Consider the following 46,294-nt stretch of genomic DNA (forward strand, 5'->3'; position numbering starts at 1 on the left):
CGCGACGACGAGCCACACCGCGTTCACCGTCTCGCCCCGGGCGAACGCGATGATCGCCCAGGCGACGGCGCCGAGCACCGCAACGATCGCGAACACGATCTTGTGCCGCGCGGTGATGGGGGAGCGGTCGACAACCGCGACGGGTGGCAGGTCATCGTCGGTGTGGATGTAGCTGACGTCTGCGCCGTGCTCGGTGACTGCCACGGCGGAAACCCTACGCGCGCTGAATCAATAACGCCTGTTCAGCGGAGCGGGCAATGCCATGGCCATTACGAGACCAGGGCATTACCGTGATTTGGTGCCGTTATGGCGAGTGCGTGACTACGACGACGACGACCTGGACCAGGCGATTCAGATCTGGGACCAAAGCCGCAATCCGGGTTCGGCGGAGCCAGTCTTCGCTGTCGCCGAAGTCATGGCCGCCGCCCGGTCTGGTCAACCGGCGGTGGTCGCCGAGGTGGGCGACGAAGTGGTCGGGATGGCCGTCGCGCGGACGGACGGCGAACGGGCGTGGGTGCTTCTGGTGGCGCTGGCGTCACGGTGGCGTCATCGCGGTATCGGCAGCGCGCTACTGGCCGATCTCGAACGACGACTGCGCTCGGTCGGGGTGCGCAAGATTTGCGCAATCGTTGCGGACGGCGCGACCGGCTCAGCGGCGCTGGAGAATTCCGGCTACGCCCGCCGCGACGGGCTGGTGTACTACGAGATGGTCGAGCACCTGCGGCCCGATCAGGCCAACATGCTCGCACAGCTGGGCGGGCGGATGCTGCCGCCGGGGTTGTGGCAGGAACTGGCCGGGATGGAGCAGGAAAAGCTCATTATCGAGCAGCGCATCATCGCTCCGCTGGCTCACCCCGACATCGCCGACCGCTATGGAGTACGTCCTCCCAAGGCCGTGATCTTGTTCGGCCCGCCGGGGACTGGCAAAACGAGCTTCGTCAAAGGCATTTCGTCGCGGCTGGGTTGGCCCTTCGTGGAGCTTTTTCCGTCCCGGCTGGCCGCGGCGACGGAGGGTGGCCTGGCGGCTTCGCTCCGGGAAGTCTTCGGAGAACTGGCCGAACTGGATGAGTTGGTGCTGTTCATCGACGAAGTCGAGGAGATCGCGGCCGCTCGCGGCGGCGCCAGCACCACAGAAACCGGCGTCACCAATGAGTTGCTGAAACTCATTCCGACGTTTCGTGAGCACGACAGGCGCCTGCTGGTGTGCGCCACCAACTCGGTTCACGCTCTCGACTCGGCGTTTCTGCGGCCCGGCCGCTTCGACTATGTCATTCCGATCGGACCACCGGACCAGCCGGCTCGCATGTCCGTATGGAAACGCTATCTGGGAAAAGGTGATTCGGGCATCGACGTTGAACAGCTGGTCGCTGCGACCGAACTGTTCACCCCCGCTGACATCGAGTTCGCGGCCCGCAAGGGTGCGCAGGTGGCGTTTGACCGTGAGATGGAGCATGGGCGAGGAGAGCCCGCGACGACCGGAGATTATCTGATGGCCGTCGACGATGTCCGGCCGACGTTGACTGGCGCGATCCTGGCCGAATTCACCGACGACAAAGCGCGATTCGCGAGGTTATAGTTCCGCGTGCGGGTTCAGTACAGTGCGCGCACGTCGCCGATGGTGTCGGCCTCGGCGGGGCCCTTGTCGTCGCGATAGCGCACCACGCGGGCGAACCGCAGCGCCAGCCCGCCGGGGTAGCGCGACGATTTCTGCACGCCGTCCAGCGCGATTTCGACCACCTGTTCGGGCCGCACGTAAACGACGTAACCGTCCGTCCCGCCGACCGCGAGTTCGCTGAACCGGGCGGTCTGCCACTCCAGCATGGCGTCGGTCATGCCCTTGAAAGTCTTTCCCACCATGATGAATTCGCCGCTGGCCGGATCACGCGCGCCCAGGTGGATGTTGGAGAGTTTGCCGCGGCGCCGCCCCGATCCCCACTCCACCGCGAGCACCACCAGATCCAGCGTGTGCACCGGCTTGACCTTCAGCCAGCCGGCTCCGCGGCGCCCCGCCGCATACGGCGCCTCGGGCGCCTTGGCCATCACGCCCTCGTGGCCGGCGGCCAGCGTCGCGTCCAGGAAGGCGCCGGCCTCCGCGGGGTCGGCGGTGAGCAGCCGGTCGACTCGCTGCGCCGGCGGCACCAACGCATCCAGGGCGGCCAGCCTCTCGGTGGTCGGGGCGTCGATCAGGTCGACGCCGTCGCGATGCAGGATGTCGAAGAAGAACACCGAAAGCCGCTGCGCGGCAACGGCTGCGGCGATGTCGACGGAGCGGCCGAACCGTGATGCGGTGACCTGGAACCGGTGGGGACGGTTGTCGGGCCGCAGCGCGATGGCCTCGCCGTCGGCGATCAGGTTGTCGACCGGCAGCGCCAGCGTCGCCTCCACTACCTCGGGCAGCCGGGCGGTGACATCGTCGAGGCTTCGGGTGTAGACCGTGACCTCGTCACCGGCGCGGTGAATCTGCACCCGCGCGCCGTCCAGCTTGGCTTCGAAAATCGTTGAGCCGCCGTGGCGTTTGATCCCATCGGCCACGCCCGTCGCGGTCTGCGCCAGCATCGGGCCGACCGGCCGGCCGACCCGTAGGGTGAACGCGTCCAGCGCCGACGCCGCACCGGACAGGGCCGCCGCGGCCACCGCCGGCAGGTCCCCGCCCAGCATGGCGGCGCGCTGCACCGCGGCGACCGGGATGCCGGCGGCCTTGGCCACGGCGTCGGCCATGATCCCGGCCAGCGCGCCCTGGCGCAGTTCGCCGCCGAGGAGTCGCAGCAGAAAGGTCTGCTCGGCATCGGTGGCGGCGGCGAACAGGGCGTCCAGCAGCGCGGCGCGGCGCGCCTGCGCACCCTTACCCGACACGGCGCCGATCTCGGAGAAGGTGGCGTCGACGCCGGCGACGGTGAGCCCCGGCTCGCTTGCCGCCGGTGGGCGCGTGCGCAACGATGCCCAGCCGACTCCGATCTGGCGTTGTCGCAATTCACCCGAGAGCCACGACACGATGGTCGCGACCGATTCCGGGTCGGGGGCGGCGCGGCCGAGCAGGTCGGCGATGTGGGCGACCTTGGTCAATCGCGATGAAGTGCCGCCGACGTCAATAGACGTGGCCGCCACGTCGAGGAGGAGCACGGTTTTGAGCTTGGCATGGCTCGGTGACAAGCCGCCGGGGCCGACACGCTAGCGTGCCTACGTAACGTTACAGATTGCAAGGGATCTGACAACCCGAAAAGGAGAGGTCCGGATGGAGATCAACGGGAAGAAGGTCGTCGTCATCGGCGGCGCTTCGGGGATGGGTCGTGCCAGCGCCGAGCTGCTGCACGCCCGTGGCGCGGACGTCGCGATTCTCGACCGCGAGGGTTCCGACGGCAAGACCGTTGCCGAGGCCGTCGGCGGCACGTTCTACCCGGTTGACGTCACCGACTTCGCCGGCACCGAGGAAACCCTGCAGACCGCGGTCGACAAGCTGGGTGGCCTGCACGTGGTGATCACCACCGCCGGTGGTGGCATCGCCAAGCGGACGCTGACCAAGTCCGGCCCGCACGACCTCGAGTCCTTTCAATCCGTCATCGACCTGAACCTGATCGCGACCTTCAACATCAGCCGGCTGGCCGCCGCGCACATGGCCAAGAACGAGCCAGAAGACGACGAGCGCGGCGTCATCATCAACACCGCTTCGATCGCTGCCTTCGAGGGGCAGATCGGGCAGGTCGCCTACACCGCCGCCAAGGCGGCGATCGCCGGCATGTGCCTGACCATGGCGCGCGACCTCGGCTCGGTGGGCATACGGGTCCTGGCAATCGCCCCGAGCCTGTTCGCCACGGGGCTGACCCAGGGCATTCCCGACGAGTTCGCGACGCAGCTGACGAAGGACGCGGCGTTCCCCAAACGCCTCGGCCGTCCGGAGGAATACGCCAAGCTGGCCGCGGCCATCGTGGACAACCCGATGCTCAACGGCCAGTGCCTGCGACTGGACGCAGGGCAGCGGTTCGCGCCCAAGTAGACGCCCCCCGTTGGGGCCCTCCCCGCATTAAGTACACTCTTTAGGCAGCCGCCCCGCTTCCCCTCGAAGCGGGGCAGGCCACCCAGCTTCAGCTCCGACGATGCGGACCGCGCGGCGGTCCGAGCGGGAGCGGGACGATCACACCCGGCTGGCATGCGGCGCGAGGAGGGCCCTCATGGGTATCGCAATAACCGACGACCATCGTGAACTCGCCGAGGTAGCTCGCGGGTTCTTGACCTCGCAGAAGGCGCGGTGGGCGGCGCGCTCGCTGCTCGACGCCACCGACGAGCCGCGCCCCGGGTTCTGGCAGAACCTGGTCGAGCTCGGCTGGCTCGGCCTGCACGTCGACGAGGAGTACGGCGGCTCCGGTTTCGGGCTGCCCGAACTCGTCGTGGTGATCGAAGAACTCGGTCGGGCGGTGGCGCCGGGACCCTTCGTGCCCACCGTCATCGCCTCTGCGGTGATCGCCAAAGACGGTAGCGCCGAACAGAAGTCGCGGCTGCTGCCCGGCCTGATCGATGGGACCGTCACCGCGGGCATCGGGCTGGACAGCCAGGTGCGGGTCAACGACGGCGTGGCCGAGGGTGAGGCCGGGATCGTTTTGGGCGCCGGGCTGGCCGAGCTGCTGCTGATCGCCGCGGGCGACGACGTGCTGGTGCTCGAGCGCGATCGCGACGGCGTCTCGGTTGAGGTGCCGGGGAATTTCGATCCGACGCGGCGGTCCGGACGCGTCCGCCTGCAGAACGTGCGCCTCTCCGACGACGACGTTTTGACGGAGGCGAGGCTATCGGCGCTGGCCCGCGCACGCACCCTGCTGGCCGCCGAGGCCGTGGGCGGGGCGTCGGACTGCGTCGACACCGCCGTGGACTACGCCAAGGTGCGCCAGCAATTCGGGCGCACCATCGCCACTTTCCAGGCGGTCAAGCATCACTGCGCGAACATGCTGGTGGGCGCGGAGTCCGGGATCGCCGCCGTCTGGGACGCCGCCCGCGCGTCGTCCGAGGACGAGGAGCAATTCCGGTTGATCGCCGCGGTGGCCGCGGCGCTGGCCTTCCCGGCCTACGTCCGCAACGCCGAACTCAACATCCAGGTGCACGGCGGTATCGGCTTCACCTGGGAGCACGACGCGCACCTGCACCTGCGCCGGGCGGTGGTGAGCGCGGCGCTGTTCGGCGGTGACGCGCCGGCCGCCGACGTCTTCGAGCGCACCGCCGCGGGCGCCGTCCGCGAGAACAGCCTGGACCTGCCGCCGGAAGCCGAGGAACTGCGGACCAGCATCCGCGCCGACGCCACCGAGATCGCCGCCCTGGGCAAAGAGGCCCAGCGCGACAAGCTGATCGAGACCGGCTACGTGATGCCGCACTGGCCCAAGCCATGGGGACGCGCGGCCGACGCCGTCGAGCAGTTGGTGATCGAGGAGGAGTTCCGCACGGCCGGCATCAAACGGCCGGACTACGGCATCACCGGCTGGGTGATCTTGACCCTGATCCAGCACGGAACACCTTGGCAGATCGAACGATTCGTGGAGAAGGCGCTACGTAAGGACGAGATCTGGTGCCAGCTGTTCTCCGAGCCCGACGCCGGCTCGGACGCCGCGTCCATCAAGACGCGCGCCACCCGGGTGGACGGCGGCTGGAAGATCAACGGCCAGAAGGTGTGGACCAGCGGGGCGCACTACTGCGCGCGCGGGCTGGCCACCGTGCGCACCGACCCCGACGTCCCGAAACACGCCGGCATCACCACGGTGATCGTCGACATGAAGGCACCCGAGGTCGAGGTGCGTCCCCTGCGGCAGATCACCGGCGGCTCGGACTTCAACGAGGTCTTCTTCAACGACCTGTTCGTGCCCGACGAGGACGTCGTCGGCACGCCCAACTCCGGGTGGACCGTCGCGCGCGCGACGCTGGGCAACGAACGCGTCAGCATCGGCGGCAGCGGATCGTTCTACGAAGGACTGGCCGACCAACTGGTGCAGCTCACCGAGCAACGCCCGGATCGGTTGGCGGGCGGGCGAATTCGAGTCGGGTCGTACCTCGCCGAGGAGACCGCGCTGCGACTGCTGAACCTGCGGCGCGCGGCGCGCAGCGTCGAAGGCGCGGGACCCGGCCCGGAGGGCAACGTCACCAAGCTCAAGCTGGCCGAGCACATGGTGGAGGGCGCCGCGATCATGGCGGCGCTGCTGGGCCCCGAGGTCGCGCTGACCGACGGTGCCGGCGCCCTGGCCGGCCGGCTGATGATGGGGGCCCGCGGGATGGCGATCGCCGGCGGCACGTCGGAAGTGACGCGCAATCAGATCGCCGAGCGGATCCTCGGCATGCCGCGTGACCCGCTGATCAACTAGTCCGGGGGCGGTCAGGCCGGCGCGAATTGCGCCGCGCCGCCGCTGCCACGTTCCGGCCGCAGGGCGACGGGCATGCCGCAGCTCACCGAATCCGGCTCGCAGTCAACGATATTGGCGGCGACCCGCAGGCCGCTCTGTTCGGCGAGCTCGACGATCGCGATGACGTACGGGGTGGGGATCTCCGGGTTGTACGGGTGATGGTTGACCGTGTAGGTGAACACGGTGCCCCGCCCGGAAACTTCTCGCGCCTCCAGCGTGCCCCCGCACTCGCGGCATTCGCCGCTGGCCGGGTGCACCCAGCGCGCGCAGTCGTCGCAGTATTCGATGAGCAGCGGCCCGTTCGACACGACGAATACAGTACACTCAATTGATTCGAAGCGGCGGCGGGTGTGGTTCTGACGGGCGGTGTACATGACGCATTTCGAAAAAGACGCGATCTTGTCCGGCACCGGGATCTCACGAATCGGCCGCCGCACCGGCATCCCGGGCCTCGAGCTGACCATGGAGGCGGTGCGCACCGCCATCGAGGACGCCGGGCTGGCCGCCGGCGACATCGACGGCATCGCGACGCTGGGTGACACACCCGCGGCGGACGTCAACGCCCAGCTGGGCATCGAGGCCGCGGACTGCGGATCGGGCTTCGGCACCGGCGGCCTGCTTTCGCCGGTGATGTCGGCCTGCCGCGCGGTCGCCGAACGCCGCGCCCGCCACGTGGTGGTCTACCGGACGATCCAGATGCTCGGCGGCACGGTCCCGGTCAAGCAGGAAGAGAACGCACCGGCCCCACCGCTGGCGCGGATGTTCGAGACGCCCGAAGGCGAGCCGAAGCCCGCCGTCGGCGCGATGGACGACGTCAACGATCTGGTTGCGGCGCACGCCTATTCCGCCGCCAACTGGCTGGCGCTCAACTGCCGCCGCCACATGGACCTGTACGGGACCACCAAAGAACAGCTGGGCTGGATAGCGCTCAACGGCAGGCGCAATGCCGCGTTGAATCCCCGTGCGGTCTACCGGGATCCGATGACGATGGCCGACTATCTGGGCGCTCGGCTGGTGTCCACCCCACTGGGGCTGCTGGACTGCGACGTCCCGATCGACGGCTCGATCGCGGTGGTGGTCTCGCATGCGGAGTACGCCGCCGACTGTCCCCACCGCGCGGTGAAGGTGGAGGCGATCGGCGGGTCCGACGGCGCCGGCGGCTGGTTTCACCGCGCGGACTACCCGAAGATGGCGATGTCGGACGCGACGGCGCAGATGTGGTCGCGCACCACGTTGAAGCCCGCCGACCTCCAGGTCGCCCAGCTCTACGACGGATTCACCTATCTCTCCCTGGCGTGGCTGGAAGCGCTGGGGGTGTGCGGAGACGGCGAGGGTGGCCCGTTCGTCGAGGGCGGGGAACGGATCGCCCGCGACGGGCACCTGCCGCTGAACACCTACGGCGGCCAACTCTCGGCGGGGCGCATGCACGGCTACTGGGCGCTGCACGAAGGGTGCCTGCAGCTGCGCGGCGACGCGGGGGAGCGGCAGGTATCGCGTCGCCCCGAGGTGGGCGTCGTCTCCGTCGGCGGCGGGCCCGTCGCGGGGTGCATGCTGCTGACCTGTTGAGCGACAAGGCGATCGAGCCCCGATGACTGAGGAGCCAAAGACCGGCCAGACCGACAAACTCGCTTCGATCCTCGCCCGCGACATCGAAGCCGATATCGTCCGCCGTGGCTGGGCGGTGGGCGAGTCGCTGGGCTCCGAACAGGCTCTGCAGCAGCGCTTCGGGGTGAGCCGGTCGGTGCTGCGGGAGGCGGTTCGCCTGGTCGAACACCATCAGGTCGCGCGGATGCGCCGCGGGCCCAACGGCGGGTTGTACATCTGCGAACCCGATGCGGGGCCCGCCACCCGCGCGGTCGTCATCTATCTCGAATACCTGGGCACCACGCTGGGCGACCTGCTCAACGCCCGTCTGGTGCTCGAGCCGCTGGCGGCCTCGCTCGCCGCCGAGCGCATCGACGAGGCCGGCATCGCGCGGCTGCGGGCGGTCCTGCAGGCCGAGCAGCAGTGGAAGCCCGGTTTACCGGCGCCGCGCGACGAGTTCCACATGGCGCTGGCCGAGCAATCCAAAAACCCGGTGCTGCAACTGTTTATCAATGTCCTGATGCGGCTCACCACCCGCTACGCGTTGGCGTCGCGAACGGATTCGGCGACCGAGGCGATCGAGGCGGTCGACCATCTGCACGCGCACCACTCCGCGATCGTCGCAGCCGTCACCGCCGGTGATCCGGCGCGCGCCAAGACGCTGTCCGAGCGACACGTCGAGGCCGTTACGGGCTGGCTGGAGCAGCATCACGCGGGCGGCGGGAGCCGGGGTCGCAAGAGGCGCCGGCGGCTCGATTCCGAGGCCGCCAGGGGCAAACTGGCCGAGATGCTGGCCGTCACCATCGGTGACGACATCGCCGCGAGCGGCTGGCGCGTGGGTTCGGTGTTCGGCACCGAGGCGGACCTCTTGGAGCGCTACCGGGTGAGCCGCGCGGTGCTCCGCGAGGCGGTGCGATTGCTCGAATACCACTCGATAGCCCACATGCGCCGCGGCCCGGGCGGTGGGCTCGTCATCGCCCAACCCGCGGCGCAGGCCAGTATCGACACGATCGCGCTGTACCTGCAGTACCGCGATCCCAGCCGCGAAGACCTGCGATGCGTCCGCGACGCCATCGAGATCGACAACGTCGCCAAGGTGGTCAAGCGGCTGGGCGAACCCGAAGTGGCGGCGTTCCTGGCCGGCCATCGGTCCGGGCTGCCGGAAAACTCGCGCCAGACGGCCGACGACGTGCGGCAGGCGATCGCGGAGGAGTTCAACTTCCACGTCGGCCTGGCGCAGCTAGCCGGAAATGCGCTGCTGGACCTGTTCCTTCGGATCATCGTCGAGCTGTTCCGCCGGCACTGGTCGAGCACCGGGCAGGCGCTGCCGACCTGGTCGGACGTGCTGGCCGTGCACCATGCGCACCTGCGAATCGTCGAGGCGGTCGAGGCGGCAGACGAGAGCGTCGCCGCTTATCGCCTCCGCCGGCATCTCGATGCGGCCGCCTCGTGGTGGCTGTAGAAAACGCGATCGCCGGCCGTCGTGGTGGCCTCTGCAATGAGGCAACCTAAATGTGATCTGTTGCGCGGTATAGCGAAGGCCCGTCTGGGGTACTGGAAGGGAGGGAAGGCGTAAGCCTACCCAGCAGGGGGTTGGCGTACGTGATCGAAAGCGAGAGCGCTGAAGTGACGGCGGGTAACGAAACCAGACAATACGGTTTCGTCCACTCAGCATCGATTTATCACTCTCAGCAGGAGTTTTTGGATTTGGTGGGGCGCTTCGTCGGCGACGGCGTGGCGCTGGACGAGGCGGTGCTGGTTGCCGCGCCTCCCGAGACACTGGCGCTGCTGCACGACGTGTTGTACGCCGGCGGCGACTTGCCCGCCGACGTGCGCATGGTCGACATCACCGAAGTGGCCCGCAATCCGAGCCGGTTCATGGCGATGGAGGGTGCGTTCATCGACGAGCACCCGGACCAACGAGTCCGGATCGTCAGCCAGCTCGCGTGGCCCGGCCGCACCGACGAGGAATTCGTCTCCTGCATCGAGCACGAAGCGCTGGTCAATGAAGCGATGGACGGCTACCCGGCCACCAGTCTGTGCCTGTACGACGCGAGCCGGCTCGGCGATGCTGTCCTGGCCGACGCCCGCGCCACACATCCGCTGCTGTGGGAACGCGGTGTGCTGCAGCGCAATCCGAATTTCGCCCCCAGGGACGTCCTGGAACGCTGCAATCAACCCCTGGCCGCCGGTCCCGGGGCGGTCACCTACATGGTCCGCAAGTCGGCTGACCTCCGGCCGGCCCGGTCCTTTGCCGTGGACTACGCGGGCTGGATGGGGCTGTCGCAGGAGAGCATCGAGGATTTACAGCTGGTCGCAACCGAGTTGGCCACCAACAGCCTGATGTACACCGGGGGCGCGTGCCGGTTGGCGTTCTGGAAGGACGACGGGCACCTGGTCTGCGAGGCACGCGACACCGGGCGATTCGACGACCCGATGGTGGGGCGCCTGGACCCGGGCCCCTGTGGTCCCGCGAGTCGCGGCCTGTATCTGGTCAACGCCATCTCGGACCTGGTACGAACTCACACCACAAGGACCGGTACGACGATTCAGGCGTATCTGCGGTTCGAGCCGGCTGTCGGCCCGGCCGGATAAGACGTAGCGGTCCAAGAAAATAGCGACCCGCCGAGACCACAGGTCCCCGCGGGTCGCTTGTCTTTTTTGCTCAGAGGCCGAGGCTCCCGGTGATGCCACCGACGATGCCACCGACCGTGCCGCCGACGGTGCCACCCACTGTGCCGCCGGTGGTGCCGCCCAGCGTGCCCCCGGTGGTGGTCCCGGCGGTGGTGCCACTTACCAGGCATCCGGTCGGCGCGAACAACACCACGACGAATCCCGCGGCGGCCGCGGTGGCTTTAAGGACTTTCTTTGTCCTCGTTGAATTCATAATCACATCCTTTCATCTGGAGGCATAAGCCCCGCATGTAAACCGCCCTATTTAACGGATGTTACAACGGCTATTGCACACACGTAAAGACCTGATTTGTATTTGTTCTCGTGTGCGCAGAGGGCGTATGCTGCACGTCAATAAGCCACTACAGCAGCATCATTCGGCGAGGGAAGCGCGCGAATGTGATATCGCGCTTGCGCCGGGGGATAAACAAGATATTGCTCGGGCACGACGGTGTCGATAACGGGCAATTGGCAGCGCGATAGCGCCATTGTTGCAGCGCTATTGCGCGCTTAATCCCGGCCGAAGTCGGGTGTGGAATTCTCCGTCATCCGGGACCGCCGGATAGACGGAGCGAGTGAGGAAATAGGGTCCCGCCGAGATCAAAATCCCGGCGGGGCGCTTGTTCGATCGGATTAAAGGCCGATGCTGCCCAGGATCCCACCAATGCCGCCGACGCCGGAGCCGCCGGCACCGCCGATGAGGCCCGAGCCGCCGGCGCCGCCGGTGACCGTCGTCGCACAGCCCGGTACTGCTAACACCGCGGCAACCCCGACGGCCGCTGCGGCAGCTTTGAGGGTTTTCTTGGCGCTCTTCGGCTTCATGATCGTGCCTTCCAGGTGAGGGGTAGTTGAACAGCCGTCTAATTGACCGTTCCTCGCCGACATACCCCCTGTTAAACACGCGTAAACCAAACTTTTAGGATTATTTTCTGTATTTTTTTGTACGGTCCGTTTGTCCGGCTCAATGGCGTTTTGCGCCCGCCGAGGGAAGTTGCAGAAACCGTGGTCGGGCGTCTAACGTCAACGCTCGTGCGTCTTTTCGAGCGAGTCGTAGTAGCTAGCACCCGCAGCGGGGTCTGATCCTGACCGACCCCCCGCTGTGGGTCGGAAGCTACTGCCGTCGGTCGCTCCTGCAGACCAGAGAAGACCGGCACCATGACTTTCCCCGAGTGCGATCAGCACCAGAATTTCGAATCCGCCCGTGTGTGGTTTGGCGAACGCTTCGGCGTCGCGTTGCCCCTCGGTCTGCGCGAGCGGGCCGATTCCATGTCCTGGGCAAGCTTCGTCGCGACCTATGGGCGCAACGCGGGCCCGCTGCGGCTGGGTGACTGGCAGTGCGCCGACGGCGGTCGCGCCGCGGCCCGACCGGGTCCGCAGCCCCGCGACTACCGGGCCGTGATAGCCGTGGGCGACCGCATCAGCACCGTCACCGCCGCCGCGTCAGGACCGATCGCGGCCCTGACCGCGATGCTGCATCAGCGCGGGATCACGGTCGAGGTCGTGAACTTCCATCAGATGCGATCGGCAACTGGCAGCGCTACTTTCATCCGCGGCAGCGACGGCGTCCGCACGGAGTGGGCGATGGGCTGGGCGGATGATCCGACGCAGTCGGCGCTGCGCGCCGTGATCGCCTGCGCCAACCGGCTATTCGCCGGCCAGTAAGAGATCAATAGGTGAGTTTCATGTGCGCTAGCGCCAGTGATAGCGCACATGAAACTCGGCCCCAACCGCGGCGGCGGCGACTGACGCTGCCGTCGCGGACGTTCTACAGCGGGCGCAGCACGATCGGCATGCCGTCCATCGGAATCGGCATGCCGCCGTAGTCCCAGTGCGGCTGGTAGCCCGGCCGGGCCAGCTCGACGCGGTAGCGGCGCAGCAGCCGGTGCACCACGGTCTTGACCTCCAGCTGGCCGAACACCATCCCGATGCACTTGTGCGCGCCACCGCCGAACGGCGCGAACGCGTAGCGGTGCTTCTTGTGCTCCGAGCGCGGCTCGGCGAACCGCTCCGGGTCGAATTTGTCTGGCTCCGTCCACAATTCGGACAGCCGGTGATTCATGCCGGGCCAGATGGTGATGTTGGTTCCGGCCGGGATGTAGTGGCCCAGCAGCTCGGTGTCGCGCACCGCCATCCGCATGTTGAACGGTAGCGGCGTCACCATGCGCAGCGACTCGTTCATGATGAGTTCGAGTGTTTCCAGCTTCTCCAGCGACTCGATGTCCAGCGGTCCGTCGCCCAGGCGGGCCGACTCCTCGCGCGCCCGCTCCTGCCACTCCGGGTTGGCGGCCATGTTGTAGACCATCGTGGTGGTCGTCGAGGTGGATGTGTCGTGCGCGGCCATCATCAGGAAGATCATGTGGTTGACGATGTCTTCGTCGGTGAAGCTGTTGCCGTCGTCGTCCTCGGTGTGGCACAGCACGGTCAGCATGTCGTTTCCGGTGGCGTTGCGGCGGTCCTTGACCCGCTCGATGAAGTAGTCCTCGAGCAACTTGCGGGCCTTCAGGCCGCGCCACCACTTGAACGGCGGAATCGGCTGCCGGATGATCGCGCCGCCGGCGCGCGTCGTCGTGGTGAACGCCTGGTTGACCTTGGTGACCAGGTCATGGTCGGACCCCGGCTCGTGTCCCATGAACACCAGCGAGGCGATGTCGAGCGTGAGTTCCTTCATCGCCGGGTGGAACAGGAACCGCGCGTCGTTGGTCGGCCAATTGGCGACGATGTCGGTGGCGACCCGGTCGATGTGCTCGACGTAGCCGGTCAGCCGGCTGCGGGTGAAGGCCTCCTGCATGATCCGGCGGTGGTACATGTGCTCATCGAAGTCGAGCATCATCAGCCCGCGGTTGAAGAACGGCCCGATCACCGGGTGCCAGCCCTTCTGCGAGAAGTCCTTGTTCCGGTTGGAGAACACGGCCTGGGTGGCGTCGGGTCCCAGCGCGGTGACCGCCGGCATGATCGGCGAGTCCAGGTAGATCAGCGGGCCGTGGTTTCGATAGAGGTGCAACGCGTAGTCCGGGCCGCCGCGGAACAGCTCGATGATGTGGCCGAGGATCGGGAGCCCGGCGTCGCCCAGCACGGGCTTCAGGTCGCTGTCGGCCGGCGGGTCCGCGAGTACTTTGGTCTCCCACTCGTGGGCGAGCAGGCGCTTCTCGATCGCACCCATCCCCGGGATGGTCTGCAGCGTCGGGGTGAACCGGCGCCGCGCCTGATCCAGCAGGTATTGCGGGGTGCTGATGGTGGCGGTCATAAACGCTCCTTTGCGTGCCCTCCGGGTGACGGCCGTCACTGATTCATAACCTTCGCTGAAAAACTTGACGGCTGTCAAGTTTGCTTTTTGCGAGGCGTGGTGCAAGGTCAGGGAGTGACCAGCCACCCCGCCCCTCCAGAGCCGGGCGCACGACGGCGAGGCGACAAGCAACGCCAGGCGATCGTGCAGGCGGTGCGCGAACTCCTGCAGGAGAAGCCGTTTGCCGAGTTGTCGGTGAGCACCATCAGCCTGCGGGCCGGAGTGGCGCGATCCGGCTTCTACTTCTACTTCGACTCCAAATACGCGGTGCTGGCACAACTCATGGCCGAGGCCACCGAGGAGCTCGAGGAACTCACCGAGTACTTCGCGCCCCGGCAGGCCGGCGAGTCACCCGAAGAGTTCGCCAAGCGAATGGTCGGCAGCGCCGCGGCCGTCTATGCGCACAACGACCCCGTCGTTACCGCGTGCAACGAGGCCCGCAATACCGACGTCGAGATTCGCGATCTGCTGGACCAGCAGTTCGAGGTGGTGCTCGGCCAGATCGTCGGGATCGTCGAGGCCGAGATGAAGGCCGGGACCGCCAGGCCGATCAGTGACGACCTGCCGACGCTGATCCGCACCCTGGCCGGCACCACCGCGCTGGTGCTGACCGGCGACCCGATCCTGACCGGGCGCGACAGCGACCGTGACCGACGGGTGCGCGTCCTCGAGGAGCTGTGGTTGCACGCGCTGTGGGCGGGCCGTCCCTAGCGCGGTGGTACCGCCGGTATCGTCACGGCCATGGCGCAGAGGGGATCCGGGCGGTCTTTCGCGGGAAAGCGGTGCCTTGTCACCGGTGCGGCGAGCGGCATCGGCCGCGCCACGGCGTTGCGGCTCGCCGCGCACGGCGCCGAGCTCTACCTGACCGACCGCGACCGCGACGGTCTCGAACAGACCGTGGCCGACGCGCGGTCGCTGGGCGCGCAGGTCCCCGAGCATCGCGCGCTGGACATCGCCGACTACGACCAGGTGGCCGCCTTCGCCGCCGACGTTCATGCCGCACATCCGAGCATGGACCTCGTCCTCAACATCGCGGGCGTATCGGCGTGGGGCACCGTCGACCGGCTGACCCATGAGCAGTGGAGCAAGATGATCGCCATCAACCTGATGGGCCCGATCCACGTCATCGAGACCTTCGTCCCGCCGATGGTGGCGGCCAAGCGCGGCGGACATCTGGTCAACGTGTCCTCGGCGGCCGGGCTGGTGGCCCTGCCGTGGCACGCCGCCTACAGCGCCAGCAAGTACGGACTGCGCGGCCTGTCGGAGGTGCTGCGCTTCGACCTGGCCCGGCACCGCATCGGGGTGTCGGTGGTGGTGCCGGGCGCGGTGAACACCCCGCTCGTCGGCACCGTCGAGATCGCCGGCGTGGACCGGGAAGACCCCAGCGTCGCGCGATGGATCAGGCGGTTCGCCGGCCATGCCGTGTCGCCGGAAAAGGCTGCCGACAAGATCCTGGCCGGGGTGGCCAAGAACCGGTACCTGATCTATACGTCGGTCGACATCCGGGCGCTGTACGCCTTCAAAAGGCTTGCGTGGTGGCCCTATAGCGTGGCCATGCGCCAGGTGAACGTCATCTTCACCCGCGCGCTGCGACCCAGCCCGGCGCCGCTAGTCCGGCATGACCAACTCAAGGCGCACGCCGAGCAAGCGGACCGGCCTGTCGAGCTCGAATAGGTCGAGAACGCGAAGGGCCGCGGCCACGATGACGTCGCGATCGGTGCTCGGCGCATCGAGCTTGCGAATCTTGGTGCGCGTGTAGAACGTCGCGGTTCGCACGGTGACCGCCACCCGGGTCACCACTCGGTCCTCCGCCAGCACATCCGTTAGCGCCCGCTCAGCCAAATCCGTTACGGCCGCGTCCATTTCGGATCGATCGGTGAGATCGCGTGGAAAGGTGACCATGTGGCTGCGCGAGCGTGGCACCCAGGGTTCCGCGCTGACCCGGCTGTCGCCGCCGCCCTTGGCCAACAGCAGCAGCCACAGCCCGGTGCGCGGGCCGAACGTGGCAGTCAGCAGTTCCGCGTCGCAGTGGGCCAGCTGCCATACCGTCGTAATCTCAAGATCGGCAAGCTTTTTCGCGGTCTTGGGGCCCACGCTCCAGAGGGCGTCGACCGGACGGTCGGCCATCAGCGGCATCCAGTTCGCGTCGGTGAGCATGAAAATGCCGCCCGGTTTGGCGAAGCCGGTGGCGACCTTGGCGCGCTGCTTGTTGTCGCTGATGCCGACCGAGCAGGACAGCCCGGTTTCCGAGGAGATGACGCTGCGGATCTGCTGCGCGACCTCGCCCGGATCCTGCGCCGCCACCGCCACATAGGCCTCGTCCCAGCCCCAGACTTCGACCGGATGCCCCAGGTCGCGCAGCACCCCCATCACCTGATCGGACGCCTCGTCGTAGGCGGCGGGGTCCGAGGGAAGGAAGGTCGCGTCGGGGCAGCGGCGGGCGGCGGCCCGCAGCGGCATGCCCGCATGTACGCCGAACTCGCGGGCCTCGTAGGAGGCGCAGGTGACGACCTTGCGCGGTTCGTTCGGATCGCCGCTGCCGCCGACGATCACCGGCAGCCCGGCCAATTCGGGGTGCCTGCGCAACTCGACCGACGCCAGGAACTGGTCGAGGTCCACGTGCAGGACCCAATCCGGTGCCGCCGCGGGCACGGCGTTCATCGCCCGCAGAGCTTGCGCGCCAGGCTTTCCCACGCGTCGCCCAGCGTCGCCGGCGTGTGACCGCCCTCGGCCAGTTGGTGCTCGATGTAGTCCACGTCCAACAGCGCGAGCAACGCGTCGGTCTGGGCGTCGAGGTCGCCGGTGGAGTCGGCGGCCTTGAGCAGCACCCGCACGTGCGTACGCAGCACCATGGCCGGTGCGTTGTGCCGGTTCTGCGGGTCGCGGTTGGCCGCGGACAGCAGTTCGCAATGGTCGTGAGCGAAACGGATCCGCTCGCGCCCGAACGCGACCAGCCGGTCGGCCGGCGGCGCGCCGGGACCCAGGGGTGGCGGACCGAACAGGAACGCCTGCTGAACGGCTTGTTCGTCCTCGTCCAGCAGCACCATCATCAGCCCGGCCCGGCTGCCGAAGCGGCGGAACAGCGTGCCTTTGCCGACCCCGGCGGCGGCCGCGATGTCGTCGGTGGTGACGGCGTCGGCGCCGCGCTCGGCGACCAGGTTTCGGGCAGCCTCGAGGAGCAGGGCGCGGTTGCGCGCGGCGTCGCCCCGCTCGTGCTGCACCACCTGGGGGGCGAGCACGTGCAACTCACCCGACCGCTCGCTCACTCCTGCACTTTAACGCTGCCGGAATAAAGCGGACTAGAGTCCGATTAAACCATGCGAGGATGTACACAACGACCGAAGGGAACTCCGACAGTGGCAACCAAAATCTTGGCGTTAGTGGGAAGCCTGCGGGCGGCGTCGATCAACCGCCAGATCGCCGAGTTGGCGGGAGCGGTCGCCGCCGACGACGTGACGGTCACGATCTTCGAGGGGCTGGGTGAACTGCCGTTCTATAACGAGGAGATCGACGACGTGATGAACACCGGCGCGCCACCGCTGGCCCCGGTGGCCGCGCTGCGCGCCGCGGCGACCGACGCGGACGCCGCCCTGGTGGTGACGCCCGAATACAACGGCAGCTACCCGGCCGTCATCAAGAACGCGATCGACTGGCTGTCCCGGCCGTTCGGCGACGGCGCGCTGAAGGGCAAGCCGCTGGCGGTGATCGGCGGATCTTTCGGCCAATACGGCGGGGTGTGGGCACACGACGACACCCGCAAGTCCTTCGGCATCGCCGGCGCGCGCGTGGTGGACGCCATCAAACTGTCGGTGCCGTTCAAGAGCCTGGAGGGCAAGGCGCCCGCAGACCACGCCGAGCTGTCCGCAAACGTGCGTGATGTGGTGGGCAAGCTGGCCGCCGAAGTCGGCTGATTGGCGGAAGTCAACAAGCCGCTCGCCGGGCGACCAGCGCGGTTGGCACAACCGAATAGCAGAAGCCGCCAGCTCCGCCTGGCGGCTTTGCTGGCTGCGGGCGGTCCCGTCGTTGTCGGCGGCGATGTCGGTGGTCGCTGCTATACCCCTATATAGAGGTGACCACGCCTCGGCGTGTGATCTGCGACACGCCGAGCGGGTGGTCGGATTTTTTCGCGACAGGGCTCACGACCAGGGAATTTCAAATTTGTTATTCAGAACATCTTGTATCTCGACATCTTGTCAGCCACTAGGTGTAGTGTTTCGAGCACCGGCAGATCCCAGGACCACCAAGCAAGCCAGACTCGGTGAACCCCCCGAAATCGGCACTCACAGGTCGCTCGACCTCGACCGCCGCACGACGGGAATCAGGGGGCCTGACGGATCGCTGAACATAGCAAAGACGCAGTCCAAAAGTAGTTGCCAGTCCGTTGGGTCCCCCTCTTCCGCAAAGGAGCGGCATTCTATGAGCATCACCGTGTACACCAAGCCGGCATGTGTGCAGTGCAGCGCCACCTACAAGGCGCTGGACAAGCAGGGCCTCGCCTACGAGAAGGTCGACATCTCGCTGGACGTCGAGGCGCGCGACTACGTGATGGCCCTGGGATACCTGCAGGCTCCCGTGGTGGTGGCGGGCAACGACCACTGGTCCGGGTTCCGGCCCGACCGCATCAAGGCGCTTTCCACGGCGGAACTCAGCGCGTAAGGCAAGACGTTAGGTAAGGAGGTTGCGGTGCAGTCGCGCAACCCAGGTTGGACGAGTGGCGACCCGCTTCGCCCGGCTGCGCCGCGCTCGCGATCGTCACTGGTCTATTTCTCGTCGGTGTCGGAGAACACCCATCGCTTCGTCGAGAAGCTGGGGATCCCCGCCACGCGGATCCCACTGCATGGCCGCATCGAGGTAGACCAGCCCTACGTCCTCGTCCTGCCGACTTACGGCGGCGGTCGGGCCACCCCCGACCTGAACGCCGGCGGCTACGTCCCCAAGCAGGTCATCGCCTTCTTGAACAATGAGCACAACCGGTCGTTGATCCGCGGCGTCATCGCCGCGGGCAACAACAACTTCGGCGCCGAATTCGCCTACGCGGGCAACGTGATCTCGCGCAAGTGCGGCGTTCCGTACCTCTACCGCTTCGAACTAATGGGAACCCAGGACGACGTGGATGCCGTCCGCGCGGGCTTAGCCAATTTTTGGAAGGAACAGACGTGTCACCAACCGTCGCTGCAGAGCCTGTAACCACCGGAGCCCACGCGTTGCCGGGGGAGACGGATTATCACGCGCTCAACGCGATGCTGAATCTGTACGACGCGGACGGCAAGATTCAGTTCGACAAGGACCGCGAGGCCGCGCATCAGTACTTCCTGCAGCACGTCAACCAGAACACGGTGTTCTTCCACAATCAGGATGAGAAGCTCGACTACCTGATCAAGGAGAACTATTACGAGCGTGAGGTTCTTGACCAGTACAGCCGCAACTTCGTCAAGACGCTGCTGGACCGCGCGTATGCCAAGAAGTTCCGGTTCCCGACGTTCCTCGGCGCGTTCAAGTACTACACCTCCTACACGCTGAAGACGTTCGACGGGAAGCGTTACCTGGAGCGCTTCGAGGACCGCGTCGTCATGGTCGCGCTGACGCTGGCCGCCGGAGACACCGTCCTGGCCGAGAAGCTCGTCGACGAGATCATCGACGGCCGGTTCCAGCCGGCCACCCCGACGTTCCTGAACTCGGGCAAGAAGCAGCGCGGCGAGCCGGTGAGCTGCTTTCTGCTGCGCATCGAGGACAACATGGAGTCGATCGGGCGATCGATCAACTCCGCGCTGCAGCTGTCCAAGCGTGGCGGGGGAGTCGCGTTGCTGCTCAGCAACATTCGCGAGCACGGCGCCCCGATCAAGAACATCGAGAACCAGAGCTCGGGCGTCATCCCGATCATGAAGCTGCTCGAGGACTCGTTCTCCTACGCCAACCAACTCGGGGCCCGCCAGGGCGCCGGCGCGGTGTACCTGCACGCGCATCACCCGGACATCTACCGGTTCCTGGACACCAAGCGCGAGAACGCTGACGAGAAGATCCGCATCAAGACGCTGAGCCTGGGCGTGGTGATTCCCGACATCACCTTCGAGCTGGCCAAGAAGAACGAGGACATGTACCTGTTCTCGCCCTACGACGTCGAGCGGGTCTACGGCCTGCCGTTCGCCGACATCTCGGTCACCGAGAAGTACTACGAGATGGTCGACGACGCCCGCATCCGCAAGACGAAGATCAAGGCGCGCGAGTTCTTCCAGACGCTGGCCGAGCTGCAATTCGAATCCGGTTACCCCTACATCATGTTCGAGGACACGGTGAACCGGGCCAACCCGATCGACGGCAAGATCACCCACTCGAACCTGTGCTCGGAGATCCTGCAGGTGTCCACGCCGTCGGTGTTCAACGATGACTTGTCGTATGCCAAAGTGGGCAAGGACATTTCGTGCAATCTGGGTTCGCTGAACATCGCCAAGACGATGGACTCGCCCGACTTCGCGCAGACCATCGAGGTCGCGATCCGCGCGCTGACGGCGGTGAGCGATCAGACGCACATCTGGTCGGTGCCCTCAATCGAGCAGGGCAACAACGAGTCCCACGCGATCGGGCTCGGCCAGATGAACCTGCACGGCTACCTGGCCCGCGAGCGCATCCTCTACGGCTCCGAAGAAGGCGTCGACTTCACCAACATGTACTTCTACACCGTGCTCTACCACGCGCTGCGCGCGTCGAATCGCATCGCGATCGAACGGGGAACCAAATTCGGCGGCTTCGAGAAGTCGAAATACGCCTCGGGCGAATTCTTCGACAAGTACACCGAGCAGGTGTGGGAGCCGGCCACCCCGCGGGTGCGGGAGATCTTCGCCGAGGCGGGCATCCGCATTCCGACGCAAGAGGATTGGCAGCGGCTCAAGGAGTCGGTGCAGCAGCACGGCATCTACAACCAGAACCTGCAGGCCGTCCCGCCGACCGGGTCGATCAGCTACATCAACCACTCGACCAGCTCGATCCACCCGGTGGCGAGCAAGATCGAGATCCGCAAGGAAGGCAAGATCGGCCGCGTCTACTACCCGGCGCCGTATCTGACCAACGACAACCTGGAGTACTACCAGGACGCCTACGAGATCGGCTACGAGAAGATCATCGACACCTACGCCGCGGCCACCCAGCACGTGGACCAGGGGCTGTCGCTGACGCTGTTCTTCAAGGACACCGCCACCACCCGCGAGGTGAATAAGGCGCAGATCTACGCCTGGCGCAAGGGGATCAAGACGCTGTACTACATCCGGTTGCGTCAGATGGCTTTGGAGGGAACAGAGGTCGAGGGCTGCGTGTCCTGCATGCTCTAAACCTCGCGCTGATCGGGCAGTCTGCCCAGGTCAGAAGCCGCGACGAGGTAAAGTGCTTGACGTGGTGAGAATTCCCCGGCCCCACCCCAGCGTCAAGCCTGGGGCCAAGGTCGACGCGCGCAGCGAACGCTGGCGCGAGCACCGCAAGAAAGTGCGCAGCGAAATCGTCGACGCGGCCTTCCGGGCCATCGACCGACTCGGCCCCGAGCTGTCCGTGCGGGAGATCGCCGAGGAGGCCGGCACCGCCAAACCGAAGATCTACCGGCATTTTCACGACAAGTCCGACCTGTTCCAGGCGATCGGGGAGCGGCTGCGCGACATGCTGTGGGCGGCGATCTTCGCCTCCATCGACCTGAAAACCGACTCGGCCCGCGAGGTGATCCGGCGCAGCGTCGAGGAGTACGTGATCCTGGTCGACAAGCACCCCAACGTGCTGCGCGTGTTCATCCAGGGCCGCTCGCCCGCCAGCCCCCAGATCTGGGACGAGGGACGTGGCATCACCCTGGCCGTGGCCGACATGTTCGACAACGAGCTGCGCGAAATGGAGCTCGACCACGCGGCGGTCGAGCTGGCCGGCCACGCCGCGTTCGGCTGCGCCGCGTCGGCCACCGAGTGGTGGCTGGGCCCCGAGCCGGAAAGCCCGCGCCTGATGTCGCGCGAGCAGTTCGTCGCGCACCTGACCACCATCATGATGGGTGTGATCGTCGGCACCGCCGAGGCGCTGGGCATCACGATGGACCCTGACCTGCCGATTCACGACATGGTGACCGTTAAGCCGGCCGCGGGCTGAGCGGGCCGCGGCGTTGACAATCGCCGCGGCCATCGATAACACTCGTCCAAACCGATACCCTGGGTACTGGGTATCTGCGTCAGCCGGGGGCCGCAGCCGAAGACGCCAGCTAACGCCGACCCGAGACAGGCCTGGATAGAAGGACCGATCGACCGTGACCGACGTCGTGACACAAACCGAGACACTGCCGGGCGCCGGCGCCCACAAGCCGGTGCACACGCGCGCCGTCATCATCGGGACCGGATTCTCCGGCCTGGGGATGGCGATCGCGCTGCAGAAGCAGGGCGTCGGCTTCGTCATCCTGGAAAAGGCCGGCGACATCGGCGGGACCTGGCGGGACAACAGCTACCCCGGGTGCGCCTGCGACATCCCGTCGCACCTGTACTCGTTCTCCTTCGAACCCAAGCCCGACTGGAAGAACCCGTTCTCCTATCAGCCCGAGATCTGGGATTACCTCAAAGGGGTCACCGAGAAGTACGGGCTGCGCCGCTACATCGAGTTCGACTCGCTGGTGGATCGTGCGCATTGGGACGATGATGAGAACCGCTGGCACGTGTTCACCGCCGACGGGCGCGAGTACGTCGCGCAATTCCTGATCTCGGGTGCCGGCGCGCTGCACATCCCGTCCATGCCCGACATCGAGGGACGCGACGAATTCGGCGGCGCCGCTTTCCATTCCGCGGAGTGGGACCACAGCGTCGACCTCACCGGCAAGCGCGTGGCGGTGATCGGGACCGGCGCCAGCGCAATTCAGATCGTGCCGGAGATCGTCGAACAGGTCGCCGAACTTCAGCTCTACCAACGCACTCCGCCGTGGGTGGTGCCGCGCTCCAACCCCGAGATCCCGCCGGCGGTGCGCCGCGCCATGGAGAACGTGCCCGGCCTGCGCGCGCTGGTCCGCCTCGCGATCTACTGGGGGCAGGAGGCGCTGGCGATCGGCATGACCAAGCGGCCGAACCTGCTCAAGTTCATCGAGGCCTACAGCAAGTACAACATTCGCCGGTCGGTCAAAGACCGGGAGCTGCGGCGCAAGCTGACCCCGAACTACCGCATCGGGTGCAAGCGAATCCTGAACTCCACCACCTATTACAAGGCGGTCGCCGACCCGAAGACCGAACTGATCACCGACCACATCTCGCGGATCACGCCCGACGGCATCGTGACCGCCGACGGCACCCACCGCCGGCCCGACGTGATCGTGTACGCGACCGGCTTCCACGTCACCGACTCCTACACCTACGTCCAGATCAAGGGGCTGCACGGCGAGGACCTGGTGGACCGGTGGAACCGCGAGGGCATCGGCGCGCACCGCGGGATCACCATCGCCGACGTGCCCAACCTGTTCTTCCTGCTGGGTCCCAACACCGGGCTGGGGCACAACTCCGTGGTGTTCATGATCGAATCCCAGATCCGTTACGTCGCACACGCGATCGCGACCTGTGACAAGCTGGGCGCGCAGGCGCTGGCCCCGACCCGCGCCGCCCAGGACAAGTTCAACGACGAGTTGCAGCGCAGGCTGGGCCCGTCGGTGTGGAACAGCGGCGGGTGCAGCAGCTGGTATCTGGACGAGCACGGCAAGAACACCGTGCTCTGGGGCGGCTACACCTGGGAGTACTGGCGGGCGACCCGTTCGGTCAAGCCGGACGAATACCAGTTCTATGGCGTGAACATGGGCAGGAGCGCGGCAGTCTAGGCGCTGAGCAGAGTTGTTGCGGCGCTGCGCTGTTCGCTTGACTTCGACTTCTTCGCGAGGTCCTGCCGCACGATCCGGTCCAGGACCCGGTCGGAGACCAGCCGGCTGATCCGCACCAGGATCGCGGCGTCGCGTCCGATGGTGTAGCGCGTGCGGGGACGCGAGGCGGTCGCCGCCTTGGCGATGACTCTGGCGGCATGCTCGGATGACACCCCGGTCTCGGTGAACGAGTGAGCCTGTGCCGTCACGGCCACCGTCAGGTCGCCGTAGCGGGCGAGTTGGGCAGCGGTCATGTCGGCCTTCAGGCCCTCCGCGGTGGCGATTCCCCGTTCGACCATCTCGGTTTTGACCGCGCCGGGTTCGACGACGACCACCTTGATGCCGAGCTGTGCGACCTCGCGTCGCAGGGCATCACTGACCGCCTCGAGTGCGAACTTCGAACCGGCGTAGGCGCCGTACGTCGGCAAAACCACTTTGCCGCCGACGGAACTGATGTTCACCACGGTGCCCGAGCTGTAGAGCAGCGCCGGTAAAAGAGCCTGCGTCATGGCGACGTGACCGAACAAATTGACCTCGAACTGCTTGCGCCACTGCGCTATTGGCAAGGCTTCCACCGGCGCGTTGATCGCGATGCCGGCGTTGTTGATCAGCGCGCGCAGCGGCCGCCGCAGTGGGTCTCGCGTGACGCGGTCCGCGATCGCGGCCACATCCGATTCCATGGTGATGTCGAGGATGACCGGTTCGATGCCCTCGGCCCGTAAGGCGTCGGCGTCGGTGTCGCGGCGCACACCGGCGAGCACGTGAAAACCTCTGCGGGCCAGTTCTTTAGCCGTCGCTGCCCCCATCCCGGTGGAAGCTCCGGTCACGATGATCAGCTCTTGACGGTCGGCGGGATTCGACGAATTCATAACGGTCTCCATCCGGTGGGAGCGGTTGAGTTGACGCTGTCAACTGAAGCTAGGCGTTTGAGTTGACATTGTCAACTGGTGTGCTGGCTTATGCTCGGCGGGTGACGACACGAGCGGAGAGCGCTGCGGCGACACGTCGCTCGCTGCTCGAAGCCGCGGGAGTTTTGCTCGACCTCGGCGGAGTCGAGGCCGTCACGTTGCGCGAGGTGGGCGCCCGGGCCGGTGTTTCGCGCTCAGCGGCGTATCGCCACTTCGCCGATAAGGAATCGCTGCTCGCGGTCCTCGCGACGAATGCATTGGGCGAACTGGGCGACTTACTTGAGGCTTTGGTCGACAGCGACGATTCGCCCGAGAATTCGTTGCGTTCCGGTCTGCTTTCGCTGATCGAGCTGGGGCGCACCCGGCCTCACCTGTACCGGCTGATGTTCACCCCGCCGGCGGGGGACCCGACCGACGCGATGCGCGTGGCCGAACGTGCGCAGGATTTGTTTCTCGACATCGTGAGTGGCATTACCGGCCCCGGGCAGGCACGACGTTACGGGGCACTGCTGTTGACCAGCGCCCACGGGATCACGGGCCTGGATTTGAGTGGCCACATGGATTTGGACAAGTGGCACACCAATGCCGAGGAACTCGTCGACACCCTCATCTCGGTGCTGCCAAAAGCTGGATGAAAGCCTGTGCGGCCGCGTCCACCCCGGCCTCGTCATTGGTCGCGACGAGATCCAGCAGCAGCCCGCGCGCGACGGCCAGGCCCAGCCGCGCCAAGGCGGGGTCGACCGGACCCTCGGCGACCGCCTCGACCTCGGCCAGCCAGCCGTCGACAGCACCGGGAATCATTCGGGCAAAAGGCTTTTCGCCCTGGGCGGCGCGCGCGTAGCACTCGAAAAACAGGCGCTCGGATTCGCGCAACTCGGGTCGGCGGAGGTCGGCCCACATCGCCGCGAAGCTCTCGGCCGGGTTGGCCGGCAATTCGGGCAGCCGCCGCATCTGGCGGCGCTCGACCTCCTCGACGATCGCCACGAGCAGATCTTCTCGAGAACCGAAGTGGTGCAACAGCATCCGGTGGCTGGTGCCGACGGCGGCGGCCACCTCGCGCAGCGACCGGTCGCCGATGCCGCCGGTGGCGAACTCGGTAACGAGCGAATCGAGGAGCCGCCGGCGCCGCTCGGTGTCAGGAGTGCGCGCCATCGGCGCGGGTGAGCTGCTCTGATCGAGCCTTGAGGCCCCGGGCCTCGAGTTGCAGGAAGCGCTTGGTCTTCTTGGCCATCAGCCGCCCGACCAGTGCGCCCAGTGCGCCGCGCTGGTCGAGTTGCTGGCGCACCAGCGTGCGGCCGCCGGGCTGGGCGATGACCTCGTGCCGGGCGGTCACCCGCACCCCTGGCGAATTCTGCACCCAGGTCCATGACCTACCGGGGGCGATCTCGGTGACCTTCCAGACCAGCTTCGACATGCCGGGTTGCTTGATCGCGAACCGCCTGCCGACGGCAAGGCTCGAACCCTCAAGGCCGGCAAGGGAAGTCACCGACGCGGTCCATTCGGGCCAGTGCTCGACGTCGGTGAAGACCTCCCACACGAGTTGGGGTGGTGCGTCGATCTGGACGCCGTCTTCGGTAAACATGTACCAAATGGTACATTCTCGGCGCGTAATACTGGAGGCTGGATTGAAATCCGGTGGCGGCCGGACACGCCAGCGACACGTAAACACAACTTCTTGTGTTCCGCTGCGTTGTCGCACCCCAGGGGTAGTGTCTGGAGCCTGGGATTCATCCGGCAAAACGGTGTGTGAAGTGGGGTTCTGGTGAGCGAAAACATGAAGCTGATCGACCGGGTTTCGGCGATCAACTGGAACCGACTGCAAGACGAAAAGGACGCCGAGGTCTGGGACCGGTTGACCGGCAACTTCTGGCTGCCCGAGAAGGTGCCGGTGTCCAACGACCTGCCGTCGTGGGGCACCCTGACCGCCCACGAGAAGCAGATGACGATGCGGGTCTTCACCGGCCTGACGCTGCTGGACACCATCCAGGGCACCGTCGGGGCGGTCAGCCTGATCCCCGACGCGCTGACCCCGCACGAAGAGGCCGTCTACACCAACATCGCGTTCATGGAGTCGGTGCACGCGCGCAGCTACAGCAACATCTTCTCCACGCTGTGCTCGACCGCCGAGATCGACGACGCCTTCCGCTGGTCGGAGGAGAACCCCAACCTGCAGCGCAAGGCCGAGATCGTCATGCAGTACTACAAGGGCGACGAGCCGCTGAAGCGCAAGGTCGCCTCCACGCTGCTGGAGAGCTTCCTGTTCTACTCCGGCTTCTACCTGCCGATGTACTGGTCGAGCCGCGCGAAGCTGACCAACACCGCCGACATGATCCGGCTGATCATCCGCGACGAGGCCGTGCACGGCTACTACATCGGCTACAAATACCAGCGCGGTTTGGCGCTGGTCGACGATGCGCGCAAGCAGGAGCTCAAGGACTACACCTACGAGCTGCTCTTCGAGCTCTACGACAACGAGGTGGAGTACACCCAGGACCTCTACGACGAGGTCGGGCTGACCGAGGACGTCAAGAAGTTCCTGCGCTACAACGCCAACAAGGCGCTGATGAACCTCGGCTACGAGGCGCTGTTCCCGCGCGACGAGACCGACGTGAACCCGGCCATCCTGTCGGCGCTGTCACCGAATGCCGACGAGAACCACGACTTCTTCTCCGGCTCGGGCTCGTCGTACGTGATCGGCAAGGCCGTCGTCACCGAGGACGAGGACTGGGACTTCTAGCCCCGGGTCAGAGCTCAGGAACGGTCCGGCTTATCGGACGGGGTTCGCGCCCGCCCACAGTTAGTTGCGCCGCTGAAGATGAGCGGGGTCACCGGGCTGCTCTATAACCCGCTCGAGGGTTGTTACAAATCGCGTTGTAATTAGATGTGGAAGCGATTACGCTGCCATCGACGATTCGGGACGCGTCACCAAACATCGGGGTCGCCAAACGGGGAGGTTTGGGAAATATGTTGTTCCGTGCGGCTCGCAGCACCGCAAACGTGGTCACTACCGTCTCATGACCGTGGCGTTGCTGACCAAGCATCTATACGAGTTTGCGGTGGAATTGCGCCGGTTGGCCTACACCATGCCTGGTGGTTATGAAGATCCCCTCATCCATCTCAGTGAGCGGATGGTCCACTGCGCCAGGGAGCAGAGCTCGGAAGGTGTTAGCTAGCTCAGCCGATCGACGTTGCCTATTTCGATTGGTAGCAGCGATTGGCAAACGCGCAATGTGTTTCCCGCAGGCTGCTTCCTCGGGATTGTGATGCCAACCAATTATTGACTCAACCGCCAATAAATCCGGGGCAGAAGATTCCCGGATCCGCCGGCAAGATACCGGGTTTATCGACGCCATACGTTCGGGTATTTGACGTTGCAATGTTAAGCAGCTAGCAGGCCCGCCGTGATGGCGACCGGCCAAGCGCACCCGCTTTACCGCGGGTCTCCGCCATTCCCTTGCAGCCCAACGGGAATCGTCATTCCGGTGGGGGCACACGGCGAATATAAGAGCGTGATCTCATGAAGAAAACACTGGTGGCGCCGCTCCTTGTGCCGGCGTTCTTCGCCGCACTCGTCCTGAGCAGCGGCCCTGCGCGTGCGGACAGCGATGGTTACATTGCCGAGCTGCAATCCGACGGCGTGCCCATCCTCGGTTTGGCCGGTCCCGGCAGGTATATCCAAGCCGGCTACACCATCTGCATGGAGTTGCACAGTGGAGCGTCACCGGCCACCGCTGCGGATTCGTCTGGTTTCGGGCAGATCTATGCATGGAAACAGCAGCTTGTTACAGCGGCCCAACACAACCTGTGCCCGGACACTCTGCGGTGAGCGGGGCCTGAAGTCTCAGAGCGGCTCGTCGTACGTGATCGGCACGGCCCGTCGTCACCGAGGACGGGGATTGGCACTTTCACCGGCTGTCACCTGCGCCGACGCGCGCCGTTTCCAGCGCGGCAATCTCGGGTATCTCAGGCGAATTCCCTATCTGGATGGAGAACGCGTGACCACCGCCGAACAACCAGCGCCGGAAGGCGACGATCAGCCCCCGCAAGCCACCGAGGACGAAGGCGGCTCCGACGCCGACTCCGCAGAGCCCAGCCGATCGCCGGGAAGTGATGCCCCGCCCGCGGGCGAATGAGCCGCCCGCAGCCGCCAATAGGGCAGGCCGGTGTTCCAGTAATGAACGGCGTATGAATTGTGCGCATGGCGGGACCGCCCGCTGGCGCGGGTGATACGGCTGCCCTGACACTGTTGGGGTGACGAATACCGCCGCCTCTGCCACCACCAACTTCTGCCGTTCAGTGCTGCGCTGGCTGCGCGCCGGCTACCCCGAGGGCGTGCCCGGGCCCGACCGCGTGCCGCTGCTGGCGCTGCTGCGCAGCACCCCGCTGACCGAAGAGCAGATCGCCGAGGTGGTGCACAACATCACCGCGGAGGGATCGCCGGCGATCGCCGACGGTGTGATCGACCGCGACGAGATCGCCCATTTCATCTCCGACATGACGCATTACGACGCCGGGCCGGAGAACATCATCCGGGTGGCCGCCACGCTGGCCGCCGTCGGATGGCCGCTGGCCGGCATCGACGTCAGCGAGGTCATCCCCGGCGACGAGTGGGGAGAGGCCGCCGAGATCGCCGCGCGCAGCGGGGCCTCCGAAAGCGCCCCGGGCGCGACGCTGTAGGGCCCACCAGCGCCCCTGGCGCCCTACAGCTTCGAGATGTCGATGACGAAGCGGTAGCGCACGTCGCTGGCCAGGACGCGCTCGTAGGCTTCGTTGATGTAGTCGGGCTCGATGAGCTCGATTTCCGGTGTCACGTTGTGCTCGGCGCAGAAGTCCAGCATCTCCTGGGTCTCGGCGATGCCGCCGATGTTCGACCCGGACAGGCTACGGCGCGCCAGCGCCAGCGAGAACGCCCCCACCTCCATGGGATGCTCGGGAATGCCCAGCTCGACGAGTGTGCCGTCGACGTCGAGCAGGCTCAGATAGTCGTTGAGGTTCAGGTTCGCCGAGACGGTATTGAGGATGAGGTCGAAGCTGTTGCGCAGCTTCTTGAAGGTCTCGCGCTCGGCGGTGGCGTAATAGTGCTTGGCGCCCAGCCGCAGCCCGTCTTCCATCTTCTTCAGTGACTGCGACAGCACCGTCACCTCGGCGCCCATCGCGGCGCCGAGCTTGACGCCCATGTGGCCCAAACCGCCCAGGCCGATGATCGCCAGGCGGGTGTCCTTGCCGGCCTTCCAGTGCCGCAGCGGCGAGAACAGCGTGATACCCGCGCACAGCAGTGGGGCCGCTTTGTCCAGCGGCAGCGAGTCGGGGATGCGCAGAACGAAGTTCTCGTCGACGACGATCGCCTGGCTGTAGCCGCCCTGCGTCGTGGTGCCGTCCCGGTCGGTGGCGTTGTAGGTGAAGGTCGTGCCCCGGCTGCAGTACTGCTCGAGGCCGGCCTTACAGCTGTTGCACTGTCCGCAGGAGTTCACCATGCACCCGACGCCGACGTGGTCGCCGACCTTGTGCCTGGTGACCTCGGAGCCGACGGCGGTCACGACACCGGCGATCTCGTGGCCCACGACCAGCGGGTAATCCGGCGTGCCCCATTCGCCTTTGGCGGTATGGATGTCGGAGTGGCAGATTCCGGCGAACTTGATGTCGATCGCCACGTCGTGCGGACCCGGGTCGCGCCGCTCGATGGTGGTCTTGGTCAGCGGTGCCGTCGGCGAGGTGGCCGCGTACGCCGAAACTGTGCTCATGGGGATCCCTCTTCGATTCGATGCGTCGTCAAGAAGTTTAGCTAAGGTAAGAGTTCCTTCGCCATCGGACGGGGCGAACATCACGTTATGACGAGGGACGCGTTTTTTGCCGGACCGCCGTCAGTTGATCGGGGCGTTCACCAGGCGCAGGTCGTCGACGATGCCGCGGGCCGCGATCAGGCCCTCGCCGGTTTGCCAGATCTCGTCGTTGACGATGTAGACCCGGTTGTCCCGGTTGGCCGACAGCTTGCGCCACGGGTTGCTGTCCAGGATCGTGGCGGCCCGGTCGGCGGCGGACGGCGAGGCGCAGGACACGTACACCACGTCGGCGTCGGCGATCGACAGGTCCGGATTCTTCGCCAGGTCCGCGTCGCTGCTGCCGATCTCGATGTAGGGCTTGTCGGTGAATCGCTGGGACGCCGGCCGGTCCACGCCGACCGCACCCAGCACGCTGGCCGGGAAGTTGTTGGCGCCGAACACCCGGATCGTGCCGGTCGTCAGCTGCACGATCGACGCCTGATAGTGCGAGGCGTCGTGCCGCGCGCCGATGTCGGTCGTTCGCCGGGCAAAGCCGCTGATCAACCCGTCCACCGCGGCGGAGCGGCCGGTGGCGGCGCCGACCGCGCGCAGGTTGTCCTGCCACGCCGCGCCCGGCGCGGCCGTGAACACCGTCGGTGCGATCGCGGTCAGCTGCGGATACAGCGTCGGGGTCAACCCCTGCGACCCCAGGATCAGGTCGGGGTGGGCGCTCGCGATCGCCTGCAGGTCGGGGTGCGAGCGGGTGCCGACCCCCGGCAGGCCGTGCACCGCGCCGCCCAGGTAGGCGGGCTGACTCGGGGACCCGTCCGGCAACGCCGCGCCGACCACCCGCGACTGCAGACCCAGCGCGCACAGCGTGTCGAGCTGGTCGCCGGAGAGCACGACGATGCGCTGCGGGTCGGCGGGCACCAGCACCACGTCCGGGTTGACGCCCGCGGCGTTGTGGACCTGCCGTTTCGCGGAACCCGCATCGGCCTCGGCGGCGTCGTGCGCGCACGAGTCGTCGGGGCGGCGGTCGTTGCCGAGCACGCCGGCGCCCGCGATCTGGGTCGTCGGAGTGACCAGGGAACGGGCCGACGCCTGGCCGGCGTTCTTGTCCGATCCGCAGCCGCTGGATGCCAGGACGAGCGTCGCTGTCACCGCGGTCGCCGCGGCCAGCCGGGCGGGTCTGATCACGCCGAACAACACGCGTCAGACGCTAACATCCGGCCAGCGTGGCGATCGCTAGCGCGGCGGAGCCGGGCGAAGCGGGTCGCCACCATTCGGCCAGCGTGGCGCCGCTGCGCCGACGGAGCCGGGCGAAGCCGGGTCGCCACCATTCGGCCAGCGTGGCGCCGCTGCGCCGACGGACACGCCGCACCGGTGAGTCATTTACGACAGTTTGTAGGACCAGCCCTGACGTCGCCATGAACGACGGCTAAGATTCGTCTCAATACCGATTTTTGGGCCGGTGTCCGATCTGGATGTTTGGAGAAGCTGTTGACAGCCGAAGCGCCCCCCTTGGGAGAACTCGAGGCCGTTCGTCCGTACCCGGACCGCATGGGCCCCAAAGGGAACCTCGTCTACAAACTGATCACCACGACCGATCACAAGATGATCGGCATCATGTACACCGTCACCTGCTTCGGCTTCTTCTTCGTGGGTGGGCTGATGGCGTTGCTGATGCGCACCGAGCTGGCCGCGCCGGGGCTGCAGTTCCTGTCGAACGAGCAGTTCAACCAGCTGTTCACCATGCACGGCACGATCATGCTGCTGCTGTACGCCACACCGGTGGTGTTCGGTTTCGCCAACCTGGTGCTGCCGCTGCAGATCGGTGCGCCCGACGTGGCGTTCCCCCGGCTGAACGCCTTCTCGTTCTGGCTGTTCCTGTTCGGCGGGCTGATCGCGGCGTCCGGCTTCATCGTCCCGGGCGGGGCGGCCGACTTCGGCTGGACGGCCTACACGCCGCTGTCTGACGCGGTGCACTCGCCCGGAGCCGGGGGAGACCTGTGGATCACCGGCCTGATCGTCGCCGGTCTGGGCACCATCCTGGGTGCGGTCAACATGATCACCACCGTGGTGTGCATGCGCGCGCCCGGCATGACCATGTTCCGGATGCCGATCTTCACCTGGAACATCCTGGTGACCTCGATCCTGATCCTGATCGCGTTCCCGATCCTGACCGCGGCGCTGTTCGGGCTGGCCGCCGACCGACATCTGGGCGCCCATGTCTACGACGCCGCCAACGGCGGAGTCCTGTTGTGGCAACACCTGTTCTGGTTCTTCGGCCATCCCGAGGTGTACATCATCGCGTTGCCGTTCTTCGGCATCATCACCGAGATCATCCCGGTGTTCTCGCGCAAGCCGGTCTTCGGTTACACCACGCTGGTTTACGCGACCCTGTCGATCGCCGCGCTGTCGGTCGCGGTGTGGGCACACCACATGTTCGCCACCGGAGCCGTTCTGCTGCCGTTCTTTTCGTTCATGACGTATCTGATCGCGGTGCCGACCGGGATCAAGTTCTTCAACTGGATCGGCACCATGTGGAAGGGGCAGATCACCTTTGAGACGCCGATGCTGTTCTGTGTCGGCTTCCTGATCACCTTCCTGCTCGGTGGCCTGACGGGTGTGATGCTGGCCAGCCCGCCGCTGGACTTCCACGTCACCGACAGCTACTTCGTGGTCGCGCACTTCCACTACGTGCTGTTCGGCACCATCGTGTTCGCCACCTTCGGCGGGGTGTACTTCTGGTTCCCGAAGATGACCGGCCGGCTGCTCGACGAGCGGCTGGGCAAGCTGCACTTCTGGTTGACGTTCATCGGGTTCCACACCACCTTCCTGGTGCAGCACTGGCTGGGTGACCTGGGCATGCCGCGCCGCTACGCGGACTATCTGCCCAGCGACGGCTTCCAGCCCTACAACGTCGCCTCGACGGTGGGCGCCTTCATCCTGGGCGCGTCGATGTTCCCGTTCGTCTGGAACGTCTTCAAGAGCTGGCGTTACGGCGAGGTCGTCACGGTCGACGACCCGTGGGGCTACGGTAACTCCCTGGAATGGGCCACCAGCTGCCCGCCGCCGCGGCACAACTTCACCGAGCTGCCCCGAATCCGTTCGGAGCGCCCGGCATTCGAGCTGCACTACCCGCACATGGTGGAGCGGCTCCGCGCCGAGGCGCATGTGGGTCGCGCGCACGGGCCCTCGGACAAGGACGTCACCAGACTGGACGACGTCCAGGTTCGAAGCTGATGGCCTGACGGGCGGCTGTCCGGCGTGAACCCACCACCCAAGGTGTCGGTGCTGATCACTGTCACCGGCGTGGATCAACCGGGCGTGACGGCGACCCTGTTCGAGGCGCTGTCACGGCACGGCGTCGAGCTGCTCAACGTCGAACAGGTGGTGATCCGGCACCGCCTGACGCTGGGTGTGCTGGTGTGCTGCCCGGCTGAGGTCGCGGACAGCGCGCAGTTGCGCGACGACGTCGAATCGGCCATCCACAAGGTCGGTCTCGATGTCAGCATCGAGCGCAGCGACGACGTACCGATCATGCGGGAGCCCTCGACCCACACCATTTTCGTGCTGGGTCGGCCCATTACCGCCGGCGCGTTCGGCGCGGTGGCCCGCGAGGTGGCGGGCCTGGGCGTCAACATCGACCTGATCCGCGGCGTCTCCGACTATCCGGTGATCGGCCTGGAGCTGCGCGTGTCGGTGCCGCCGGGCGCGGACGGCGCGTTGCGGACCGCCCTGAACCGGGTGTCCAGCGAGGAACAGGTCGACATCGCGGTCGAGGACTACAGCCTGGAACGACGGGCCAAGCGGCTCATCGTGTTCGACGTCGACTCGACGCTGGTGCAGGGCGAGGTCATCGAGATGCTGGCAGCCCGGGCCGGCGCCGAGGGCAAGGTCGCCGCGATCACCGACGCCGCGATGCGCGGCGAGCTGGACTTCGCGCAGTCGCTCGAGCAACGGGTGGCGACGCTGGCGGGCCTGCCCGCCAGCGTGATCGACGAGGTCGCCGACCAGCTCGAACTGATGCCAGGCGCCCGCACCACGTTGCGGACCCTGCGGCGCCTGGGTTACGCCTGCGGTGTCGTGTCCGGGGGCTTCCGCCGGATCATCGAGCCGTTGGCCGAGGAGCTGATGCTGGATTACGTCGCGGCCAACGAGCTGGAGATCGTCGACGGCACGCTCACCGGACGGGTCATCGGCCCCATCGTCGACCGGCCCGGAAAGGCCACGGCGCTAAGGGAATTCGCGAAGCAGGTCGGCGTGCCGATGGCACAGACCGTCGCCGTGGGCGACGGCGCCAACGACATCGACATGCTGGCCGCGGCCGGACTGGGGATCGCGTTCAACGCCAAGCCGGCGCTGCGCGAGGTCGCCGACGCGTCGCTGAGCCACCCCTACCTGGACACGGTGCTGTTTCTGCTGGGTGTGACCCGCGGCGAAATCGAGGCCGCCGACGCGGTCGACGGCGAGGTCCGCCGGGTCGAGATCCCGCCCAACCCGTAGCGGTCGCAAGCGCGGCGACCCGGCAGGTATTCGAGCGCCGCGGTACGGCACGATGGTCGGGTGCCCGAAAACGGAAGCGAGTCAGCCGACCCCGATCTGCTGCTCGACTTCAGGCAGGTGTCGCTGCGGCGCGGCGGCAACGTCTTGGTCGGGCCGCTGGATTGGGCGGTCGAACTCGACGAACGCTGGGTGATCGTCGGGCCCAACGGCGCCGGTAAGACCTCGCTGCTGCGGATCGCCGCGGCGGCCGAACATCCCTCGTCCGGCGTCGCTTTCGTGCTCGGCGAGCGGCTGGGCCGCGTCGACGTGACCGAGTTGCGGGCCCGGATCGGGCTCAGCTCCTCGGCTTTGGCGCAGCGGATTCCCACCGACGAGGTGGTGCGCGATCTTGTCGTCTCGGCCGGCTACGCGGTGCTGGGCCGGTGGCGGGAACGCTACGAGGACGTCGACTACCAACGGGCCATCGACATGCTGGAGAGCCTGGGCGCCGAGCACCTCGCGGAGCGCACCTACGGCACGCTGTCCGAGGGCGAGCGCAAGCGGGTGCTGATCGCCCGCGCGCTGATGACCGACCCCGAGCTGCTGCTGCTCGATGAGCCCGCCGCCGGTCTGGATCTGGGCGGCCGCGAGGAATTGGTCGCCCGGCTGACCGACCTGGCCGCCGACCCCGACGCGCCGGCCCTGGTGCTGGTCACCCACCACGTCGAGGAGATTCCGCCCGGGTTCAGCCACTGCATGCTGCTCTCGGAGGCCGAGGTGGTCGCCGCGGGATTGCTGACCGACGTGCTGACCGCCGAGAACCTGTCCACCGCGTTCGGCCAAGCGATCGCCCTCGACGTCGTCGACGGGCGCTATTTCGCGCGGCGAGTCCGCACCCGCGCAGCCCACCGGAGGCCGTTATGACGTCACCCGACGAACCCCCGCTGGTCGCACGGCCGGCCGCCACCGTGATGCTGGTCCGCGACGACCCGGGCGGCATCGCGGTCTTCCTGATGCGCAGGCACGCCCGAATGGAGTTCGCCGCGGGCACTGTGGTGTTCCCCGGCGGCGGTGTCGACGACCGCGACCGCAACGCAGACATCGCGTGGGCCGGTCCGCCGCCGCAGTGGTGGGCGCAGCGGTTCGGCATCGAACCCGACCTGGCCGAGGCGCTGGTGTGCGCCGCAGCCCGCGAGACGTTCGAGGAGTCGGGGGTGCTGTTCGCCGGGCCGGCGGGCGACCCGGACAGTATCGTCGGCGACGCCTCGGTGTACGGCGAGGCACGACGGGCGCTGGCCGAACGGTCGCTGTCCTTCGCCGACTTCCTGCGCCAGGAAAACCTGGTGCTGCGGTCCGATCTGCTGCGCCCGTGGGCCAACTGGGTCACCCCGGAGGCCGAGCGGACCCGCCGCTACGACACCTATTTCTTCGTGGGCGCGCTGCCGCAGGGGCAGCGCGCCGACGGCGAGAACACCGAATCCGACCTCGCGGGCTGGATGGCACCCCGGGCCGCCATCGACGAGTTCGAGGCCGGCCGTTGCTTCCTGCTGCCGCCGACGTGGACGCAGCTGGACTCGCTGGCCGGGCGGACCGTGGCCGAGGTGCTGGCCGTCGAGCGCCAGATCGTGCCGGTGCAGCCGCATCTGGAGATCCAGGGCGACAACTGGGTGTTCGAGTTCTTCGATTCCGACCGCTACCACCAGGCGCGGGAAGCGGGCGGCCTGGGGTGGCGGCATTGAGCGAGTTCGTCAGCGTGGTGGTCAGCGACGGCTCGCAGGACGCCGGGCTGGCCATGTTGCTGCTGTCGCGCCCACCGACCAACGCGATGACCCGCCAGGTCTACCGGGAGGTCATCGCGGCGGCCGAGGAGTTGGGCCGCCGCGAGGACGTCGCCGTGGTGATCTTGTTCGGCGGCCATGAGATCTTCTCCGCGGGCGACGACATGCCCGAGCTGCGGACGCTGCGGGGCTCCGAGGTCGAGAGCGTGGCGCGGGTGCGGCAGGAGGCCGTCGATGCCGTGGCCGCGATCCCCAAGCCGACGGTCGCCGCGATCACCGGCTACGCGCTGGGCGCCGGGCTCACCCTGGCCCTGGCCGCCGACTGGCGGATCAGTGGCGACAACGTGAAGTTCGGCGCGACCGAGATCCTGGCCGGCCTGGTGCCCGGCGGCGACGCGATGGCCCGCCTGACCCGGGTGGCCGGCGCGAGCAAGGCCAAGGAGCTGGTGTTCAGCGGCCGTTTCTTCGACGCCGAGGAGGCTCTGGCGCTGGGCCTCATCGACGACATGGTGCCCCCAGACGACGTGTACGACGCCGCCGCCGGGTGGGCGCGCCGTTTCCTCGACGGGCCGCGGCACGCGCTGGCCGCCGCCAAGGCCGCGATCAACGACGTGTTCGATCTGGAACTCCCGGAGCGGCTCGCCGCCGAACGCCGCCGCTACGTCGAGGTATTCACCGCTGGTCAGGGCGGTGGCGATCGGATGGATCCCGGCGGCCGTTAGGCTGCCCTGCATGACCAGTTCGACCGACGCCGTTCCGACGCCCCACGCCACCGCCGAGCAGGTGGAAGCCGCCCGGCACGACAGCAAGTTGGCCCAGGTGCTCTACCACGACTGGGAAGCCGAGACCTACGACGACAAGTGGTCGATCTCCTATGACCAGCGTTGCATCGACTACGCCCGCGGCCGCTTCGACGCCATCGTGCCCGACGAGGTGCTGCGCGAGCTGCCCTACGACCGGGCCCTCGAATTAGGCTGCGGCACAGGATTTTTCCTGCTCAACCTGATCCAGTCCGGGGTCGCCCGGCGCGGATCGGTGACCGACCTGTCGCCGGGCATGGTCAAGGTCGCCACCCGAAACGGCCAGTCGCTGGGCCTCGACATCGACGGCCGCGTCGCCGACGCCGAGGGCATCCCGTACGAGGACAACACCTTCGACTTGGTCGTCGGGCACGCGGTGCTGCACCACATCCCCGACGTGGAGCTGTCGCTGCGCGAGGTGATCCGGGTGCTGAAGCCCGGTGGCCGGTTCGTCTTCGCCGGCGAGCCGACCAGCGCCGGCGACGTCTACGCCCGCGAGCTGTCCACCCTGACCTGGCGCATCGCCACCAACGTCACCAAGCTGCCCGGCCTGGGTGGCTGGCGGCGCCCGCAGGCCGAGCTGGACGAATCCTCCCGCGCCGCCGCGCTGGAGGCCATCGTCGACCTGCACACCTTCACCCCGGGTGACCTGGAGCGGATGGCCACCGGCGCCGGCGCCACCGAGGTGCGGACCGTCAGCGAAGAGTTCACCGCCGCGATGTTCGGCTGGCCGGTGCGCACCTTCGAGGCGTCGGTACCGCCGGGCCGTTTGGGCTGGGGCTGGGCGAAATTCGCCTTCAGCGGTTGGAAGACGCTGAGCTGGGTGGACGCCAACGTGTGGCGCCGCGTGGTCCCGAAGGGCTGGTTCTACAACGTGATGGTGACCGGGGTCAAACCCTCCTGAGCGTCGGGCTGCGCTTTCGCCCCGCGACGATGCAGCCCGCGCAGCGGCGTGAGGAGGAGCCGGGCAATCAGGTTTAGCACGGAGGACGTCGGCTATCTGCGGTCGCACGCGGGTGCCGCGGCGCTGGCGGCGGTCGCCGAACTCGAACTGACCGACGCCACCCTGGTCGCCGATGTCGCCGCGGCGCGCGCCGAATTCGGCGACCGGGCCGCGGTGCTGGTGGAGACGGTGCTGTTGCGCCGCCGCGCGTTGGAAAAACTGGGCGGGCTCGAAGTGTCGGGCTGGCTCTTCACCGACGAGGCGCTGCAGCAGTCCACCGCGGCGCCGGTGGCGTTGCACCGGGCCGGGCGGCTGGCCGGCGACGGCGGCGTCGTCGTGCACGACGCGACCTGTTCGATCGGCACCGAGCTCGCCGCGCTGAGCGCCCGCGGGATCACCGCGCTGGGCAGCGATATCGATCCGGTGCGGCTGGCGATGGCGCGCCACAACGTGGGGGAGTCGGCCTGGATCTGCCGCGCCGACGCGCTGCGCCCGGTCACCCGCGACGCCGTGCTCGTCGTCGACCCCGCGCGCCGCGTGGAGGGCCGTCGGCGAGTGCGCATCGACGACTACCGGCCCGGCCTGGGCTCGCTGCTCGAGGCCTACCACGACCGGGAATTCGTCGTAAAGTGTTCTCCCGGAATCGATTTCGATGAGGTGCGACGCCTGGGTTTCGACGGCGAAATCGAGGTGACGTCGTACCGCGGTTCCGTCCGGGAAGCCTGCCTGTGGTCGGCCGGACTTTCCCGACGCGGCGTGGGCCGGCGGGCGAGCGTGCTGGATCGCGGTGAGCAACTCACCAACGACGACCCCGACGACTGCCCGGTGCGGCCGGTCGGGCGCTGGATCGTCGACCCGGACGGTGCGGTGGTGCGGGCCGGGCTGGTGCGCCACTATGGCGCGCGGCACGGGCTGTGGCAGCTCGATCCCGACATCGCCTACCTCTCCGGCGATCGGCTGCCCGAGGCGGACCGCGGGTTCGAGGTGCTCGAGCAGCTGGTCTTCGACGAACGCCGACTTCGCCAGGCCCTGTCGGCGCTGGACTGCGGTTCGCTGGAGATCCTGGTCCGCGGGGTCCGGGTGGACCCGGACGCGCTGCGCAGACGGATGCGGTTGCGTGGGAGCCGATCGCTGTCGGTGGTCATCGCCCGCATCGGTGCGGGCAGCGCCGGCCGGGCGATGGCGTTCGTTTGCCAACCCTCCCGATAGCGCCGGGTACGCTGGCGGCGTCACTTCTCCGGGTCACCGGCCCTGGTCAGTTTGCGAGGACACTTCCACGATGCGTTACCTGGTAGCCGCTGCGCTGTTCGCGGCGGCGGTCTTGGTGGGCTGGCCGGCCGCGGCCGATCCACCGTCGTGCGCCAGCCTGGGCGGCAGCGTCGAGGACGGCCAGATGTGCCGGCTGCGCGCCACCGGCCCCAACTACACGCTCAACATGGTCTTTCCCGCGGATTATCCGGACGGGCAGGCGCTGGCCGACTACGTCACCCAGAACCGGGACGGCTTCGTCGCCGTCGCGCAGAGTTCCGGGGGGCGCGACCAGCCATACCAGCTCGAGGCCACCACCGAGCAGCGCTTCGCCGGGCAGCCACCCCACAACACCCGCAGCGTCGTGCTCAAGTTCTTCCAGGATGTCGGGGGAGCGCACTCGTCGATCTGGTACAAGGCGTTCAACTACAACCTGGGGGCCAGGCAGCCCATCACCTTCGACAACCTCTTTCCTCCGGGCGCCGCGCCGCTGGACGCCATCTTCCCGATTGTGCAGCGCGACCTGGAACGCCAAACCCCTTTGGGCGCCGCGATTCTGCCGTCGACGGGACATGACCCGACGCACTACCAGAACTTCGCCATCACCGACGACCAGCTGATCTTCTACTTCGCCCCGGGCGAGATGCTGCCTGCGTTCGGCGGCCCGTTGCAGGCCCAGGTGCCGCGCAACGCCATTCCGCCGCTGGCGATCTAAGTGGCGATCGCAAGCGCGGCGTAGCCGGGCGCAGCGGGTCGCCACCATCGGACTGGACCCTCAGACCGGGCCGGCCTGTAACTCCATCGCCACCGCGCCCAGCGCCAGCGCGACCTGCGCGATGCATCCGATGAGCGGGACATAGAACGCCCGCCTCTGCCGCACCAGGAAATACACGGCGACGACGATGTCGACGACCAGAAGGGCGGCGCCGCCCCAGGTGCCCAGGTTCATGGCCCGGTCGATCCAGGCGGGATCGCCGCATTTTCGGGACCCGCAGGGATCGGTGGTCATCACCAGCAGGCCCAGCAGCACAAAGCTCGCCGCGTAGAGGCCGCCGTGGATGACCAGCAGGACGGACGTCGCCACGATGTCGGCGGTGCTGCCGCGCGGGCTTGCGGTGGTCTTGGTGGTCGCGACGCCTGGCGCCGCGGATTCATCGATCGGCACCACACGAGTATGTCCCGGTCAGGCCGGGGCAAAACCGTAAACCTGGCCGTCGCTGGTGGCGGCCACCACCCGGCGATCGGTGCCGATTGACACCCCGACCGGATACCCGGTCGCCGCCGGCATCGGGTAGCTGCCCAGCGTGCGGCCGCTGCCCGGATCGAAGATCACTAGCGACATGCCGGGGGCGCCGTTGGCCGGGGGGCCGCTGGCCACCGTATAGCCGACGCCGCTGCCGGCCAGACTCGACGTCGACAGGGGCAGGACGTCGTCGCGGCGCCACACCTGATCGGCGTGATCGCCGGCGTCCTTGAACGCCGCCAGCTTCGTGTCGGGGCCGCCGCCGGCGACGATCAGCCCCTGCGGGGTGACCGCGGGCGGCGTCTGCGCCAAGAAGCCCAGCGGCACCGACCATTTCACCTTGGCGTCGGTGGCGTGCAGTGCCCACAGTCGCTGGTCGCGGCCGTTGACGTAGACGGTCGACCCGTCGGCTGACAGCACGGGGCTGGCGATGACACCGGCGCCCACGGCGTCGCTGGTCCATTCGCGGGTCAGCAGCGGCATCTGCCCCGGGTGGTACTTGAGCCCCACCAGGCCCGCGGCGGGAGCGCCGGGCTGCCAGACACCGAGCACCACCATCCCGTTGGCCGCCGAGAAGGCGGGCGCGGCCGCGACGGGGCAGCCCTGGCGGGCAGGCGCGCAGTCGGTCAGCCCGCGCGCGGCGTCGGTGGGGTCGACGCCATCGACCAGGTCGAGCGGGCTGCCCGACACCTGGCCGCGGTGGGAGTCGAAGACCAGCACCTGGCCCAGGTGCGTGGCCACCAGGAGCGCGCCTTGCCCGACGAATCGCGGCGTGGTGGGCATGCCGATCACCGGCTGGCGCCACCGCGTCCACTGGGTCACCGGGAAGGACAGGAGCGCTCCGGGCTGGCCGACGTAGAGGTTGTCGAATCCGTCGAGCAGCGGGCCGCCGAAGCCGCCGCCCTGGGCCAGACGCACGCACCAGCGCTGCCGCCCGTTGTTGTTGTTCTCCCATTCCATCAGCGAGCAGCCCGCCGAGGTTTGGGCGTTGAGGGCCAGATAACCCCGCGCGCTCAGCGCCGGTCCGGCGGCCAGGCTTCCCTTGACCGACCGGGTCCACTGCAGCGAGAGCTTGGCGGCCCCGTCGGTGCCGGTGTAGCTGCTGTTGGCGGCGTCGGCGTACTGGGCCGGCCAGCCCTGCGCGGCCGAGGCGTCGACCCAGGAGTCGGTGTTGCCGCAGGCGCCGGCCCCGATGGTGATGACCGCCGCCAACACAACGGATGACGAACGCCGGAGCCCACTGACGATGTGTCGGGCAAGCACCTTCGGTTTTCCCAATCCTTTTCGCGTGGCGGGCCGCGCGCGGGCGGACCCGGCCGTTGGGCGGCAATCGAGTACAGGTGAGGGTAACCCGTGGCGGTTCGCGGGCTTACGATCGACCGAGTTAGGCTGTCCGGCCATGACGAGCATGTGGGGTGCACCGGTCCATCGCCGTTGGCGTGGATCGAACCTGCGGGACCCGCGCCAGGCCAAGTTCCTCACGCTGGCCTCGCTGAAATGGGTGCTGCGCAACCGCGCTTACACCCCGTGGTACCTGGTGCGCTATTGGCGGCTGCTGAAGTTCAAGCTGGCCAACCCGCACATCATCACCCGCGGCATGGTGTTCCTCGGCAAGGGCGTGGAGATCCACGCGACGCCCGAGCTGGCGCAGCTCGAGATCGGCCGGTGGGTGCACATCGGCGACAAGAACACCATCCGCGCGCATGAAGGCTCGCTGCGGTTCGGCGACAAGGTGGTGCTGGGTCGCGACAACGTCATCAACGCCTACCTCGATATCGAGCTCGGCGATTCGGTGTTGATGGCCGACTGGTGCTACGTCTGCGATTTCGACCACCGCATGGACAACATCGACCTGCCGATCAAGGACCAGGGCATCGTCAAGTCCCCGGTGCGGATCGGTCCGGACACCTGGGTGGGCGTGAAGGTGTCGGTGCTGCGGGGCACGTCCGTCGGACGCGGTTGCGTGCTGGGGTCTCACGCGGTGGTCCGCGGGGTGATCCCGGACTTTTCGATCGCGGTCGGCGCACCGGCCAAGGTGGTCAAGAACCGCCAGCTCGCCTGGGAGAGCTCGGCGGCGCAGCGCGCCGAACTGGCGGCCGCGCTGGCCGACATCGAACGCAAGAAGGCCGCGCACTAGCCGGCCGCTTGCGGTTGCTCGTCGACTGGCCAGGGGCCACCAATGGTCACTCGTGCCACAGCAGTAACGTCTACGCACCATCTACCACTTTTCGGATCCGCTAGCGCGGGCGCTAGCGGATTGCAGAGGGCGTAGATCAGTTCGCGGTACCGGCAGCGGCACCGAACTGGCTCCGAGCATCGCTGTCAGATGCTCTGATAACGCCGCAGCGCCTCGGTGCGCTCGGCGGCGTGGTCGACGATGGGCGCCGGATAGCCGTCCGGACGCTCACCCTTGCGTAGGTGCGCGTCGTCGGCCGAGCGGAGTTCGGGTACCCAGCGCCGGACGTAATCGCCGGACGGGTCGAACTTCTCGCCCTGGGTGATCGGGTTGAACACCCGGAAGTAGGGTGCGGCATCGGTACCGCAACCCGCACACCACTGCCAGCCGTGCTGGTTGTTGGCCATGTCGCCGTCCACCAGCTGGTCCAGGAACCATTCGGCACCCCATTGCCACGGCAGGTGCAGGTCCTTGACCAGGAACGACGCCACGATCATCCGCACCCGGTTGTGCATGAAGCCGGTCTCGCGCAGCTGACGCATGCCCGCGTCGACGAAGGGGAAACCGGTCTCGCCGGCTTTCCACGCCGCGAAACGGCGCTTGGCCTCGGCGCCGGTGTCGGTCTGGATTCCGTCGAAGTCGCTGTTCCAGTTGCGCCAGGCGCTGGCCGGCCAGTGGTGCAGTACGTCGGCGTAGAAGTCGCGAAAAGCCAACTCCCGCAGGAAGGCTTGCGCGCCGCTGCCGCGCAGGTCCAGGTCTGCGACCAGCGTGCGGGGATGAATGGTGCCGAACTTCAGGTGCGCCGACATGCGGCTGGTCCCCGTCAGGTCCGGCCTGTTTCGGTCCTCGGCGTAGCTCCGTAATCCCTTGTCCACGAAGGACTTCCACTGTTTGCGCGCCGCCGCCTCACCGGCTGCCACCTCGAGGACCGGGCCGGGATCGGGGATCTCGCATTGCTTGATCCGCAGCTGCGCCGGATCCAGCCAGCGTGCGGACTTCGCGCTCGACTTGGCCGGTTCGCGCCAACCGGTCTGTTGCCACTGACGCAGGAACGGGGTGAACACCTTATAGGGCGAGCCGTCCGGCTTGGTGACGCGGCCGGGTGAGACCAGATACGGCGACCCCGTCGCCACCAGCGGCACCGAACCCAGTGCCGCGCTGACCTTCTCGTCGCGGCGCTTACCGAACGGCGCGAAGTCCTCGGAGACGTGCACCGACGACGCATCGATTTCCTTGGCGATGCGCGGAATCTGCGTATGGGGCTGCCCGCGGGTGACGAGCAGCCGGCCGTCGAGATCGTCGCGCAGCCGCCGCAGCGAGTCACCCAGGTACTGCAGCCGGCGTTGTCCCGACGACTTTTCCAGGCGTGGATCGAGGACGAAGCAGGCGAGCACCTCGTCGTTCTCGGCCGCGGCCGTCAGCGCCGGATGGTCACGCAACCGCAGATCGCGGCGAAACCACAAGAGTGCAGGCATGGTCTAGCGATTCAGTCGCCAGATGTGGGCGGACAGGATCGTCGCGAAGCCACACCACAGCGGGTAGGGCAGCAACGCCAGCCCGCCGCGTGGCGTGGCCTGGGCCGTGCGCCTGACCAGATCGGCGCTGCTGGCCGTCAGCGCCGCGGCACCCACCGCGCTCGCGCCGAGTTTGTGGTACCCGAAGAACAGCCAACTCCATCCGGCATTCAGGAGCAGGTTGACCGCCAGCGCCACGGCGTAGTTGCGTGCCTTGTCGTGCTGCCCGGCCGCGCGAAACCGGTCGATGGCCACCGCCGACGTGCCCGCGATGTCAGCGTAGAGCGTCGTCCACACGGCGGGGAAGGCGGCGCGGGGCGGCTGGTAGGAGGGCTTGCGAAGCCGCGAGTACCACCGGGGAATGGCGTTGCTGCTGGCGATGCTTCCGGCACCGGCGGCAGCGGCGACGGCCAGGCCGGTCGCGGCCAGTATCGACCTGTTCACGGTGTGCTCCGTTCTGGTTGTCTCCGGTCCGCTTGTTGCTCAACGGCTTTGGTGTGGGCAGGGTTGGTCGGCCACCAGATCCGGTCGCCGATGAGGGCGAACAGGGCCGGGATGACCAGCGTGCGCACCACGAACGTGTCGAGCAGGATGCCCAGGCCGACGATGATGCCCAGCTGGGTCAGGACGATCAGCGGCAACACCCCGAGCACGCAGAACACGGCGGCCAAAACGATTCCCGCGCTGGTGATCACGCCTCCGGTGGCCGACACAGCACGCACCATCCCCTCGCGAGCACCGTGCTGCGCGGCTTCCTCGCGGGCCCGGGTGACCAAGAAGATCGTGTAGTCCACGCCGAGGGCCGCCAGGAACAGGAAGGCGAACAGCGGGGTGGTGTTGTCCAGTGCCGGGAAGCCGAGGACGTGCAGGCTCGCCCAGCCGCCCATGCCGAGCGCGGCCAGGGCGCCCAGAATCGTCGCGGCCAGCAGTGTCGGTGGCGCAAGGGCCGACCGCAGCAGCACGTAGAGGACGATCAGGATGACGGCCAGGATGGCCGGGATCAGCAGCACCCGGTCGTGCGTGGCCGCATCGCGAATGTCCAGGGCCTGTGCGTCGGCGCCGCCCACCAGCGCGTGCGGATCGGCGGCCCGCGTCGAATCCCGTAGCGCGGCAACGATGCCGAAGGCCCGCTGTGACGACGGCGGCGCGTCGATCACCACGGACCACTTCGTCAGCCCGGATCCGGACCGGCCCGACTCGGTCGCCGAGACGACGCCGGCGGTGGACGTGATCGCCTGCTGCACGGGTGCGGCGTGATCGGTCGGGGTGACGACCACGGTGGGGTTGGCCAGCCCGGCCGGAAAGTGTTCGGCTACAACGGTGTAACCGGTTACCGAGTCCGCGCGGACCCGGAACTGCTCGGTCTGCGACAAACCGATCCGGGTTCCGAACAGGCCGGCGGCAAGGGCGGCCAACACGGCGATCGCGACCGCCGCGACCAGGGCCGGGCGCCCGCCCACCCATTCGGCGACGCGATGCCAGCTGCCGGAGTCCAGGGCTTCGTCGTCCCCGGCGTGCGGGATGAACGGCCAGAACAATCTCCGGCCGCAGACGGCCAGCAGCGGGGGCAGGATCACCAGCACCGAAATCGCGGCAACCACAAGGCCGCACGCCGCCAGCGCGCCCAGGCTGCGGGTACTCGGGGTGGACGCGAACAGCAGGGTGAGCAGCGCCAGCACCAC

Annotated in this window: 47 protein-coding genes and 1 pseudogene; 30 read left to right on the forward strand and 18 right to left on the reverse strand. The window is 67.5% G+C overall.

All coding sequences use genetic code 11. The features are described 5' to 3' along the window. Positions 1-204: hypothetical protein (locus tag A5708_RS19835; RefSeq protein WP_155766090.1), on the reverse strand; the 204-nt coding region annotated here is incomplete at its 3' end. Positions 205-298: 94 nt separating this feature from the next. On the opposite strand from A5708_RS19835, the gene A5708_RS19840 reads away from it, so the two are divergent. Beyond that, complete coding sequence (locus tag A5708_RS19840; RefSeq protein WP_065030288.1) at positions 299-1,576, forward strand: ATP-binding protein; 1,278 nt, start codon at positions 299-301, stop codon at positions 1,574-1,576. A 14-nt stretch (positions 1,577-1,590) separates the two neighbouring features. Here the strand turns inward: A5708_RS19840 and A5708_RS19845 are convergent, their stop codons facing one another. Then, complete coding sequence (locus A5708_RS19845) at positions 1,591-3,120, reverse strand: ATP-dependent DNA ligase (protein WP_065030289.1); 1,530 nt, start codon at positions 3,118-3,120, stop codon at positions 1,591-1,593. 112 nt (positions 3,121-3,232) lie between these two features. On the opposite strand from A5708_RS19845, the gene A5708_RS19850 reads away from it, so the two are divergent. Further along, on the forward strand, positions 3,233-3,991 hold the full coding sequence (locus tag A5708_RS19850) for an SDR family NAD(P)-dependent oxidoreductase (protein ID WP_065030256.1): 759 nt from the start codon (positions 3,233-3,235) through the stop codon (positions 3,989-3,991). 175 nt (positions 3,992-4,166) lie between these two features. Then, positions 4,167-6,332 (forward strand): acyl-CoA dehydrogenase, encoded by a 2,166-nt coding sequence (locus A5708_RS19855; protein WP_065030257.1) that lies wholly within the window; start codon positions 4,167-4,169, stop codon positions 6,330-6,332. An 11-nt stretch (positions 6,333-6,343) separates the two neighbouring features. On the opposite strand, the gene A5708_RS19860 is transcribed toward A5708_RS19855, so the two are convergent. Continuing rightward, positions 6,344-6,679, reverse strand: coding sequence for a Zn-ribbon domain-containing OB-fold protein (locus A5708_RS19860; protein WP_065030290.1), 336 nt, complete (start codon positions 6,677-6,679; stop codon positions 6,344-6,346). Positions 6,680-6,743: 64 nt separating this feature from the next. Here A5708_RS19860 and A5708_RS19865 point away from each other — a divergent pair, with 64 nt between their 5' ends. From A5708_RS19865 to A5708_RS19875, 3 genes are all read left to right on the forward strand, one after another. After that, a complete protein-coding gene (locus tag A5708_RS19865) occupies positions 6,744-7,937 on the forward strand; it encodes a thiolase family protein (RefSeq protein ID WP_065030258.1) in 1,194 nt (397 codons plus the stop codon). A gap of 22 nt (positions 7,938-7,959) precedes the next feature. Further along, entirely contained in the window at positions 7,960-9,417 is a 1,458-nt protein-coding gene (locus tag A5708_RS19870) for a FadR/GntR family transcriptional regulator (protein WP_065030259.1), read from the forward strand. A 140-nt stretch (positions 9,418-9,557) separates the two neighbouring features. Next, on the forward strand, positions 9,558-10,550 hold the full coding sequence (locus tag A5708_RS19875; protein WP_065030291.1) for a sensor histidine kinase: 993 nt from the start codon (positions 9,558-9,560) through the stop codon (positions 10,548-10,550). 70 nt (positions 10,551-10,620) lie between these two features. Here the strand turns inward: A5708_RS19875 and A5708_RS26950 are convergent, their stop codons facing one another. Both A5708_RS26950 and A5708_RS19880 read right to left on the reverse strand, forming a co-directional pair. Further along, positions 10,621-10,842 carry a hypothetical protein gene (locus tag A5708_RS26950; RefSeq protein ID WP_155766091.1) on the reverse strand — a complete coding sequence of 74 codons (222 nt, stop codon included), beginning with the start codon at positions 10,840-10,842 and terminating at the stop codon, positions 10,621-10,623. A 419-nt stretch (positions 10,843-11,261) separates the two neighbouring features. Next, positions 11,262-11,450 carry a hypothetical protein gene (locus A5708_RS19880; protein WP_065030260.1) on the reverse strand — a complete coding sequence of 63 codons (189 nt, stop codon included), beginning with the start codon at positions 11,448-11,450 and terminating at the stop codon, positions 11,262-11,264. A 333-nt stretch (positions 11,451-11,783) separates the two neighbouring features. Between A5708_RS19880 and A5708_RS19885 the strand changes: the two genes are divergently transcribed. Beyond that, positions 11,784-12,290, forward strand: a complete 507-nt coding sequence (locus A5708_RS19885; protein WP_065030261.1) for a homocitrate synthase — start codon at positions 11,784-11,786, stop codon at positions 12,288-12,290. 103 nt (positions 12,291-12,393) lie between these two features. Here A5708_RS19885 and A5708_RS19890 read toward each other — a convergent pair whose 3' ends face one another. Beyond that, a complete protein-coding gene (locus tag A5708_RS19890) occupies positions 12,394-13,872 on the reverse strand; it encodes a cytochrome P450 (protein ID WP_065030262.1) in 1,479 nt (492 codons plus the stop codon). 114 nt (positions 13,873-13,986) lie between these two features. On the opposite strand from A5708_RS19890, the gene A5708_RS19895 reads away from it, so the two are divergent. Both A5708_RS19895 and A5708_RS19900 read left to right on the forward strand, forming a co-directional pair. Then, complete coding sequence (locus A5708_RS19895; RefSeq protein WP_065030263.1) at positions 13,987-14,622, forward strand: TetR/AcrR family transcriptional regulator; 636 nt, start codon at positions 13,987-13,989, stop codon at positions 14,620-14,622. A 30-nt stretch (positions 14,623-14,652) separates the two neighbouring features. Further along, complete coding sequence (locus tag A5708_RS19900) at positions 14,653-15,585, forward strand: SDR family oxidoreductase (RefSeq protein ID WP_065030264.1); 933 nt, start codon at positions 14,653-14,655, stop codon at positions 15,583-15,585. On the opposite strand, the gene A5708_RS19905 is transcribed toward A5708_RS19900, so the two are convergent. Next, a complete protein-coding gene (locus tag A5708_RS19905; protein WP_196772692.1) occupies positions 15,520-16,563 on the reverse strand; it encodes a DNA polymerase IV in 1,044 nt (347 codons plus the stop codon). The genes A5708_RS19900 and A5708_RS19905 overlap by 66 nt on opposite strands. Before the next feature lie 5 nt (positions 16,564-16,568). Further along, entirely contained in the window at positions 16,569-17,177 is a 609-nt protein-coding gene (locus A5708_RS19910; RefSeq protein ID WP_065030266.1) for a TetR/AcrR family transcriptional regulator, read from the reverse strand. Positions 17,178-17,228: 51 nt separating this feature from the next. Here A5708_RS19910 and A5708_RS19915 point away from each other — a divergent pair, with 51 nt between their 5' ends. From A5708_RS19915 to A5708_RS19940, 6 genes are all read left to right on the forward strand, one after another. Continuing rightward, positions 17,229-17,822 carry an NAD(P)H-dependent oxidoreductase gene (locus A5708_RS19915; RefSeq protein WP_081293026.1) on the forward strand — a complete coding sequence of 198 codons (594 nt, stop codon included), beginning with the start codon at positions 17,229-17,231 and terminating at the stop codon, positions 17,820-17,822. A 505-nt stretch (positions 17,823-18,327) separates the two neighbouring features. Beyond that, the gene (locus A5708_RS19920) at positions 18,328-18,567 is read left to right on the forward strand and encodes a redoxin NrdH (protein WP_065030268.1); all 240 of its coding nucleotides are present in this window, start codon (positions 18,328-18,330) and stop codon (positions 18,565-18,567) included. A gap of 99 nt (positions 18,568-18,666) precedes the next feature. Further along, entirely contained in the window at positions 18,667-19,098 is a 432-nt protein-coding gene (gene nrdI, locus A5708_RS19925; RefSeq protein WP_065030292.1) for a class Ib ribonucleoside-diphosphate reductase assembly flavoprotein NrdI, read from the forward strand. Further along, positions 19,068-21,233, forward strand: coding sequence for a class 1b ribonucleoside-diphosphate reductase subunit alpha (gene nrdE, locus A5708_RS19930; protein WP_065030269.1), 2,166 nt, complete (start codon positions 19,068-19,070; stop codon positions 21,231-21,233). The genes nrdI and nrdE overlap by 31 nt, the downstream gene beginning before the upstream one ends. Positions 21,234-21,294: 61 nt before the next feature. Beyond that, positions 21,295-22,023: a TetR/AcrR family transcriptional regulator gene (locus A5708_RS19935; RefSeq protein WP_065030270.1), complete on the forward strand. Its 729-nt coding sequence runs from the start codon at positions 21,295-21,297 to the stop codon at positions 22,021-22,023. 154 nt (positions 22,024-22,177) lie between these two features. Then, positions 22,178-23,716: a flavin-containing monooxygenase gene (locus tag A5708_RS19940; protein ID WP_065030271.1), complete on the forward strand. Its 1,539-nt coding sequence runs from the start codon at positions 22,178-22,180 to the stop codon at positions 23,714-23,716. Here A5708_RS19940 and A5708_RS19945 read toward each other — a convergent pair. Further along, positions 23,713-24,624: an SDR family NAD(P)-dependent oxidoreductase gene (locus A5708_RS19945; RefSeq protein WP_065030293.1), complete on the reverse strand. Its 912-nt coding sequence runs from the start codon at positions 24,622-24,624 to the stop codon at positions 23,713-23,715. The two genes, A5708_RS19940 and A5708_RS19945, sit on opposite strands and share 4 nt — an antisense overlap. A 101-nt stretch (positions 24,625-24,725) precedes the next feature. Here A5708_RS19945 and A5708_RS19950 point away from each other — a divergent pair, with 101 nt between their 5' ends. Beyond that, on the forward strand, positions 24,726-25,298 hold the full coding sequence (locus A5708_RS19950; RefSeq protein WP_065030272.1) for a TetR/AcrR family transcriptional regulator: 573 nt from the start codon (positions 24,726-24,728) through the stop codon (positions 25,296-25,298). Here A5708_RS19950 and A5708_RS19955 read toward each other — a convergent pair. Beyond that, positions 25,270-25,815, reverse strand: coding sequence for a TetR/AcrR family transcriptional regulator (locus A5708_RS19955; protein ID WP_065030273.1), 546 nt, complete (start codon positions 25,813-25,815; stop codon positions 25,270-25,272). The two genes, A5708_RS19950 and A5708_RS19955, sit on opposite strands and share 29 nt — an antisense overlap. Continuing rightward, positions 25,799-26,245: an SRPBCC family protein gene (locus tag A5708_RS19960; protein ID WP_065030274.1), complete on the reverse strand. Its 447-nt coding sequence runs from the start codon at positions 26,243-26,245 to the stop codon at positions 25,799-25,801. The genes A5708_RS19955 and A5708_RS19960 overlap by 17 nt, the downstream gene beginning before the upstream one ends. A 180-nt stretch (positions 26,246-26,425) precedes the next feature. Between A5708_RS19960 and nrdF the strand changes: the two genes are divergently transcribed. From nrdF to A5708_RS19975, 4 genes are all read left to right on the forward strand, one after another. Beyond that, entirely contained in the window at positions 26,426-27,400 is a 975-nt protein-coding gene (nrdF, locus tag A5708_RS19965; protein WP_170879956.1) for a class 1b ribonucleoside-diphosphate reductase subunit beta, read from the forward strand. Positions 27,401-28,180: 780 nt separating this feature from the next. Continuing rightward, on the forward strand, positions 28,181-28,489 hold the full coding sequence (locus tag A5708_RS19970) for a DUF732 domain-containing protein (RefSeq protein WP_065030275.1): 309 nt from the start codon (positions 28,181-28,183) through the stop codon (positions 28,487-28,489). 70 nt (positions 28,490-28,559) lie between these two features. Then, positions 28,560-28,796, forward strand: a complete 237-nt coding sequence (locus A5708_RS26955; RefSeq protein WP_155766092.1) for a hypothetical protein — start codon at positions 28,560-28,562, stop codon at positions 28,794-28,796. A gap of 118 nt (positions 28,797-28,914) precedes the next feature. Then, positions 28,915-29,340 (forward strand): DUF3349 domain-containing protein, encoded by a 426-nt coding sequence (locus A5708_RS19975; RefSeq protein ID WP_065030276.1) that lies wholly within the window; start codon positions 28,915-28,917, stop codon positions 29,338-29,340. Between the two features lie 23 nt (positions 29,341-29,363). Here the strand turns inward: A5708_RS19975 and A5708_RS19980 are convergent, their stop codons facing one another. Both A5708_RS19980 and A5708_RS19985 read right to left on the reverse strand, forming a co-directional pair. Beyond that, the gene (locus tag A5708_RS19980; RefSeq protein ID WP_065030277.1) at positions 29,364-30,404 is read right to left on the reverse strand and encodes an NAD(P)-dependent alcohol dehydrogenase; all 1,041 of its coding nucleotides are present in this window, start codon (positions 30,402-30,404) and stop codon (positions 29,364-29,366) included. Between the two features lie 120 nt (positions 30,405-30,524). After that, positions 30,525-31,631: an iron-siderophore ABC transporter substrate-binding protein gene (locus A5708_RS19985; RefSeq protein WP_065030278.1), complete on the reverse strand. Its 1,107-nt coding sequence runs from the start codon at positions 31,629-31,631 to the stop codon at positions 30,525-30,527. A 20-nt stretch (positions 31,632-31,651) separates the two neighbouring features. Between A5708_RS19985 and A5708_RS28035 the strand changes: the two are divergent. The 9 genes and pseudogenes from A5708_RS28035 to A5708_RS20025 all read left to right on the forward strand — a co-directional run. After that, a pseudogene (locus A5708_RS28035) lies at positions 31,652-31,752 on the forward strand (hypothetical protein); the annotation flags it as partial. A gap of 170 nt (positions 31,753-31,922) precedes the next feature. Then, positions 31,923-33,668 carry a cytochrome c oxidase subunit I gene (gene ctaD, locus A5708_RS19990; RefSeq protein ID WP_065030294.1) on the forward strand — a complete coding sequence of 582 codons (1,746 nt, stop codon included), beginning with the start codon at positions 31,923-31,925 and terminating at the stop codon, positions 33,666-33,668. 24 nt (positions 33,669-33,692) lie between these two features. After that, the gene (gene serB / locus A5708_RS19995; RefSeq protein ID WP_065030279.1) at positions 33,693-34,931 is read left to right on the forward strand and encodes a phosphoserine phosphatase SerB; all 1,239 of its coding nucleotides are present in this window, start codon (positions 33,693-33,695) and stop codon (positions 34,929-34,931) included. 60 nt (positions 34,932-34,991) lie between these two features. Continuing rightward, positions 34,992-35,834, forward strand: coding sequence for an ABC transporter ATP-binding protein (locus A5708_RS20000; RefSeq protein WP_065030280.1), 843 nt, complete (start codon positions 34,992-34,994; stop codon positions 35,832-35,834). Beyond that, on the forward strand, positions 35,831-36,649 hold the full coding sequence (locus A5708_RS20005) for an NUDIX hydrolase (RefSeq protein ID WP_065030281.1): 819 nt from the start codon (positions 35,831-35,833) through the stop codon (positions 36,647-36,649). The genes A5708_RS20000 and A5708_RS20005 overlap by 4 nt, the downstream gene beginning before the upstream one ends. Then, positions 36,646-37,410: an enoyl-CoA hydratase gene (locus A5708_RS20010; RefSeq protein WP_065030295.1), complete on the forward strand. Its 765-nt coding sequence runs from the start codon at positions 36,646-36,648 to the stop codon at positions 37,408-37,410. The genes A5708_RS20005 and A5708_RS20010 overlap by 4 nt, the downstream gene beginning before the upstream one ends. Before the next feature lie 10 nt (positions 37,411-37,420). Then, entirely contained in the window at positions 37,421-38,392 is a 972-nt protein-coding gene (locus A5708_RS20015) for a class I SAM-dependent methyltransferase (protein WP_065030282.1), read from the forward strand. A 66-nt stretch (positions 38,393-38,458) separates the two neighbouring features. Beyond that, the gene (locus tag A5708_RS20020) at positions 38,459-39,640 is read left to right on the forward strand and encodes a THUMP-like domain-containing protein (RefSeq protein ID WP_196772694.1); all 1,182 of its coding nucleotides are present in this window, start codon (positions 38,459-38,461) and stop codon (positions 39,638-39,640) included. A 70-nt stretch (positions 39,641-39,710) separates the two neighbouring features. Continuing rightward, positions 39,711-40,394 carry an esterase gene (locus tag A5708_RS20025; protein ID WP_065030283.1) on the forward strand — a complete coding sequence of 228 codons (684 nt, stop codon included), beginning with the start codon at positions 39,711-39,713 and terminating at the stop codon, positions 40,392-40,394. A gap of 60 nt (positions 40,395-40,454) precedes the next feature. Here the strand turns inward: A5708_RS20025 and A5708_RS20030 are convergent, their stop codons facing one another. Beyond that, the gene (locus A5708_RS20030; RefSeq protein WP_065030297.1) at positions 40,455-40,844 is read right to left on the reverse strand and encodes a hypothetical protein; all 390 of its coding nucleotides are present in this window, start codon (positions 40,842-40,844) and stop codon (positions 40,455-40,457) included. A gap of 18 nt (positions 40,845-40,862) precedes the next feature. Continuing rightward, positions 40,863-42,137 carry a PQQ-binding-like beta-propeller repeat protein gene (locus A5708_RS20035; RefSeq protein WP_419538341.1) on the reverse strand — a complete coding sequence of 425 codons (1,275 nt, stop codon included), beginning with the start codon at positions 42,135-42,137 and terminating at the stop codon, positions 40,863-40,865. A gap of 184 nt (positions 42,138-42,321) precedes the next feature. Here A5708_RS20035 and A5708_RS20040 point away from each other — a divergent pair, with 184 nt between their 5' ends. After that, positions 42,322-43,059: an acyltransferase gene (locus A5708_RS20040; RefSeq protein WP_065030285.1), complete on the forward strand. Its 738-nt coding sequence runs from the start codon at positions 42,322-42,324 to the stop codon at positions 43,057-43,059. 185 nt (positions 43,060-43,244) lie between these two features. On the opposite strand, the gene A5708_RS20045 is transcribed toward A5708_RS20040, so the two are convergent. From A5708_RS20045 to A5708_RS20055, 3 genes are all read right to left on the reverse strand, one after another. Next, positions 43,245-44,573: a cryptochrome/photolyase family protein gene (locus tag A5708_RS20045; protein WP_065030286.1), complete on the reverse strand. Its 1,329-nt coding sequence runs from the start codon at positions 44,571-44,573 to the stop codon at positions 43,245-43,247. A gap of 3 nt (positions 44,574-44,576) precedes the next feature. Further along, positions 44,577-45,056, reverse strand: coding sequence for a TspO/MBR family protein (locus tag A5708_RS20050; RefSeq protein ID WP_065030287.1), 480 nt, complete (start codon positions 45,054-45,056; stop codon positions 44,577-44,579). Further along, positions 45,053-46,294 (reverse strand): MMPL family transporter (locus A5708_RS20055; RefSeq protein ID WP_155766094.1); only part of this gene is annotated, 1,242 nt, incomplete at its 5' end. The genes A5708_RS20050 and A5708_RS20055, both read right to left, overlap by 4 nt.

It is taken from the genome of Mycobacterium colombiense (assembly GCF_001672755.1).
Classification (GTDB): Bacteria; Actinomycetota; Actinomycetes; order Mycobacteriales; family Mycobacteriaceae; genus Mycobacterium; species Mycobacterium colombiense_C.

Excerpts from the sequence above, each read along its gene's own strand:
- A5708_RS19850 (WP_065030256.1), top strand. The coding sequence starts at position 3,233 with ATGGAGATCAACGGGAAGAAGGTCGTCGTCATCGGCGGCGCTTCGGGG.
- A5708_RS19855 (WP_065030257.1), top strand. The coding sequence starts at position 4,167 with ATGGGTATCGCAATAACCGACGACCATCGTGAACTCGCCGAGGTAGCT.
- A5708_RS19865 (WP_065030258.1), top strand. The coding sequence starts at position 6,744 with ATGACGCATTTCGAAAAAGACGCGATCTTGTCCGGCACCGGGATCTCA.
- A5708_RS19870 (WP_065030259.1), top strand. The coding sequence starts at position 7,960 with ATGACTGAGGAGCCAAAGACCGGCCAGACCGACAAACTCGCTTCGATC.
- A5708_RS26950 (WP_155766091.1), bottom strand. The coding sequence starts at position 10,842 with ATGAATTCAACGAGGACAAAGAAAGTCCTTAAAGCCACCGCGGCCGCC.
- A5708_RS19880 (WP_065030260.1), bottom strand. The coding sequence starts at position 11,450 with ATGAAGCCGAAGAGCGCCAAGAAAACCCTCAAAGCTGCCGCAGCGGCC.
- A5708_RS19885 (WP_065030261.1), top strand. The coding sequence starts at position 11,784 with ATGACTTTCCCCGAGTGCGATCAGCACCAGAATTTCGAATCCGCCCGT.
- A5708_RS19890 (WP_065030262.1), bottom strand. The coding sequence starts at position 13,872 with ATGACCGCCACCATCAGCACCCCGCAATACCTGCTGGATCAGGCGCGG.
- A5708_RS19900 (WP_065030264.1), top strand. The coding sequence starts at position 14,653 with ATGGCGCAGAGGGGATCCGGGCGGTCTTTCGCGGGAAAGCGGTGCCTT.
- A5708_RS19915 (WP_081293026.1), top strand. The coding sequence starts at position 17,229 with ATGCGAGGATGTACACAACGACCGAAGGGAACTCCGACAGTGGCAACC.
- A5708_RS19920 (WP_065030268.1), top strand. The coding sequence starts at position 18,328 with ATGAGCATCACCGTGTACACCAAGCCGGCATGTGTGCAGTGCAGCGCC.
- A5708_RS19945 (WP_065030293.1), bottom strand. The coding sequence starts at position 24,624 with ATGAATTCGTCGAATCCCGCCGACCGTCAAGAGCTGATCATCGTGACC.
- A5708_RS19955 (WP_065030273.1), bottom strand. The coding sequence starts at position 25,815 with ATGGCGCGCACTCCTGACACCGAGCGGCGCCGGCGGCTCCTCGATTCG.
- A5708_RS19960 (WP_065030274.1), bottom strand. The coding sequence starts at position 26,245 with ATGTTTACCGAAGACGGCGTCCAGATCGACGCACCACCCCAACTCGTG.
- A5708_RS19970 (WP_065030275.1), top strand. The coding sequence starts at position 28,181 with ATGAAGAAAACACTGGTGGCGCCGCTCCTTGTGCCGGCGTTCTTCGCC.
- A5708_RS19980 (WP_065030277.1), bottom strand. The coding sequence starts at position 30,404 with ATGAGCACAGTTTCGGCGTACGCGGCCACCTCGCCGACGGCACCGCTG.
- A5708_RS20005 (WP_065030281.1), top strand. The coding sequence starts at position 35,831 with ATGACGTCACCCGACGAACCCCCGCTGGTCGCACGGCCGGCCGCCACC.
- A5708_RS20015 (WP_065030282.1), top strand. The coding sequence starts at position 37,421 with ATGACCAGTTCGACCGACGCCGTTCCGACGCCCCACGCCACCGCCGAG.
- A5708_RS20025 (WP_065030283.1), top strand. The coding sequence starts at position 39,711 with ATGCGTTACCTGGTAGCCGCTGCGCTGTTCGCGGCGGCGGTCTTGGTG.
- A5708_RS20040 (WP_065030285.1), top strand. The coding sequence starts at position 42,322 with ATGACGAGCATGTGGGGTGCACCGGTCCATCGCCGTTGGCGTGGATCG.
- A5708_RS20045 (WP_065030286.1), bottom strand. The coding sequence starts at position 44,573 with ATGCCTGCACTCTTGTGGTTTCGCCGCGATCTGCGGTTGCGTGACCAT.